Source organism: Aeromicrobium tamlense, from assembly GCF_013408555.1.
GTDB lineage: Bacteria > Actinomycetota > Actinomycetes > Propionibacteriales > Nocardioidaceae > Aeromicrobium > Aeromicrobium tamlense.
Genome location: NZ_JACBZN010000001.1, coordinates 2297088 through 2352081 on the forward strand (window position 1 = coordinate 2297088; position 54994 = coordinate 2352081).

Below are 54994 nucleotides of genomic sequence, written 5' to 3' on the forward strand. Positions count from 1 at the left end.
ATCCCGTTCCAGAGGTGGGGGCGGAAAGCGGCGGCGGTCAGGCGACGCTGAGGTCGACCTCGACGTTGCCGCGCGTGGCGTTGGAGTACGGGCAGACCTGGTGGGCCTGCTCGACGAGCTTCTCGGCCTCCTCGCGGCTGACGTTCGGCAGCGTGACCTCGAGGGCCACGGCCAGGCCGAAGCCGCCCGTGCCGTTCTCGCCGATCGAGACGTCGGCGACGACCTCGGAGTCGGTGACGTCGGCGCCGGAGCGCTTGGCGACCGTGCGCAGGGCGGAGTGGAAGCACGCGGCGTAGCCGGCGGCGAAGAGCTGCTCGGGGTTCGTGGCCCCTCCGGCTCCGCCGAGCTCCTTGGGGGCGCGGACGTCGGCAATCAGGATGCCATCGGTGGACTCGACGTGGCCGTTGCGGCCGTCACCGGTCGCGACGGCGCTGGCGGTGTAGAGAGGTTTCATGTCCACAACTGTATTGCGCACAATTGATTGCCGCAAGGTCTAGTCTGGAGTCGTGGACGACTACCCGCAGCTCGCGCTCGACCAGCAGCTCTGCCTGCCGCTGTACGCCGCCTCCCGCGCCGTGACCCGTCGCTACACGGACCTCCTCGCCGAGGTGGGCCTCACCTACCCGCAGTACCTGTGCCTGCTGGCGCTGTGGGAGTCCGACGCGCCGCTCGGCGTCGGGGAGCTCGGCGCCCGTCTGCACCTGGACTCGGGCACCCTCACTCCCCTGCTCAAGCGCCTGGAGGCCGCCGGGCTCGTGACCCGCGCCCGCGATCGGACCGACGAGCGTCGCGTGCTCGTCTCCGCCACCGAGCAGGGCTGGGCGCTGCGCGAGCGCGTGGCCGACGTGCCCGCCCGCCTGGTGGAGGGCATGGGGATGTCGGCGGCCGACGGTCGTGCCCTGCGCGGACTGCTCGACCGCCTCATCGCCGAGCTGGAGGGCTGAGCCTCAGAACAGCTTGGGCTGCGGCGGCGCGTGCGCCGGATCCACCCCGTCGAACAGGCTGGAGACCGACTCGCCCGCGTGGATGCGCGCGATGGCCTCGGCGAACAGCGGCGCCACCGAGCGCACCGTGAGCTCGGGCCAGTCGGCCGGCGCCGGGACCGTGTCGGTCGTGACGACCTCGGTGATCGCGGGGTGCGAGCGCAGTCGCTCGACCGCCTTGCCCGCGAAGAGGCCGTGGGTGCAGGCGACGGAGGCCTCGGTGACACCGGACTCGGCCAGCTTGTCCATGAGCTCGATGATCGAGCCGCCCGTGGCGATCTCGTCGTCGAGGACGATCGCTCGCTTGCCCGCGACGTCGCCCACGATGGTGTCGATGACGACCTTGTCGTCGGCCTTGCGCTGCTTGCTGCCGGCGGCCACGGGCAGGCCCAGCAGGCGGGCGAACTGCGAGGCCGTCTTGGCGTTGCCGAAGTCGGGCGAGACGACGATCGCGTTGCTGAGGTCCTGGGCCCGGTAGTGCTCGGCGAGCTCGCCGAGAGCCGTGAGGTGGTCGACCGGCATCGAGAAGAAGCCGTGCACCTGCGGGGCGTGGAGGGTCATGGTGACGACGCGGTTGACGCCCGCCGTGGCCATCATGTCGGCCACCAGCTTGCCGCCGATCGAGATGCGCGAGGCGTCCTTCTTGTCCGAGCGCGCGTACGCGTAGTGCGGGACCACCACGGTGACCGAGGCCGCGGACGCACCGCGCGCCGCGTCGACCATCAGCAGCAGCTCCATGAGGTGGTCCTGCGTGGGCGGCACGAGCGGCTGGACGATGTAGACGTCGCGCTGGCGGCAGTTGTCGAGGAGCTGGACCTGGAGGCAGTCGTTGCTGAACCGCTGGGTGTCCGAGGGGCTGAGGGCGACGCCCAGGTTGCTGCAGATCTCCTCTGCCAGCTTCCGGTGTGCACTGCCCGAGAACACGACGATGTCGCTCACGGCTCGAAGGCTAACGGGTCGCGGGGCGCGCTGAACAGGTCAGGCCCAGAGCTGGCCCTCGAGGCGGTCCTCCGCCTCGTCGATGGTGCCCTCGTACGCCCCGGTGGACAGGTACTTCCAGCCCGCGTCGCACACGACGAACGCGATGTCGGCGCGCTCGCCCGCCTTGACCGCCTTGGTCGCCTGACCCAGCGCCGCGTGCAGGATCGCGCCCGTCGAGATGCCGGCGAAGATGCCCTCGGCGTCGATCAGCTCGCGCACGCGCCGCACGGCGTCGCGCGGGCCGACGGAGAAGCGAGAGTCGATCAGCGAGGCGTCGTACAGCTCGGGGACGAAGCCCTCGTCGATGTTGCGCAGGCCGTAGACGAGCTCGCCGTAGCGCGGCTCGGCCGCGACGATCCGCACGTCGGGCTTGTGGTCGCGGAAGAACCGTCCAATCCCCATGAGGGTGCCCGTGGTCCCCAGTCCGCCCACGAAGTGCGTGATCGTGGGCAGGTCCTCGAGCAGCTCGGGCGCGGTGCCGCGGTAGTGCGCATCGGCATTCGCGGGGTTGCCGTACTGGTAGAGCATGACCCAGTCGGGGTGCTCGGCCGCGAGGCCCTTGGCCACCCGCACGGCCTCGTTCGAGCCGCCCGCCGCGGGCGAGCTGATGATCTCGGCGCCGAACATCGTGAGCAGCTGGCGCCGCTCGACCGAGGTGTTCTCGGGCATGACGCAGATCAGCCGGTAGCCGCGCTGGCGCGCGACCATCGCCAGCGAGATGCCGGTGTTGCCGCTGGTGGGCTCGAGGATCGTGCAGCCGGGCGTGAGGGTGCCGTCGGCCTCGGCCGCCAGGATCATCGACAGTGCCGCGCGGTCCTTGATCGAGCCGGTGGGGTTCCGGTCCTCCAGCTTCGCCCAGAGCCGCACGTCGTCGCTCGGCGAGAGGCTCGGCAGCCCCACCAGGGGCGTGTGGCCGACCGAGTCGACGAGCGAGTCATAGCGCATCGTCAGGCCGCGCCGCCCGCGACCGCGGGCAGGATGACGACGGTGTCGCCATCGGACAGCTCGGTCGCGAGGCCGCCGGTGAAGCGCACGTCCTCGTCGTTCACGTAGACGTTGACGAAGCGACGCAGCTCGGCGCCGTCGAGCAGGCGCTCCTTGATGCCCTCGTGGTTCGCCTCGAGATCGTCGATCAGGGCGGACAGGCTGGTGCCGTCGGCCTCGACGGCGCGCTCACCACCCGTGTAGGGGCGCAGGATCGTGGGGATGCGGACCTCGACGGCCATCAGATGTCACCTTCGGTTGGGGGGACTGCGGGACCCGCAGTCGTGCTGTCTTCGGTGTAACGGTCGACGACGCGAACTTCTTCCTCGGTGATCGTTCCGTCGACGATGCGGTAGGAGCGGAAGTCGACCTCACCGGCTTCGTGGGCGCCGTCGCGGGTGGACACGAGCACGTAGTGCGCGTTCGGCTCGGAGGCCAGGTTGAGGTCGGTGCGCGACGGGTAGGCCTCGGTGGCGGTGTGCGAGTGGTAGATGACGACGGGCTCCTCGTCGCGGTCGTCCATCTCGCGGTAGAGGCGCAGCAGGTCGCCGGAGTCGAACTCGTAGAACGTGGGCGACATGGCGGCGTTGAGCATCGGGATGAGCCGCTCGGGGCGGTCGGAGCCGTAGGGCCCGGCGATGACGCCGCACGCCTCGTCGGGGTGGTCGCGGCGCGCGTGGGCGACGATCGCCTCCACGTGCTCGCGCAGGATGGTCAACACGGTTCCCGAGTCTATCGAGGCGTCCCGACGCCCGATCCACCCATCCGTGGTGCGGACACCGACCCTGCCGGCACCCGGTCAGGCGACGTGGACGAGGGTCTCCTGCACGAAGCCGAGCCAGTCGAAGACGTCGCCCATCGCGAGCGTGGCCTCGTCGTCGGACTCGGCGAGGCGCTCGGCGTCCTCCTCGGTCTCGATGCCCAGGCGCACGGCGAGCGCGATGCGGATGTCGGTCAGGGCGCGCAGCCAGGACATCACTGCCGCGTCGTCCAGCTCGACCTCGACGTGCTTGGCGCTCTCGGCGAGCCCGCCCGCCTCGAGACTCTCGATCACCGCGCGCGCGTTGTCGACCTTGACGGACGAGAGGGACTGCTCGGTGAAGCGGCGGAACTCCGCGGCCTCGACCGGGTCGTCGCGGTAGGCGTCGGGCAGCAGGCGCGCCAGCACGGGATCCTCGGGCGGCTGCACCGGGCCGGTCATGCCGATCAGCTGCGCCAGCGGGTCGGGCTCGGACTCGCTGGGACCGTTGCGGTCCTGGAGCAGCTCGACGACCTGGCTGGCCAGGTTGACCAGCAGCTGCGCCTCGTTGAGCTCGAACGTGGCCGTGACGGTGCCGCGCCGGCGGCGGCGGAACGGCTTCACGCGTCGCTCCGCTCGAGCGTGGCCCACAGTCCGTACTCGTGCATGGCCTGCACGTGCCGCTCCTGCTCCTCGCGGCGGCCGCTGGAGACGATGGCCCGGCCCTCCTCGTGCACGGCGAGCATCAGCTGGGTGGCCTTCTCCTCGGTGTAGCCGAAGTACGTCCGGAAGACGAACGCCACGTACGACATGAGGTTGACCGGGTCGTTCCAGACGATGGTCACCCACGGGTCCTCCAGCTGGACGACGAGGTCGGCGTCCGGCTTCTCGGTCTCGACGGGGGTGGGGGTGGTCACGACCCCATTGTGCCTGCCCGCGCTCCCCCGCACGAAGGTCGGCGTGGTCCTACGCTGAACCCATGGTGTCGACCGCGCTGCTGACCGACCACTACGAGCTGACGATGCTGCAGGCCACGCTGGCCGACGGCACGGCCTCACGGCGCAGCGTGTTCGAGGTGTTCGGACGGCGGCTCAACGGCGGGCGACGGTTCGGCGTGGTCGCCGGCACCGGGCGCGTGCTCGACGCACTGGCGAACTTCCGGTTCGACCAGTCCGAGATCGAGTTCCTGCGACTGTCGAAGGTCGTCGACGACGTCACGTGCGACTGGCTCGCGGACTACCGCTTCACCGGCGACATCTGGGGCTACCCCGAGGGCGAGCTGTGGTTCCCCGGCTCGCCCATCCTGCGGGTCGACGCCACGTTCGGCGAGGGCGTGATCCTCGAGACGCTGATCCTGTCGATCCTCAACCACGACTCGGCCATCGCCTCAGCCGCGACGCGCATGACGATGGCCGCGGGCGACCGGCCGTGCATCGAGATGGGCACGCGCCGCACGCACGAGGAGGCCGCCGTCGCGTCCGCGCGGGCCGCCTACATCTGCGGGTTCGCCGCCACGTCGAACCTCGAGGCCGGACGCCGCTACGGCATCCCCACCGCCGGCACCGCCGCGCACGCGTTCACGCTCGTGCACGACTCCGAGCGCGACGCGTTCACGTCGCAGATCGGCTCGCTCGGGCACGACACGACGCTGCTGGTCGACACGTACGACACGCCGCAGGGCGTCGCCACGGCGATCGAGGTCGGCGGTCCGCACCTCGGCGGCGTGCGCCTGGACTCCGGTGACCTCGCCGACGTCGCGCGGGCCACGCGGGCGCAGCTCGACGCCGCAGGCAACACCGACACCCGCATCACGGTCACGAGCGACCTCGACGAGTACGCGATCGCCGCCCTGGCCGCCGCGCCCGTGGACGGCTACGGCGTGGGCACCTCGCTCGTCACCGGGTCGGGCTCCCCCACGAGCGGGTTCGTCTACAAGCTGGTCGCGCGCGAGACCGCCGACGGCGCGATGCTCGGCGTCGCGAAGAAGAGCAAGGACAAGACGTCGATCGGCGGCCGCAAGACCGCGCTGCGCCGGCTCAGCGCCAAGGGCGTGGCCGAGGCCGAGGTCGTCGGGATCGACGTGAAGCCCCGTGACGACGGCGACGACCGCGAGCTGATGGTGCCGCTCGTCGAGGCCGGCGAGCGGGTGCACCGGGCCACCCTGCAGGACTCGCGAGCCCGCCTCCAGGCGTCGCTGCGCGAGCTGCCCGCGTCGGCGCGACGCCTCTCCAAGGGCGATCCCGCCATCGCGACGATCTACGAGGAGGACTGATGAGCGGACCCCGCACCCTGGTCGTCGTCGACGTCCAGAACGACTTCTGCGAGGGCGGCTCGCTGGCCGTCGCCGGCGGCGCGGCCGTCGCGCAGACCGTGGCCGACCTGATCGCCGCGGGCGACTACGAGCTCGTGGTGGCCACCCGCGACGCGCACGTCGACCCCGGCCCGCACTTCAGCGAGACGCCCGACTACGTGGACTCGTGGCCGCCGCACTGCGTGGTCGGCACGCCCGGCGCCGAGCTGCACGAGCCACTCACGAACGACCTCTTCGCCGCCATCTTCGACAAGGGCGCCTACGAGGCCGCGTACTCGGGCTTCGAGGGCGCCGACGCCGACGGACGCACCCTCGCCGACTTCCTGCGCGAGCGCGACGTCGACGCGATCGACGTGTGCGGCATCGCGACCGACCACTGCGTGCGCGCCACCGCGCTCGACGGGGCGGCCGAGGGCTTCCGCGTCAGGGTGCTGGAGGACCTCACCGCGGCCGTGACCCCGGAGAGCCTCAACCGCGTGCGGCAGGAGTGGTCCGCCGCGGGCGTCACCACGGCCTGACCCGAGGTCAGCCGGCGACGAGCTCGAGGGTGCGGACGCGGCCGGGCGTGGAGCGCGGGTCGGCACCGCGACGCGCGGACGCCACCGGGTGCAGCATGACCTCGTCCACGTCGAACTGGGCGGCGAGCACCTCGAGCTCCTTGCGCGCGGTGTCGGGGTCGCCGACCACCATCCGCGCCAGGCCCGAGTCGACGAGCGAGTCCATGCCCGGGTCGAGGTCGAGCGCCTCCGCGTCCTCCACGAGGTCGATCGGCGCGAGCGGCTTGCCGGTGCGCAGGCGTGCCATGTTCTGCAGGTTCGGCAGCGCGAGCGCGGTGGCCTCGTCGGCGGTGTCGGCCACGACGATGTTCACGGTGAGGAACGTCGTGGGCCGGTCGCAGACGTCGCTCGGCCGGAACTCCCTGCGGTAGACCTCGAGCGCCTCCGCCGTGCCGTGCCCGCTGAAGTGGTGCGCGAAGACGTACGGCAGGCCCTTCGCGGCGGCGAGGTGCGCCGAGTACATCGACGAGCCGAGCAGCCACAGGTTCGGGGCGCCGACGGCGGCCGGGGTCGCCTTCAGCACGTACTGCTGGTTCGGGATCGGCACGCGAACGCCGCGGCCGTCCATGAGAGCGACGACGTCGTCGAGGTACCGCGGGAAGTTCTCGATGTCGGAGTCGTCACGACCCGCGGCGCCGCGCAGCGCCCACGAGGTGACGGGGTCCGAGCCGGGCGCGCGACCGATGCCGAGGTCGATGCGACCCGGGAAGGCGGCCTCGAGCAGGGCGAACTGCTCAGCCACCGCGAGCGGCGCGTGGTTGGGCAGCATGACGCCGCCCGAGCCCAGCCGGATGCGCTCGGTCGCCGCCGCCAGCAGGGCGATCAGGACCGGCGGCGACGTGGCCGCCACGGCGGGCATGTTGTGGTGCTCGGCGACCCAGTACCGCTCGAACCCGAGCCGGTCGGCGGTCTGCGCCAGCTCGGTGGCGGCCGCGACGGCATCACCGCTGGTCTGGTCGGTACGGACAGGGACGAGATCCAGGACCGAGAGCTTCACACCGGGTTCAACCCGGGAGGGACCGGTTCGATTCCCACGCGCTAGCGTCGAATCATGCGAGAGGCATTCGGGGCCACGTTCATCGGGCCGGAGGGCTACCTGAACACGGCGGCCTACGGGCTGCCACCGAAGGCCACGGTCGACGCCCTCGAACGGGTCCACCGCGGCTGGGCCGCGGGCACCGTCGCGGGACCCGACTTCGACGCCGACATCGCGGCGGGTCGCGCGGCGTTCGCGACCCTGGCCGGCGTCCCGGTGAAGTCCGTCGCGATGGGCTCGTCCGTCGCGGCGCTGCTCGGCCCGGTGGCCTCCGCCCTGCCCCACGGCTCGCGCGTGCTGGTCCCCGAGGGCGAGTTCACGTCGGTCAGCTTCCCGTTCGCCGCCCACGACGGCCGCGGCGTGACCGTCACCGAGGTGCCGCTCGAGCGGTTGCCCGAGCTGGCCGCCGATCACGACGTGGTGGCGGTGTCCACCGTGCAGTCGGCCGACGGCGCGCAGGTCGACCTCGCCGCGCTGCGAGCCGCCACCGAGGGCTCGGAGACCCTCGTGATCCTCGACGCGACGCAGCAGCTCGGCTGGCTCCGGCTCGACCTTGCGTGGGCCGACGTCGTCGTGAGCTCGAGCTACAAGTGGCTGCTGGCGCCCACCGGCATCGCCTGGGCGTCCTACGCCGAGCGGATGGTCGAGCGGCTCGTCCCCCACCACGCCAACCGCTACGCCGGGGGCGCGCCGTGGCAGACCACCTACGGGCTGCCGCTGCGGCTCACCGACGACGCCCGCCGGTTCGACATCTCCCCCTCGTGGTTCCCGGTGGTCGGCGCAGCCACGAGCCTGGCGTGGATGGCGACGCTCGACCTCGACGCCGTCACCGCGCACAACCTCGACCTCGCCGGGCGGGCGCGGGCCGCACTGGACCTGCCGCCGCTGGACTCGGCGATCGTCTCGATCCCGATCGAGCACGCCGCCACACGCCTGCAGGACGCGGGGCTGCGCGCCTCGGTGCGCCAGGGCGCGGCCCGGATCGCGTTCCACCTCTACAACGACGAGGAGGACCTCGACCGCGTGGTCGACGCCCTGCGTGCGTGACGCCCGGTCGGCACCCCGAGGATGCCGAGCCGGGCGTCACCTCCCGAAGGAACCCTGAGTTGTACGTTCGCACAACTTTGGGGAAAGTGCGACGTGGGTCACGTCCCGAGGTTCTCGATGAGGAAGCCTCCGGGGTAGCTCTTGATGCGGCTCGAGTCGCGGACCCGGCGCGGCTCGGTGCGCTCGGGCAGGAGTCGCACCACACGGCCGCGCAGGCCCAGCGCACCGTGGCTGAGGCGCTCGAACCAGGCCGGTGGGTGCTCGTAGCCGAAGGCCTCGCGCAGGTGCGGGTCCATGATCGCGATGCTGAAGCGGCGGACGGCGGGGGCGAGCGGACGCGGGTAGAACGTGGTCAGCAGGTCGAGCGTCGCATCGGCCACCGCGCGCGACCGCGGGTCGAAGCGGAAGTGCTCGGCCTCGTAGTCGTCGAGCAGGCGCTCGAACCCGGCGAGGTCCGTGGGCAGGTCCGCGATCCCCATCAGGCGCCCGAGACGGCGGTAGTAGTTCACGCCCGCGACGTCCTCGATGGGCGTGGTGCGACGGAAGCCGTAGCGGTTGACCCAGCGGTTCGGCATCACGACGAAGGTCGCCAGCACGTACCGCATGTCGTCGTTGCTGATGTCGTAGCGGCCGTGCATCTGGTTCATCCGGCGGATCGCGGCGCGACCGGGCGTGCTCTCGAGTCCCTGGTCGACGATCTCGCCCAGCAGCAGCGCCGTGTCGTCGTGGCGCCGCTGGGTGTCGGTGCCGAACTGCTCGGTCTCGTACAGCAGCCGCCCGATCGACGGGACCGCGTAGGTGCGGAACAGCGCGAAGCTCAGGGCCTGCTCGAGGTCCCACGGGAAGTCGTACTGGCCGAACAGCCGGGCGATCTCCTCGTAGTCGACCTCGGGATCGAGGCCGTCCGAGCGGACCCGGCGGGTCACCTCGGCACCACCACGTGCGCGGCGACGAAGTCGACGATGTCGGAGGCGGCGTCGGTCGCGGCCGGCGAGACGCCCGGCAGGCTGACGAACCCGTGCACCGTGCCGGGGTACTCGCGGTAGCGCACCGGAACACCCGCGCGCTGCAGCGCCTCGCGGTAGTGGACGCCGTTGTCGAGCAGCGGGTCGTGGTCGGCCGTCAGGATGAACGCCGGCGGGAGCCCGTCGAAGGACGTGGCCCGCAGCGGCGAGGCGAGCGGGTCCTCGGTGCCGTAGGCGTCGCCCATGTAGAGGTGCGCGAAGGCGCTCATGTTGGCCGAGGACAGCACCGGCTCGTCGGGCATCCGCAGCTCGGAGGCGAACTTGTCGTACATCTCCACCGCGGGGTAGATCAGCACCTGGGCGCGCAGCGCCGGCCCGCCCTCGCTCACCGATCGCTGTGCCGCGACGGCCGCGAGGTTGCCGCCGGCGCTGTCGCCCATCACGGCGAGCCTGTCGGCGTCGAGCCCGAGGCCGTCGGCGCGTGCGGCGATCCAGCCCAGCGCCTCCCACGTGTCCTCGACGGCGGCGGGGTACGGGTGCTCCGGCGCCAGCCGGTACGACGGCGAGACCACGACCGCGCCGCTGCCCGCGGCGAGCCGCGAAGCGAGCCACGCCGACTGCTCGGGCGAGCCCTGCACCCAGCCTCCGCCGTGGAAGTTCACGACCGCGGGGCGCAGTCCCCCGACGCCCGTCGGGCGGTGCACGATCGCGCGCAGGGTACGGCCCTTGAGCGGGATATCGATCTCCTCGGTCCGCACGCGCCGATCGGGGCGGCCGAACACCAGCCGGCCGGGCGGCGACTCCATGAGCCGCAGCCGCTGGGCGCGCAGCTCGGCGTAGTCGGTGGCCTCCTCGACCGGGGTGGCCAGGCGCTTCATGAGGGCGGCGAACGCACGGGTCCGCGGCGGCAGTGGGGCACTCACGGGGCACAGCCTAGGGGTCGGGCGTGACCGGGGTCACCCGTCGGCTCAGCCCGAGGCGCGCAGGGCCCAGTCGCGCAGCATGTCGATGCGGTGCTGCAGCTGCGCGGTGGTGGCCTGGGCGGCGGCCGGGCCACCACACTCCTGGCGCAGCTTGTTGTGGGTGACGCCGTGCGGCGTGCCCGTGCGATGGTGCCAGGCGGCCACGAGCGAGTTCAGGTCGCGGCGCAGCTGGGCGCGGCGCTCGTACTCGACGTCGGCCTCGGCGCGCGCCGGGGCGTCCTCGCGCTTGCGGGTGCGCGCGCTGCGCAGCAGCTCGGCCACCTGGTCGCGCTCGAGCAGGCCGGGGATGCCGAGGAAGTCGAGCTCCTCGGAGTCGCCGGCCACCATCTCGTAGTCGATCGGCGCGAACTCGTCGCCGTCGTAGACCACGCGGTCGAACAGCGCCTCGCTGCCGATCGCGGCGTACTGGTTGCCGAGCTCGTCGCTGGCGCCCTCGGACGCGTTGGCGCGCGCGATGAGCGCCTCCTCGGCGGCGAACAGGTCGGACTCGTCGTGCACGGGGCGGCCGATGACGTGGTCGCGCTCGGCCTCGAGGTCGGCGGCGAGCTTCAGCAGGCCCGGCACGCTGGGTAGGAAGACCGACGCGGTCTCCCCGCGGCGCCGGGCACGCACGAAGCGGCCGATCGCCTGGGCGAAGAACAGCGGGGTGGCGATCGTGGTGGCGTAGACGCCGACCGCGAGACGCGGGACGTCGACGCCCTCGCTGACCATGCGGACCGCGACCATCCACGGGTCGTTCCCGGCGGCGAACTCGGCGATCTTGGCGCTCGAGCCGGCCTCGTCGGAGAGCACCAGCGTGGGCGACTGCCCCGTGAGCTCCTTGAGCAGCGCGGCGTAGGCCCGGGCCGACGTCTGGTCGCTGGCGATCACGAGGCCACCCGCGTCGTGGATGTCGCGGCGGACCTCGACGAGACGCTTGTGGGCGGCCTCGAGCACGGCCGGCACCCACGAGCCCGTGGGGTCGAGCGCGGTGCGCAGGGCCTGCGCGGTCTGGTCGCGCGTGAGCGGCTCGCCGAGCCGGGCCGAGACCTCGTCGCCCGCGCTGGTGCGCCACTGCATCTCGCCCGAGTAGGCCATGAACAGGACCGGTCGGACGACGCCCTCCTTGAGGGCCTCGCCGTAGCCGTAGGCGTAGTCGGCCACCGACGAGATCGAGCCGTCGCCGACGGGCGCGTAGGTGACGAACGGGATCGGGTTGTCGTCGGAGCGGAACGGCGTGCCGGTGAGCGAGAGGCGGCGGATCGCCGGCTCGCACGCCTCCAGCACCGCGTCGCCCCACGACAGCGCGTCGCCGGCGTGGTGGACCTCGTCGAGGATCACGAAGGTGCGGCTGCGCTCGATGCGCACGCGGTGGCCGACAGGGTTGGTGGCCAGACCGGCGTACGTGACGCAGTAGCCGTCGAAGCGGGCGCCGAGCGCCCCCGACAGATTCGGCTCGAGCGCGATGCCCGAGCGCGCGGCGGCCTGCGCCCACTGCGACTTGAGGTGCTCGGTGGGGGTGACCACGACGACCCGCTCGACGACGCGACGGTGCAGCAGGTCGGCCGCGATCGTCAGCGCGAAGGTGGTCTTGCCGGCGCCGGGCGTGGCGACGGTGAGGAAGTCGGCCGGCTGCGTGCGGACGTACTGCTCGAACGCCTCACGCTGCCAGGCCCGTAGCGACAGGCCAGCACTCACTGGTCGGAGTCACTCCCGGACTCGTCGTCGTCGCCGGGGTTGAAGTTCTCCCAGATGTCCTTGCACTCCGGGCAGACCGGGAAGCGCTGCGGATCGCGACTGGGGACCCAGACCTTGCCGCACAGGGCCACGACGGGCGTGCCCATGACCATGGCCTCGGTCAGCTTGTCCTTCGGGACGTAGTGGCTGAAGCGCTCGTGGTCGCCGTTGTCGAGGCGCTGCTCGGTGCGCTCGTCTTGAACGGTCTGGGTGCCGCGGCCGAAGAATCCCACGCCTCCATCGTAGGCGACGGATCCGACGCCGAGGACCGGTCCACGCCGACGACCTCAGTTCAGCCCGGGGTCGTCGGGCAATGTCGACCAGAAGCGGGTGTCGCCCGCCTGACGCCGGAGCACCTCGCTCCACAGGCGGTCGGGATCGGGCGAGATCAGGTCGCCGTCCCGGGCCGGCACCACGAGCCACGCGCCCTCCGCGATCTCCTCCTCCAGCTGGCCCGTGGACCAGCCGGCGTAGCCCGCGAACACGCGCAGGCCGAGCAGCTCGCCGCCCACCGGGACGGGTCCCTCGAGATCGACGATCCCGACGCGGCCGGCCATCTGGCGCCAGCCGATCGGGCGCGACTCCATGTCGCTGACGACGCCCACCGCCAGCGCGGAGTCCATCGCGCAGGGGCCGCCCTCGAACAGGCAGCCGGGCGCGTTGGCCGACTCGGCCCACCCGGGCAGGACCTCGTCGAGGTCGGACTCGAGGGGGTGGTTCACGATCACGCCCAGCGCGCCGTCCTCGTCGTGGTCCAGGACGTACACGACGCTTCGCCGGAAGGGGCCGGAGTCGATCGCCGAGGTGGCGACCAGGAGCTGGCCTCGCACCGTTGCCATACCCCCATGATGCCGGATCCGCGGTCACGCTCACCTAGACTTGCGGCATGACGGACGCGGCGCGCGACGAGGAGTTCACCGTCGACGTGCTCGCCGAGCGGGCCGGCATGACGGTGCGCAACGTGCGCGCCTACTCCACGCGTGGACTGATCGACCCGCCACGCCTCGAGGGACGCACCGGGTACTACACGCAGAAGCACCTCCAGCGCCTCGTCCTCATCCGCACCCTGCTGGGTCGTGGCTTCACCCTGGCGGCGGTCGAGGACGCGATCCTGAAGTCGCCGTCCACCGCCTCCCACGTGGCGCTCGACCTGCTGAACATCTTCGAGGTCGACGACGCCCAGGACCCCACCGAGGTGATCAGCCGGGCCGAGCTGGCCTCGCTGTCGAACGTGAGTCCCGACCACAAGCTGATCGACCAGATGATCGAGCTCGGGCTGCTGGAGCACGTCGACGACCAGACGGTGCGCATGCTGAACCCGAGCGTCGTGCGTCAGGGGGCCGCGTCGGTCGCCCTCGGCCTCAGCCCCGACAGCGTGGTCGACATCGTGCCGCACATGCGCGAGCACCTCGAGCAGATCTCCGACCGGTTCGTCCACCACGTCAGCCGCGACGTCGCGCAGCCGTTCCTCGACGCCGGCCTGCCCCAGGAGGAGTGGCCCACGGTCTTCGAGAGGATCGACCAGCTGATCCCCATCGCGAGCCAGGTGGTCGTGGCGATGTTCCGCAGCGTGCTGCGCGAGGCGATCGAGGTCGAGATCGGCCACAAGCTGGAGGAGCTGGCCGCCGAGGGCGACCAGCCGTCCCCCTGACGACTACTGCGCGCTGAGCGCCGTGGACTCCCGCTTGCTCAGCAGCTCGATCCAGGTCTTGCCCTTGGGCAGCTTCATCGCCCGGCCGTCGCGCGTGGTCAGCACGATCGTGGAGGCGTTGTTCGCCTTCTTCCACTTGGCGTTGACACGGGTTCCGCCGACGAAGACGACCGCCTTGCCGCCGCCCTGGAACGTGGTCTCGGGCACCGGGTTCCCGGCGGGATCGGTGTAGCCGGCGTCCTTCTCGTCGGCCCACAGGACCACGAGGTTCCTGGCGCCGAACTCCTTCGCGCTGGTGCCGTTGGTGCGCTTCCAGGCCTTGCCGTTGAACTTCCACGACGTGGTGTGGCTGCGGGAGAACTTCACGGTGGCGCCGGTGACCTGCGGGCCCTTCGGCGCCGCGGCGTCGGTGGCCCACTGGAAGTAGGGGCGCTCGGGCTGCTCGTTCTTGACGTCCTTGTTGAGCCGGCCGAGGTCGACGACGACGTTGTACGGCGCGTAGCCGGCGTCGCGCGAGAGGCCGGGCGACCCGGCGTCCTGCGAGTGGATCGGGATGCCCGCGTCCTTGATGCGCGAGATCGTCTTGCCGGCACCGCCCGAGGCGACGACCTGGCCGCGCACCGGCTTCGCGATGCCGATGTCGGTGGCACGCATGGAGCGCACGTGGCCGACGTCGCCGGGCAGGCGCGTGTAGTAGAGCGCGGCGAGGCGCGTGATGCCGCCCTCGACGGTCTGCTCGACCACCAGGTCGGCCTGGTCGATGCTGGTCTGCGGGGCCGAGGCCGGGGTGTTGTCGACCTTGACGACGAAGACCGGGTTCGCAGGCGTCTTCTTCAGGGTGCCGCCGGTCAGCGGGTTGATCGCCGCGACCTTCGCGGCCGTGGTCTTCGCAGGCTCCTTCGGGCCGGGCGACTCCTTCTCCTCGCCTCCGTTCGAGCACGCGCCCACCGACAGCACGAGGGCACAGGTCACCGACAGCATCCGCAACTTCATGCCCCCCAGCATGCCTGAGGGGGTGTGGGCGGCCGGCCACGGCACGCCGGTCCCGGTGGCGCGTCCCGGCTTGGAATCCCCGTGATTACCCTGCCCTCCTCCGGCTCGCAGGGCCAGTGTCGGAGTCCGGTGCCACGATGGGTCCATGTCCTTCGGCCCCGCGACCCAGACGTGGTTCGACGAGTCGTTCACCGCACCCACCAGCGCGCAGACCGGCGCGTGGAACGCGATCGAGAACGGCCGCCACACGCTCGTCGTCGCGCCCACGGGCTCGGGCAAGACCCTCGCGGCGTTCCTGTCGGCGATCGACCGGCTGCTGCACCGCGACCCCGAGGCCGAGCCGCGGGGCACCTCGGTCCTCTACATCTCGCCGCTCAAGGCGCTCGCGGTCGACGTCGAGCGCAACCTGCGCTCGCCGCTCGTGGGCATCTCCGGGGTGGCGGCGCGGCTGGGTCACGAGCTCGCGCCGGTGTCCGTGGGCGTGCGCACGGGCGACACGCCCCCGGCCGAGCGGCGACGGCTCCAGTCGCACCCGCCCGACGTCCTCATCACCACGCCCGAGTCCTTGTTCCTGGTCCTCACCTCCGCGGCACGCGAGATGCTCGCCGGCGTCCACACCGTGATCGTCGACGAGGTCCACGCGGTCGCGGGCACCAAGCGCGGCGCCCACCTGGCGGTGTCGCTCGAGCGGCTCGACGACCTGCTCGACTCCCCCGCCCAGCGCATCGGCCTGTCGGCCACGGTCAGCCCGCACGACGAGGTCGCGCGGTTCCTCGGCGGGCGCGCGCCGGTCGAGGTCGTCGCGCCCGACGCGCCCTCGCGGCTCGAGCTCTCGGTGCGGGTGCCGGTCGAGGACCTCACCGAGATGCCGCCGCGGCACGAGGGCCCGCGTGAGGGCAGCGCCGCCCGCGGCCTCGACGAGTCCCGCCCCCAGGAGGCGGGCGGCACGATCTGGCCCCACGTCGAGGAGGCGATCGTCGACGCGATCGAGTCGGCGCGCACCACGATCGTGTTCGCCAACAGTCGCGGCGTGGCCGAGCGGCTCACCCAGCGGCTCAACGAGGTCTGGGTCGAGCGCACCACGGGCGAGCGTCCCCAGCCCGACACCCGCAACCCCGCGCAGATGGGTGGACTCTCGGGGGTCTCCTCGGGGGTCGAGCCGGTGCTGGCGCGCGCCCATCACGGCTCGGTCAGCAAGGAGCAGCGGGCGCTCATCGAGGACGACCTCAAGTCCGGCCGGCTGCGCTGCGTCGTGGCCACCTCCAGCCTCGAGCTCGGCATCGACATGGGTGCGGTCGACCTCGTCATCCAGGTCTCGGCGCCGCCGTCGGTCGCCTCGGGCCTGCAGCGCGTGGGTCGCGCCGGGCACCAGGTCGGCGAGGTCTCGCGCGGGCTCGTGTTCCCCACGGGACGGCACGACCTGCTGTCCACCACGGTCACGGTCGAGCGGATGCTGGCGGGGCGGATCGAGCGCCTCGCGGTGCCGGCCAATCCGCTCGACATCCTCGCCCAGCAGACCATCGCGGCGTGCGCCCTCGAGCCGATCGACGTCGAGGCGTGGTTCGAGACCCTGCGCCGCTCGGCGCCCTTCGCCACGCTGCCGCACGCCGCCTTCGAGGCCACGCTCGACCTCGTCGCCGGGCGCTACCCGTCCGACGAGTTCGCCGAGCTGCGCCCGCGCGCCGTGTGGGACCGTCACGCCGGCACCCTCACCGGGCGGCCGGGCGCCCAGCGCCTGGCAGTCACGAGCGGCGGCACGATCCCCGACCGCGGCATGTTCTCGGTGGTGCTGGCGGGCGAGGAGGGCACGGCCGGGCGCCGCGTCGGCGAGCTCGACGAGGAGATGGTCTACGAGTCGCGCATCAACGACGTGATCGCCCTCGGCGCCACCAGCTGGCGGATCATGGAGATCACCGCCGACCGGGTCATCGTCACGCCCGCGTTCGGCCTGCCCGCGCGGCTGCCGTTCTGGCGCGGCGACGCGATGGGGCGTCCCTACGAGCTCGGCGAGGCGATGGGCGCGTTCCTGCGCGAGCTGAGCGCGATGTCGCCGGCGAAGCAGCGCCGGCGGGTCGAGGAGGTCGGCCTCGACGCCTACGCCGTGGGCAACCTGTCCGCCCTCGTCGCCGACCAGTACGAGGCCACGCGCCAGCTGCCCACCGACACCACGCTCGTCGTCGAGCGGTTCCGCGACGAGGTCGGCGACTGGCGGCTCGTGCTGCTCTCGCCGTACGGCCGTGCCGTGCACGCGCCGTGGGCGCTCGTCGTGGGCCGCCGGATCGAGCAGCGCTACGGCGTCGACGGCGCGGTCGTGGCCTCCGACGACGGCATCGTCGCGCGCGTCCCCGACGTCAGTGGCGAGCCGCCGGGTGCCGAGCTGTTCGACCTCGAGGACCCCGACGACCTCGAGCCCCAGGTCACCGAGCTCGTCGGCGGCTCGGCGCTGTTCGCGGCGCGCTTCCGCGAGTGCGCGGCGCGGGCGCTGCTGCTGCCGCGGCGGAATCCCGGCGCCCGCGCGCCCCTGTGGCAGCAGCGCCGGCGCGCCTCCATGCTGCTCGACGTCACGCGCAAGTACCCCGACTTCCCGATTTTGCTCGAGACCGCGCGCGAGGTGCTCCAGGACGTCTACGACCTGCCCGCGCTGGTCACGCTCGCCCGGCGGATCCGCTCGCGCGAGGTCGCCCTGGTCGAGGTCGGCACCGACAACGCCTCGCCGTTCGCCCAGCGGCTGCTGTTCGGCTACGTCGGCGCGTTCCTCTACGACGGCGACCTGCCCCTGGCCGAGCGGCGCGCGGCCGCGCTCACGCTCGACCCCGAGCTGCTGGGTCAGCTGCTGGGGCGGGCCGACCTGCGCGAGCTGCTCGATCCCGAGGTCGTCGCGCAGACCGAGGCCGAGCTCCAGCGCCTCGTCCCCGAGCGGCACGCCAAGGACCTCGAGGGCGTGGCCGATCTGCTGCGCCTGCTCGGACCGCTCTCGGTCGAGGAGGTCGCCGAGCGCACCCGTGAGGACGTGAGACTGCAGGCCGGCGGCTGGCTCAAGGAGCTGCGCGAGTCGCGGCGCGCCATCGAGGTGCAGGTCGGCGGGCAGGCGCGCTGGGCCGCGATCGAGGACGCCGGCCGGCTGCGCGAGGCGCTGGGCACCGCGCTGCCGCTCGGTGTCGCCGAGGCCCACCTCGCCACCGGTGCCGACCCGCTCGGCGAGCTCGTGGCGCGCTACGCCCGCACCCACGGCCCGTTCACCGGCGAGCACGTCTCGCAGCGCCTCGCACTCGGTCGGGCCGTCGTCCGCGACGCGCTGCAGCGCCTCAGCGAGTCCGGCCGGGTCACCCGCGGCGAGTTCCTGCCGGTCGCGTCCGGCGAGGCCGAGTGGGTCGACACCGAGGTGCTGCGACGACTGCGGAACCGCTCGCTGGCCGCGGCCCGCAAGCAGGTCGAGCCGGTCGACTCCGCCGCGTTCGCGCGCTTCCTGCCGGCCTGGCAGCACGTCGGCTCGCGCCTGCGCGGCGTCGACGGCGTCCTCACCGTGGTCGAGCAGCTGGCCGGCGCCGCGCTGCCCGCCAGCGCGTGGGAGTCGCTCGTGCTGCCCTCGCGCATCAGCGACTACTCGCCCGCCATGCTCGACGAGCTGACCACGGCGGGCGAGGTCACGTGGACCGGCGCCGGCACCCTGCCCGGCCGCGACGGCTGGATCCGGCTGCTGCCGGGCGACACCGCCGGGCCCGCCACCGCCGAGCTCGTCGAGGCCGGCTCCGACACCCCCGCCGGGCGCCTGCTCGAGGTCCTCGGCGACTCGGGCGCCTGGCTGTTCGGCGAGCTCGCCGACCGCGTGGAGGGCGAGCGCGAAGGTCTGGTCGAGGCGCTGTGGGAGCTGGTCTGGAGCGGCCAGGTCAGCAACGACACCTTCGCCCCGGTCCGCAGCCTCGTGGCGGGTGGCGGCTCACACCGCACGAAGCGCCAGGCTCCACGGGCGCGGATGGTGGGTGGGCGCATGCGCGCGCCCCGTGCCGTGGTGCCTCCGATCGCCTCGGGCCGCTGGTTCTCGGTCCCACTCGGCGGGCAGACCACGGCCGAGCACATCGCCCGGGCCGAGACCCTGCTGCACCGGTACGGGGTCGTCACGCGCGGCTCGGTGCAGGCCGAGCAGACCCCGGGTGGCTTCGCCGCCGCCTACCGCGTCCTGCGCGAGATGGAGCAGAACGGCACGGCCCTGCGCGGCTACTTCGTCGACTCGCTCGGGGCCGCCCAGTTCGCGGCGCCGGGCGTCGTCGACCGGCTGCGCTCGTTCGTGCGCGACGCCGACGAGCCCGCCGACTCCCCCGCGGTCACGCTCGCGGCCACCGATCCGGCGAACCCGTTCGGCGCGGCGCTGCCGTGGCCCGATCGCGGTGGCGACGGCCACCGCCCGGCGCGCAAGGCCGGCTCCCTCGTCGTCATCCACGACGGCCGGCCGGTCATCTACCTCGAGCGCGGCGGCAAGTCGGCGCTCACCTTCAGCGACGAGCCCGTCGCGCTGGCCGCCGCGGCCGAGTCCCTCGTGCAGACCGTGCGGCGGGGCCGCCTCGGTCGGGTCACGGTGCAGACCGCCGACGGCGAGCCGGTGGCGTCCACGCCGCTGGGCGAGGCGCTGGCCGCGGCCGGCTTCGAGGCCCACCTGAAGGGGCTGCGACTCGATGCCTGAGGGCGACACCGTCTGGCGTGCCTGTCACCACCTCCACGAGGCGATGGCCGGGCACGTGCTGACGTCCACGGAGTTCCGGGTGCCGCGCTACGCCACCACCGACCTCGCCGGCCAGGTCCTGCGCGAGGTCGTGCCGCGCGGCAAGCACCTGCTGATGCGCACCGACGACTGGACGATCCACTCGCACCTGAAGATGGAGGGCTCGTGGCACCTCTACCGCCCCGCCACCCTGCGCCGCGGCGGGCGCGGGCTGCGGCGTCCGGCTCACACGGTGCGCGCGATCGTCAGCACCGAGGAGTGGTCGGCGGTCGGCTTCAGCCTGGGCGTCGTCGAGGTGCTGCGACGCGAGGACGAGGACACCGTCGTCGGTCACCTCGGACCCGACGTCCTCGATCCCGACTTCGACCGCGAGCTGGCGCTGGCGAACCTCGCGCGCCAGCCCGACCGGCCGATCTTCGTGGCGCTGCACGACCAGCGGAACCTCGCCGGCTTCGGCAACGAGTTCGTCAACGAGATGCTGTTCCTGTCGGCCGTCGACCCCCGCACCCCGGTCGCCGACGTCGACCTCGGCCGCGTGGTCGACCGTGGCGTGAAGCTCATCCGCCTCAACCGCGACCGCACCGAGCGCTCGTTCACCGGCAGCCTGCGCCCCGGCGAGCTGCACTGGGTCTTCGGCCGCACCGACCGTCCGTGCCACCGCTGCGGCACGACCATCCGCGAGATCGCCCTCGGCCCTCCCACCCAGGAGCGCCGCGTCTACTTCTGCCCGAACTGTCAGGCCCCCTCCCCCGCCTCCGGCGGGCCAGATCTGTAGCGCTGTCCACCCTTTCTCGGACTCAACCGACGAAAAAGGGTGGATACCGCTACAGATCTCGCGCGGCCGGGGCCGTGGTCAGCGCTCGCGAATCAGCGGGGCGGCCAGCTGGGCCAGGGCCGGGGCCATCTGGATGCCGTAGCCGGCCTGGCCGACGTAGTGGAAGAAGCCGTCAGCCTTGGCGTCCCAGCGGGCCACGGGGTTGCCGTCGGGAGCGAACGTGCGCAGCCCCGCCCAGGCCGTGCGCACGCTGCGCAGACCGAGCGTGGTCACCGCGTTGACGGCCTCGATGGCGCGCGCGATCTCGAGCTCGTCCGGCTTGGGGTCGCCCGGCTCGTGCAGCGATGCGTCCTGCGGCGAGCACAGCACCGCACCGCCCTCGGCCTTGAAGTAGAAGCCGTCGTCGATGCCCGCCGTGAACGGCACGCCGTCCAGAGACGCGTTCGTCGAGGACTGGAAGATCGTGCGGCGCCGCGGCTCGAGCCGCAGCCGCTCGGCGCCGAACAGCGCGCCCACGACGTCGCCCCAGGCGCCCGAGGCGTTCACCACCACGTCGGCACGGAACACGTCGCCAGCGGTCGTCGTGACCACCCACTCCGAGCCCTCGCGCAGCGCCGAGGCCACCCGGGCCGAGGTCGCGATCGTGCCGCCGCGCGCCCGGAACGCGCGGGCGTAGGCGTGGTGCAGGCCCATGACGTCGAGGTCCAGCGCCGTCTCGTCCCACGCGGCGACCTTGATCTCCCCCGGCCTCAGCACGGGGCACAGCCGCTCGGCCTCGGCGCCCTCGATCAGCTGCGCCTGCGTCTCGGCCGCGAGCCGCTCGACCTCGGCGTCGCGCCCGTTCACCCCGAGCCACAGGCACGACATCGGCGACGCGACGGGCCCGTCGACGTCGAACGGCGGGTCGATCAGGTAGTCGCGGGAGGCGGTGGTCAGCTCGCGGACCACGGGTGGGCCGTAGCTGCCGATCCAGGTCGCGGCCGACCGGCCGGTGGTGTGCACGGCCAGCGACCGCTCGGCCTCCAGCACGAGGACCTCACGGTCGGCGGCCAGCTCGTACGCGACGGCGACGCCGGAGATCCCGCCGCCGATGACGATGACGTCCATCGACCCATCATGGCCGACCCGCGCGGGAACGGCGGGTGAACCGTCAAGCCACGCCGGAGCGCGTCGCCGGAAGGTCGGCGCGACGCACCCACACCATGTCCTCGTCGAGGTCGGTGCGCCGCGCGTCCCAGCTGTCGAGGAACCAGTTCTGCCGCACCTTCCACGGCGTGCGGGCGCCCGACTTCGGCAGCAGCTCGTCGGCGCGTGCGATGTAGCCCGAGGACAGGTCGAGCAGTCGCGCGTCGTGGCCGAAGTCGGCGTCCGGGTCGGGGATGCCGTACGCGTAGCCCTTCGCGTCGAGATGGTTCAGGTAGTCGGCCACGTACTTCCAGGTCAGGTCGGCCCGCAGTGTCCACGACGCGTTCGTGTACCCGACGCACCACGCCAGGTTGGGCACGCCGCTGAACATCTGCCCCTTGTAGGTGTAGAGCTCGTGCGGGTTCACCTTGGTGCCGTCGATGCTGACGTCGATCTGGCCCAGCGCGACCAGCTTGAGGCCCGTCGCCGTGACGACGATGTCGGCGTCGAGGTGCTCGCCGGACGCCAGCGCGACGCCCTTCGGCGTGAGCTCGGTGATCCGGTCGGTGACGATCTCGGCCTTGCCCGCGCGCACCGCCTGGTAGAGGTCGCCGCCGGGCACGACGCACAGCCGCTGGTCCCACGGCTTGTACGGCGGCGTCAGGCTGTCGCGGTCGACGCCGGGCATCGACCTGCCGGTGAGTCCCAGCAGGATCGACCGCGACGCCCGCGGGAACGCGCGGCAGAACATGTAGAAGCCCACGGTCATCACGGCGTAGCGCAGTCGCGCGACCCGGTGGACGAGGCCGGCGGGCAGCACCTTGCGGGCCGCGTTGGCGACCGGGTCGCTGCCGGGCTGGCTCAGGACGTAGGTGGGCGTGCGCTGCAGCATCGTGACCTTCTCGGCGTCCTTGGCCATCGACGGCAGCAGCGTGACGGCCGTGGCGCCCGAGCCGATCACGACGACCTTCTTGCCGGCATGGTCGAGGTCCTCGGGCCAGAACTGCGGGTGCACGACCTCGCCCTCGAAGTCCTCGAGGCCCGGGAAGTCGGGCGTGTAGCCCTCCTCGTAGGAGTAGTAGCCGCTGCAGAGATAGAGGAACGAGGCGGTCACGACCTCGGTGGAGCCGTCCTTCACCGTGCTGGTGACCGTCCAGGTGGCGTCGTCGCTCGACCACTCGGCGGTGGTGACGCGACGCCCGAACCGGATCCGGTCGGCGATGCCGTGCTTGGCGGCCGTGGTCTCGAGGTAGTGGCGGATGTCGTCGCCGTCCGCGATCGCCTTGGGGTGCGTCCACGGCTCGAACGGGAAGCTCAGCGTGTACATGTCGGAGTCGGACCGGACGCCCGGGTACCGGAAGAGGTCCCAGGTGCCGCCGATCGCGTCGCGCTGCTCGAGCACGGCGTAGGTCTTGCCCGGGGCTCGCTCCTGGAGGCGGTAGGCGGCCCCGATGCCCGAGAGGCCGGCACCGACGATGAGGACGTCGACGTGTTCGGTCATTGCACACTCCTATGTGACATTGGTGATGTCACATTAGCAGCACGTGTGGCGCACGTCACCGGCTCGCGTCACTCGGAGTTGCACGGAGCCCTTGGGCCCGTTCAGCGCCGGGGCCATGACCGGTGCCCCTCTAGAATGTGCGGCATGACCGCCGTTGCCTCCGACGCGCCTGCGCCGGCACCTGCCGAAGACTCCCCGCGCTCCGATCGCGGACTGGGGATCTTCCTCGTCGTGACCGGAGCCATCGCGCTGTGGTCGTCGCTGATCCTCACGTACGACAAGATCTCGCTGCTCAAGGGCGAGGCCGCGGGCACCGCGAAGGAACTCGGCTGCGACCTGTCGGCGTTCGTCAGCTGCAGCAGCGTCGTCAGCTCGGACCAGTCCGAGGCGTTCGGCTTCCCGAACACGTTCATGGGCATCGTCGGCTTCAGCGTCGTGGTGACGCTGGGCGTCCTGCTGGCCTCCGGCGTGGTGTTCCCGCGCTGGATCTGGGTCGGCCTCGGACTCGGCACGCTGTTCGGCATCGGCTTCGTCACCTGGCTGCAGTACCAGGCGATCTTCGAGATCGGGAAGCTCTGCCCCTGGTGCATGGTCGTCTGGGCGATGATGATCCCGATGTTCGTCGTGGTCGCCGGCCGCGTCACCGGCAGCCGCTTCCTCAAGAACTGGGCGGTTCTGATCTCGGCCCTGTGGATCGTCGCCGTCGTGGCCACGATCTGGTTCAAGTTCGGCGAGACCCTCTGGGCCTGAGGCCCCTCTCCCCCACGCAACGACGACGGCCCGGCTGGTGATCCAGCCGGGCCGTCGTCGTTCCTGGTGCTACTTCTTGGCGATCTTCGTGAATCCGGAGTACCGGGACACCGTGGTGTACCCCGACTTGTACGCGGTGATCCGCACGCGGATCTTCTTGCCGCGGTACTTCTTCGGGATCTTGTAGCTCGACTTCGTCGCCTTCGAGATCCGCTTCGAGCCCACGTACCACTGGTAGCGGTACGTGACCGGAGCCGGACGCCACGACGCCGAGGCTCGCAACGTGCCCTTGTAGCGGGCCGAGCCGAACACACGCGGCATGTTCGTCGTCAGCACGCCACGGGCCACCGCACGGGTCGCCGGGCTCGAGATCGTGATCGGCGCGTACCCCGTGCGCTCACCCCGGACCTGGACGACGATCGACTTGCCCACCGCGCTCGCAGGAACGGTGTACATCGTCGAGGTGCCCTCCTGCGCGATGCGTCCGCCGACGAGCCACGTGTAGCGACGCGTCGCAGGCGAGACCGGAGTCCATCCCGTCGCACTGGCCGTCAGGCGCTGACCCACGCGCAGCGTGCCGGTCACCGCCACCTTGCCCCCGGTGAACGAGGCGCCCGTGATCCTGACGGTCGGGGTGGCGAACGACTTGGGGTTGTAACCGGCACGGATGCCCTTGACCACGGCGTGCACGTCGGAACCGATCAAACCGGAGGACGGGGTGAATGTGGCGCGCGTCTGACTGGGGATCTTCTCCCCGTCGGCGTACCACTCGTACTCGAACTTGTCTGTCAGCGGAGTCCACGTGCCTGGCACCGCGGTGAGCGGCTTACCTTGCACTCCTGACCCTTCGATCCGCGGCGTAGGCGTGGACGTGAAGTCCAGGTTCGTGACCGTCACCGTGGGAGCGCTCTCGATCGTCATCGGATCGAAGTTGAGGCGGCGAGCCGTGACCCGGACACGAATGACCTTGCCGGCCTGCGCCGCGGTGACCCGGAACGTCTCGCCGGTCTCGCCCGAGATCGGCTGGTTGTCCGCCCACCACTGGTAGGAGAAGGAGTCCGGTCGAGGCGAGAAGCTGCCGGTCGAAGCGCTCAGGGTGTCGTTGACCTGGATGTCGTTGCGCGGCTTCGTGATCGTCGGCACCGCGTTGTTCGTGAAGACGCCGTCCTGGATCGGCAGCGTGGGAGTCCACTGAGCCGATGCGGGGCTGGGGAAGGTCTCCGACCGGTAGCCGTCCTTCTTGCCCGTCACGACTGCCATGAGGCAGCGCCCCTTCTCATCGAGCGTGGGCGCGAAGGACTGCCGATCAGCGTCCTGGATGGGAATCCAGTGGTAGAGGAGTCCGTCGTTGCAGTTGGAGGACTCGATCCAGTACCGGTACCAGCGGAATCGCAGTTCGACACCTCCCGGATGCCAGCCGTTGTCAGTGGCGTCGTAGCGCTCGATCTGCGGCGTGTCCGGGTTGAGGTCAACGGTCAGGACGTTCTGCACACCACGGTGGCCCACGACGACCGCGGGGCGGAGGGGCGTGAGGCCCGTCTCTGCGGACGTCGAGTTGGAGCACGTCTCTGCCGTGCGCACGCGATCGACCATCGCAACCGAGTCGAGCGAGGCATTGTTGGCGTCGGCGATCGAGAGGGTGACCGACGAACCGGTGGTCACCGGCACCTCGAACGTCTCGACCGAGCTGAAGTGGTTGAAGGGCGTGACGTTCGGCAGCAGCGGAGCCGACTGGTCGTCGGGCTGTCGTTCGAACTCCTGGTTGATGCCGTGCCAGTACTTGATGGAGTTCACTGCCATGGGGACGGGCGTGACCTTGGTCCGTTCGAAATCACGGTCGGCATCCTGTCCGATGTACCAGTTGCCGGCGTGCATGGCGTACTCGGTCGTGTCGCCGGACTTCTTGAGCGAGATGACGTCGGAGAGCGCGGTGTTGGGGTCGTAGGTGTGCACGCGCTCCTCGGTGCCCATCGCCACGTCCACCAGCAGGCAGGTGCCCGCGGCCTGAGCCGACACGTCGAACGTCATCGACACCGTGTCGTCACCCGCGAGGTTCGTCGACGGCTGCAGCCCTGGCACGCTCATGTTGAAGATGTCCGACGCGCGACCGGTCGACATGACGGCGTACTGCCCGTTGCCCCCGCGGCGCGGGAAGTCGTTGAACGCGCGGGTCTCGACGCCGAAGGCGATCGGGTCGCCCGCCTGCGTGACCGTGATGCCGGCCGGCAGATCGAGTGCGGTCGCCAGGGCGGCGTCGGACGCGTCAGCGTGGGCGGTGCCCACCGACGACGCCGCGAGCAGTCCGCCCAGCAGCGTGCCCGCGATGACCGGGCTGGTGTACCTGCGCATTGGATGTCCCCTCTGATCCGAAAAGCCGACGCCGGGTGCAGTTCCCCGGCGGCGGGTCATGCAGCCTTGAACTGAGCGATCGCCGCGATGATCGCGGGACCGATGACGATGATGAACAGCACCGGCAGGATCGTGCCCATGAGGGGCAGCAGCATCTTGACGGGAATCTGGTTGGCGACACCCTCCGCGCGCAGGCGTCGGCCCATGCGCATCTCGTTGGCCTGGTCGCGCACGATGTCCGACACCGGGACGCCGAACTCCTCGCCCTGCAGGATCGAGCGCACGAACTTGCGCAGCTCGTCCACGTCGGTGCGGGCGACGAGCGACTCGTAGGCCTCGCGGCGCGGCAGGCCCAGGCTGATGTCCTGGACCGTGCGGACGATCTCGTCGGCCAGCGGGCCCTTGCCGGTCTGTCCGGTGCGGGCGAGCGCGTTCTCGAAGCTCGTGCCGGACTCGATCGAGATGGTGATCTGGTCGAGCATGTCAGGCAGCGCGTACTGGATCTCCTCCTGGCGCCGCACCGCCTTGCCGTTGATGATGATGTCGGGCGCGAAATAGCCCATGACCGGCGCGCCGATCAGCAGCATCCAGCCGAGCAGGCCGCCCTGGCCCGAGAAGATCATGATGCCGACGCCCACGCCGAAGGCTCCGAAGATGACCTTCTGCAGGAGGATCTTGGCGACGCTCGAGTCCTCAGGGCGACCGGCGAGCATGTAGTTGCGCTCGGCCTTGTCCACGATCGAGCGCGGCGTCAGTCGGTAGCCGAGACCGCTCTTCGTCGTGCCCTGGTGCAGGTCCTTCGCCGAGCCTCCGACGACGACCTCGGACTCGGTCAGCTCGCGCAGGCGCGCGGCGGCCGCCGACTCCTGCTTGCCGAAGACGCCGAGCGCCTTGAACAGCAGGCCCAGCGCGATGAAGATCGAGACGATACCGATGAGGAGCATCAGAGTTTCACCTTCGTGATGGACCGGAGCCACAGGCCACCGAGCGTGTAGAACACCAGGCTGATGATCAGCAGGATCTTGCCCGCACCGGTGTTGAACAGCGGCATCATGTAGGCCCGGTTCACCAGCAGGAACAGGAGGCCGACGGCCACCGGCAGGCTCATCAGGATGAGCGCCGATGCCTTGCCCTCGGCGGCGAGCGACTCGACCTTCATCCGCAGTTCGTTGCGCTGCGAGATCGTCTCGGTGACGCGGTCGAGGATCTCGCTCAGGCGACCGCCCGACTCACGCTGGATCGCCACGGCCTCGGTGACCCACATGAAGTCGGCGCTCTGCATCCGCTCGGCGGTGTCCTTCATGCCGTCGATCAGATCGCGACCCAAGCGGGTCTCGTTGACGATCCGGGCGAGCTCCTCGCCCATCGGCTCGTCCATCTCGGCGGCGACGCTGCCCAGCGCATTCGGCACGTTCATGCCCGACTTCAGCGCCGAGCTGAACTGCGACATGGTCTCGGACATCTGCTGGCCGAACTTCTCGCGGCGGCGCGAGGTCTTCACGCCGACGTACATCTTCACCAGGAACGGAGCCGCCAGCAGCAGGATGACACCGAAGAACAGCGAGCTCGTCAGCGCGAGGCCCGCCGTGAACGCGACGAACGCGATCAGCAGCGTCGTGGCGACCACCGAGGTGACGCTGGACTTGATCCCGGCCAGCGCCAGCTCCTCCTCCGAGAACGGCTTGAGGCCGAACGTCGAGAGGACCTTGTCGATGAGGTCGTAGACCGGGGTCGACGTCTGGATCCGCTGACCCTCCGTGGCCACGCCGCCGGCGGCCTCGGCCTTCATCTGCTCGGAGCGCAGGTTGGCCAGGTCCGGCTGCAGCATGGCGTAGCCGAACGCCGCGACGGCGACCAGGATCGACACGACGCCGATCGACAGCAGACCGGTCATGAAGCGGACTCCTCGCGTGCGGTGAGCAGGTGCGGCGGCACGTGGATGCCGCGCTCCTCGAGCAGGTCGACCAGGTGGGCGCCGTCGCCGACGGCCTTGACGGTGCCACGGGGGTGGCCGTCCTCGTCGTAGCCGGCACCGAAGTCGAAGCGGTAGAGGTCACGCAGCACGGGCTCGTCGTCCTGGACACCGACCAGCTCGGTGACGTAGGTGATGCGGCGCGAGCCGTCGCGCAGGCGCGAGATCTGGACGATCATGTCGACGGCCGAGCCGATCTGCTCGCGGATCGCGCGCAGCGGCAGGTCCATGCCGGCCATCAGCACGAGCGTCTCGAGACGCGCGATGCAGTCGCGCGGCGAGTTGGCGTGCAGGGTGGAGATCGAGCCGTCGTGACCCGTGTTCATCGCCTGCAGCATGTCGAGCGCCTCTCCCGAGCGGCACTCGCCGATGACGACGCGGTCGGGACGCATGCGCAGCGAGTTCTTGACCAGGTCGCGGATCGTGACCTCGCCGCGACCCTCGATGTTCGCGGGCCGAGCCTCGAGCTGGACGACGTGCGTCTGCTGCAGCTTGAGCTCGATGGCGTCCTCGATCGTGACGATGCGCTCGTCCTCGGGGATGAACGACGAGAGCACGTTGAGCAGGGTGGTCTTGCCGGTGCCGGTACCGCCCGAGACCAGGATGTTGAGGCGACCGCGCACGCACAGCTCGAGCAGCTCGGCCAGCTGCGGGCTCATCGACCCGTAGTTGATGAGGTCCTGGATGCTGAGCGCCTTCTTGGCGAACTTGCGGATCGTGAGCGACGAGCCGCGCACGGCCAGCGGCGGGATGACGGCGTTGACGCGCGAGCCGTCGGTCAGGCGGGCGTCAACCAGCGGCGAGGACTCGTCGATGCGGCGGCCGACCTTGCCGACGATGCGCTCGATGACGCGCCGCAGCTGGTCCTCGGAGCTGAAGGACTCGTCGGCCAGCGTCAGCTTGCCCTTGCGCTCGACGAAGATCTGCTCCGGGTGGTTGACCATGATCTCGCTGACGTCGTCGTCGTCGAGCAGGCGCTGGATGGGGCCGAGGCCGAGCGCGTCGTCCTCGATCTCGCGCATGAGCTGCGCGCGCTCGGAGGCACCGAGCTGGACGTGCTCCTCCTGCAGGATGAGCTCGAGCTCGGAGCGGACGAAGTCACGCAGCTGCAGGTCGGTCAGCGAGGCGTCGTTGATGCGCGAGCCGATGCGTCGGAACAGCGACTCCACCGAGCGCTTCTTCAGGTCGTCGAGCACCGCGGAGCGCTGCAGGACGGTCGTGGGGCGGTTGGCGGTGTCGGAGACCTTTTCGGCGGCCAAGAGCCGGTCGGTGATGCTCATTCGTCCCTCCGGAACAGTCCACCTCGGCGGCGAGCGGTCTCGCCGCGCAGCTTCGCCACGAGCGCGTCGACGGCTCCGGAGAGCTCGGCCGAGCGCTTCGCCTGCGCCAGGGGCCTGCCGGTGTTGACCGACAGCGCGATGTCGACCGAGCGAGCGATCGACACGTCGACCGGCATCCGCATCGCCTGGGCGATGTCGTCGATCTCCAGGCCGGTGCCGGACTCGGTCATGTTGACCACGAGGTGGCGGTTCCGCGGCAGCAGGTCGATCCGGTCGAGCAGGTCGGCGGCACGACGCAGCGCCTTGACGCTCGACACGTCCATCGTCGTCACCATGATCACGTCGGTTGCGACCTCGAGCGCGGCCATCGTCTCGTCGGTGAGGCCCGAGCCCGTGTCGACGACGACGAACGCGTAGTCCGTGGACAGCTGGCGCAGCAGGTTGCTCTCCTGGTGCGGCGCGATCTTCTCCAGCGCCGCCGGCGACTCGGAGGCGGCCAGCACGAGCAGCTTCTCGTCGAAGGCGTTGAGCAGGCCCTTCACCACGAGGGGCGGATGAACGGCCTCCTCGGTGAACGCGTCCTCGAGGGTGTGCTGGGCACTGATGTTCAGGACGCTCGCGACGTCGCCGAACTGGGAGTCGAAGTCGACGATGACCGTGTCGAGCGGGGCGCGCCGCGACAGGGCGATCGCGAGGTTCGTGGAGATGGTGGTCTTGCCGACCCCGCCCTTGGGCGACAGCACCACGACCACGCGGTGCTCGTCGGGGTCGATCTTGACGACGGGCGCCGCGGGGACCGGCGGAGTCGCGTCGCGCTCACTGGTCGCGCCCGGCATGGCCGAGCCGATGTGACGGGCCAGCAGCCGCTCGATCTCGAGGTCGGAGGAGATCGCCGCAACCGCCTCCACGACGCCGAACTGCCGCTGCTCGGAGGACAGCGGCTCAGGGGACTCTCGGACCAGCACGACGGGGACGTCCAGCTGGTGGTCATGGACGATGTCGGCCAGCTCCATGGACTGCTCGTCATCGACGTCCTCGCAGATGACCACGAGGTCGATCGCCCTCATCGTGCCCAGCATGGAGTTGAGCGCGTGCTCGGTGAACGTGGGCTTGAGGCCCACGACCTGACGGTCTGCGACGCGCCGCAGCCTTCCCGCGTAGGGGCTGGACTCGGTGATGACGACGATGATGCTCACTTGAAGAGTGTCCCCACATCCACGGCCGAGGCACCGTCACGGTTGGTCTTCTCGTTCTGCACGGTGAGACGGACCTGTCCGAACTGGGCAGCGGCAGCCACCTGTGTGGCCTGGGAGGTGTTCACCGCGAGGGTGACCACCATGGTGTTGTCCTCGTTGGACTTGACGTTCGTGACCAGGACGTTCTGCGCGATCATGCGACTGCGCTTGTCCTTGTCCTGCTCGACGGTGGCGATGACACCGACGCGAACGCCTTCCTCGATGCGCTCCCCGACGCCGGCCGCGGCGTCGAGCGAGACCGACATCTCCTGCAGACCGTCCGGCACGTCCGCCTTCGACGCGGCCTTGGCACCCTTCTCGTCGAAGCGAGACTCCAGCAGGAGCTCGCCCGCGACGAGGGGGACGGTGGACTTCAGACCCTCGATCTTCTTGAGGTCGTTGATGGCACCCTTCGCGGTGGCGGCGTTGGGCAGCTGGACGAGCTCGACGTTGTCCTTCACGGTCGCAGCGTCGGCGTTCGCGCTGATGTCGTTCGCGACCCGGTAGACCTCCACCATCTCGGCACCCTCGAACGCCCGGTTCTTGGCGCTCGCCGCGTACGCGACGACAGCGCCGATGCCGATGATCGCGAACAGAGCGGCGGCGATGGCGGCGATCACGCGAGAGTTCATGAACCGTGTCCTTCAGGTAGTGAGTGTCAGTCGACGAGCTTGACGCTGGCGAGGCCCAGGTTGGGCGCCTCGCCGCTGAGGCCGGAGCCCGTGTTGTTGTAGAACGACCCGTACTGGGTGAAGCCGTTGAAGAGGGCGCCCTCGGACGAGCGGACGAACTGCCCGCGGACGCCGGCGCACCCGCCGCCGATGGTGGCGAAGTTGAACTTCATGTCGCAGTTGTTGGTGTAGCTGAGCGCCGAGAAGCTGGGCTGCACGCCGAAGTAGATGAACGGGTAGTTGACCCACTTGTCGACCCTGAAGGGCGCGAAGCCGAGGATCACCAGGCGGCTCGGGTAGGTCACCGAGCCCCAGAAGACCGACTTCTTCTCCACCGCGTAGATCGGCATCATGACGACGCTGCCGTTACCGACGCCGGCGAGCTTGCTCTCCATGCACGTGTCGGCGGTGATGAGCGACCAGTCGTCCAGCATGTTGCGGTAGACATCCCAGAGGTTGGCGCTGAAGTCGCAGTTCGTGTTGACGCCCGGGAAGAACGAGCGCGTGAAGTACATGGCCTGGCCGACCGAGGTGTAGCCCGAGGCCGAGCCGCGCTTGCCGTAGACCGTGGCCGCCGTCGCGCCCGTACCCGGGCAGCTGGACTCGTTCGTGCTGTAGCGGGCCCACAGATAGGTGCGCATCGCACCGGGCGACGTCGCCGAGCCCGGCTGGGCCGCCAGCCAGTCGCAGTAGGGCAGGCCCATGGGGATCAGCTTCGTGCCGACCAACGGCACGGTGCCCCACGACGCAGTGGCCTCGGCCCGGACCGTACTGGCCGAGTCGCCCAGGACGCGCGCGAAGGTGTGGTTGACATTCTTCGAGACGCGCACGGTGACCTTGCCGTCGTCGAAGACGGGGCTCTTCGTCACTCCGTCCTTGAGCGTCTGGGCCGAGACGCTGGCGCCGGCGTTCTGCTGGGCGTACCAGGTCGCGGTGCTGGGGTTGCATGACGAGGTCTTCTTGAGCGAGCAGTCCGTGGCCAGCGCCAGGACGGCCTGGTCGGCGGCGTTCTGCACCGCGGCCTTCTCACTGGAGGCGACGGCGAAGTCGATGGAGACGGCGGCCATGCCGAGCAGGGCGACCATCGAGAGGGTCACCAGGACGATCGTGGCGCCCTTCTCCTTCTTGCGGAGCCCGAACCGGCGCGACCGGGGACGAGTCGTCAGTTGCATTGCGCCACGCCCTTTCCGCGGTAGGTGAAGCTGGCACCGAAGAGACCGGTGTAGGTGGGTCGGGTGACCGTGGTCGTCACGGTGACCGCCTGGCCGGCCGTGGCGGTCGTGCAGTCGATGTTCCGGGTGACGTTGGCCGTCGGGGCCATCCCGGTCACGTTGGCTCGTGCCGTGTTCCAGTTGCGGTCGACCGCGTAGTTCCGGGCCGCGATCTGCGTCGCGTTGTTCAGCTGGGTCCGGTAGTTGAACGCCATGCCGAACTCGACGATCCCGATGATGATCGTCATCAGGATGGGGACGACGAGGGCGAACTCCACGGCCGCAACACCGCGCTCGCGCTCGCGGCGCGAACGTCGTGTCCAGGTCGTGAAGTGCAGCATCACGTCTCCTCCCTCAAGGACTCGTGGGTGGGGCGTCGGTGCCCCGGGGACGGGTGTGCCGCGCCGCGATTCGCGACGCGGCACACCCCAGGTCGGTTCGTCGTGCGAACCGCTCGGACTCAGAGACCGAGCTGGCCGCCGAGGCCGTTCCAGAAGCCGGTGAGCTCGCCACCGAAGACGGCGATGGCGCCGACGATCGCGACGGCGATGCCGGCGATGATGAGCGCGTACTCGGTCGCGGTGGCGCCCTTCTCGTCACGCTCGGACAGGACGGCGGTCAGGAAGCTGAAGATCTGCAGCATGGGTTTTCTCCTCTGTGTGTCGTGGTGAGCTCGCATACTGCAAGTCACAGATCGAAAACTAGTGGGGCTGTATCGCATCGGTGTTGCTTTCTGAGAAACAAACACGCCGAAGTTCAGAAAATGGTTCTTTGGGACTACTGAGGCTCATGTGACTGATGTGGTTTGTGTCTGGGACGGCAGGGCTAACTCGGATCAGCCGCATGGCCCGGATCAGCCACGTCCCACTGGTCACAACAGGATGGCGAAGCGCAGCCAGTTCGCGGCGAGCGAGTCGCCGAACATCACGATGATCGCGACGAGCATGATCGCCACGCCGCTGATCAACAGCGCGTACTCCGTGGCGCTCGCGCCACGCTCTCCCCGGCGCGGGGTGGGCTGCTGCTGGTGCATGGTCGTCTCCTGGGGTTCGTCGCGCCCGTCCCCGAGACGTGGGCCGCTGTGACGCTTGGGGCTGAAGGTAGTCCACCCCCGACCCGGCCGCGCCGGTTTCACCGATAAACCGCAGGCCTTTCCGGCCGCGCCCGCGGACGAACCGGCAGACAATCGACGGATGGACTTCCAGACCCTCGCGCTCATCTGCGTGATCGGTCTGCTCGGGCCCCTGCTGGCGGTGCCGTCGACCTGGCGCATCCCCGTGGTGGTCGGCGAGCTGATCGGCGGGCTCGTCGTCGGCGCGAGTGGCGCCGGCTGGCTCGATCCCGGCGACGAGACGTTCACGTTCCTGGCCGAGCTCGGCTTCGCCATGACGATGTTCGTGGTCGGCACGCGGGTGCCGATCCCCGAGCGCGGACTGAGGTCGGCGCTCGTCGTCGGGGCGGGCCGGGCGGCGCTCGTCGGCGTCGCTGCGGCCGTGGCCGGCGCAACGCTGGCCTGGGCGTTCGACTCCCCTCACGCCGCGGTGTTCGCGGTCCTCATGGCCTCGTCGTCGGCGGCGCTGGCCATGCCGGTCCTCGAGGACGAGGAGTTCGACGGACCCCATCTCGTCCCGACGCTCACGCAGATCGCCGTCGCCGACGTGGCGTGCATCCTCGCGCTGCCGCTGGCCATCGCGCCGGACCGGGCCGCGGAGGCCGCGCTCGGCTCGCTGTTCGTCGTGGTGGCCGGCGTGGCCCTGTTCCTCGCCCTGCGCACACTGGAGGCCCGCGGCATCTGGGAGGCCGTGCACGAGGAGAGCAAGGAGCGCCGGTTCGCCGTCGAACTGCGGTTCAGCCTCATCGTGCTGACCGCCATCGCGGCACTCGCGGTGGCCACGCACGTCACCGTGATGCTCGCCGGCTTCGTGTGCGGACTCGCGATCGCCGCCGTCGGTCCCCCGCGGCGACTCGCACGCCAGCTGTTCGCCCTGGCGGACGGCTTCCTCGGCCCGGTGTTCTTCGTGTGGCTGGGCGCCTCCCTCGACCTCACGGGCCTGCTCGACGAGCCCGGACTGATCGCCCTCGGCGTCTGCCTCGGTCTCGGCGCGCTGCTCACCCACCTCGTCGTGCGGCTGACCGGGCTGCCCGTGCCGCTCACGGTGCTGACGGCCGGCCAGGTCGGGGTGCCCGTCGCCGCCGCCACCATCGGCACGCAGACCGGCGAGCTCGAGGGTGGGCTGCCGGCGGCGCTGATCCTCGGGGCACTCCTCACCGTGGCGGCGGTGACGGTCGCGGCGCGCTTCCTGTCCTCCCCGACCCCGGCGGACTGACCGTGCCCACCCCGACCGGCAGACTGGACCCATGAACAGCTCGAGCGACTCCGCCGTCGCCGTCTACCTGGACTTCGACAACATCGTCATCTCGCGGTACGACCAGGTGCACGGCAAGCAGTCCTTCTGGCGCGACCGCGACGCCGGCTTCGACGACGCCAGGCTCAAGGCGGCCGAGGTCGACGTCCACGCGATCCTCGACTACGCCTCCTCCTTCGGGCGGCTCGCACTGACGCGCGCCTACGCCGACTGGTCGATGCCGGTGAACACCCGCTACAAGAAGCAGCTCGTCGACCGCGCCATCGACCTCATCCAGCTCTTCCCCGCGTCGGGCTCGAAGAACGGCGCCGACATCCGGCTCGCCGTCGACGCGCTCGAGGACATGGCACGGATGCCGCAGGTCGGCACGGTCGTGCTGGCCGCGGGCGACTCCGACTACATCCCGCTGGCCCAGCGCCTGAAGCGGATGGGGCGCTACGTCGTGGCCGTCGGCGTCGCGGGCGCCACCAGCCGTTCGCTGGCCGCCGCGTGCGACGAGCTGCTCACGTACGACAGCCTGCCGGGTCTCTCGCAGGGCTCAGACGAGGTCGAGGAGACCGCGCCCCCGGCGAAGAAGGCCGCGAAGAAGACGGCCAGGAAGTCCACGAAGGCGGCTCCCGAGGCCGATCCCGAGCCCGCTCAAACGCCCGCCGTCGCGCTCAAGCCGATCTTCGTGGCCGCCGCCCCCGACTCCGACGACGAGCAGGACGACGAGCGCGCGCTGGCGCGCCAGGCCACCCGCCTGCTGCTGCGGGCGATGCGCCTGCTGGGCGAGAAGGACTCGGACGACGAGTGGGTCCACTCGGGGACCGTGAAGAGCCAGATGAAGCGCATGGACTCCTCGTTCAACGAGAAGGACCTGGGATTCAAGTCGTTCACGGACTTCCTCAAGTCGCGCAAGTCCGCTGTCGAGGTCGACGAGTCCGGCCAGACGCGCAAGGTTCGGCTGCGACCCGGCCACTGAGATTGGCCCCGCGTGGGACTTATGCCCTAGACTGGACACGTTGCATGGCATGACTCAGCAGATTGATGGTCGAGCCTCTCTTCGAGGCTTATCGGTTTTCTCTTTGGTTGGTAGTGACGCGTGACATCCAGCCGCACGCGACTCACGAGTGCGCACAACTCCCAAGGAGACAACATGGCTACCGGAACTGTGAAGTGGTTCAACGCTGAGAAGGGCTTCGGCTTCATCGCCCCCGACGACGGCGGCGAGGACCTGTTCGCGCACTTCAGCGAGATCCAGGGCAACGGCTACCGTTCGCTCGAGGACAACCAGAAGGTCGAGTTCGAGGTGACGCAGGGCCAGAAGGGCCTGCAGGCCGCCAAGATCCGCGCGATCTGAGCTTTCGCAACGCGAGAACTCCCCGGAAAGCCCCCGCCACTGGCGGGGGCTTTCCCCTTTTCCGGGTCTCCCTGCTAGACGCGGAGGCGGTCACCGTCGCGCCCGACGGCGGCGCCGAGGGCCGCGAGCCGCTGCTCGACGTCGGGGTCGTTGTGGTGACTGAGGTGCACCGCAACGACCTGCGTCGCCGCGTCCACCACGCCGGCCGACCGCAACGCGTCGACCGCGTCCGCGAAGGTCGCGAGTCCCAGGTGCCGCTCCCCCGCCAGGTCGAGCCGGTCGCCGAACGTCTGCTCCAGCAGCACCACGTCGAGCCGCCGCGCCCCGATCGCCTCCAAGGCGCCGGGCGCCCACGGCCCCGTGTCGCAGCCGTAGAGCAGGCTGCCGGCGGCGTCGACGCGGAAGAGCACGGCCTCCCCGAGGGCCTCGTGAGCCGCCGGGACCACCGTGATCCGGAACGGTCCTGCCTCCACCGTGTCGCCCGCCGTCACCTCGACGAGCCGCACCGCGGTCTGGCCGGGAGCGAGCCAGTCGCGGCACCGCGCGATCGCGGGCGCCGGTCCGAAGACCGTGAGTGGCCGCTCGCTGACCCAGCCGCGGTGCAGCAGGAACGCCGGGTCGAGGTGGTCGGAGTGCGCGTGCGACACGAGCACCGTGTCGACATCGACGAGGTCGACTCCGGCGCGCAGGGCCTGCCGCGCGGCCTCGGGACCGGGATCGATCCAGAGCCGCCCGTCGACGAGCACGCTGGTGGGCGTCCGGAGCTCGCCGCGCTCGCCCATCGTCGTGCACGAGGCGCAGCGGCAGAACGGCGACGGCCACCCGTCGGCCGAGCCGGTGCCCAGCAGCAGGACCTCCACGGGCTCAGTCGTGCGCCGGCGCCTCGCCGCGGAGGCCGGGCGAGCACATGACCTTCTCGGGCGTGATCGCGATGACGACGCGGCGCGGGTTCTCCTTCGGCTGGCGGTAGCGCTGCGCGTAGAGCTGCTCGGCCAGGGTGATCGACTCGCGGTCGCGCAGGATCTCGGCGGTGCCGGCGATGCTCAGCCACTGCGGTCCGGCCACCTGGGCCACGGTGGCGCGCGGGTCTCGCTCGACGTTGCGCACCTTCTGGCTGCCGTCCATCGTGGTGATCCGCACGATGCCCTCGTGCACGGTGAAGCCCACCGCGACGACGTGGATCCGTCCGCCGGGTCCGATCGTGGACAGGGTCGCGAGGTGGCGATCGGTCAGGAAGTCGCCCTCGGGCAGCCAGACGTCGGTCATGGGTCCATCATCGCGGGCGGGCGCCCGTGCTCCCGCTCGGGTGCCGGATCGTAGGGTGAAGGACGTGTCGACCCCGAACCCCGCCGCGCCCCTCGAGCTCGCCCACGGTCCTGCCTGGCCGAACCGCTGGACGCTCGCTCCCCTGACGAACAAGCAGAGCCACGCCGACGGCACTCTGTCGGACGACGAGTACGAGTGGCTCGTCGCGCGGGCCCGCGGTGGCTTCGGCCTCGTGATGACCTGCGCCGCCTACGTCTCGCCCGAGGGCCAGGCCTGGAAGGGGCAGCTCGGCATCAGCGACGACCGGCACGACGCGGGCCTGCGACGGCTCGCCGACGGCATCCGCGAGCTCGGTGCCGTCTCCTCGATCCAACTGCACCACGGCGGCATGCGCGCGGACGCGTCGATCTCGGGCCACCCGCTCGTCGCGCCGTGGGACGACCCCGACCGCGGCGTCCACGCGCTCTCGACGAGCGACGTCCAGCGCGTCATCGACGACTTCGTGGCCGCCGCCGTCCGCGCCGAGAAGGCCGGGTTCGATGGCGTGGAGATCCACGGCGCCCACGGGTACGTGCTGTGCCAGTTCCTCGACGCGCGCAAGAACCACCGCACCGACGGGTACGGCGGCTCGCTCGAGGGTCGCAGCCGACCGCTGCGCGAGGTCCTGAGCGGGATCCGCGCCGCCACCGGCGCGGACTTCCAGGTGGGCGTCCGGGTCTCACCGGAGGGCTACGGCATCACGGTCGCCGACTCGCGTGCCCTCGTCGAGCAGATCCTCGCGTCGGGCGACGCCGACTACGTCGACCTGTCGCTGTGGGACGTCGCGAAGGAGCCGCGCGACACCGCGGTGGACGGCCTGCTGATCGACCAGTACGTCGATCTGCCGCGTCACGGCACTCGCCTCGGCGTGGCCGGGAAGATCCTGGCGGCCCAGGACGCCGATTGGTGCCTCGAGCGCGGGGCCGACTTCGTCACCGTGGGCACGGCGGCGATCATCCACCACGACCTCCCCCGACTCGTCGCCTCGACGCCCGGGTTCGTCAGCGAGCCGCAGCCCTTCAGCCGCAGCCGCCTCGAGCAGGAGCACCTCGGCCGCGACTTCATCGACTATCTCGCCGACGGCTGGGACGACTTCGTCGCCTGATCCCGGGAACGACACCCGGGAACGACTCAGGGCCACCCCGTGCGGGGTGGCCCTGTCGCGTTGACTCATGAGGGCTGGTGGAGCTGCCGGGAATCGAACCCGGGTCCTATGACGCTGAACCAAGACTTCTCCGGGTGCAGTTCGTCTGGCGCTTTTCTCGGCCCCGGTGCTCGGACGAACGCGTCACCGACAGGCTCAGTAGCGGAGAAGTCCCGATCTGACCTCGCTACGCGGTCAGACCAGCAAGTCCTCTAGATGAGATGGACGATCCGGGACGAGGACGCTCCCGGGTCCACCCTTCGCAGGTCGCTGTCAGGCAGCGAGGGCGAAGTCAGTGCGCTTGGAATCGGCACTTATGGGTTTGCAACGATCGTTTGAGAGATGACGTTGCCTTCTCTACCCGCTTCTCTTGGATCGAACGACCACAGTCGAAACCGATCAGCCCCTCTGAAATTGTCAATGCACCCATTCTAACCGGCTGCCGGTGCGAATTGTTCCCGTCGGGCTCGCGAGCGGTCAGTCGACGGGGCCGACGAGGTCGGCGCCGTTGTGCCACAGCACCGAGCGCATCCAGTCGTCGCCGAGGCCGAGGCGGTCGAGGGCCTCGACCTGGTGCGCGTAGGGGTACGGGATGTTCGGGAAGTCGCTCCCGAAGACGATCCGGTCCTGCAGCGCCAACAGCCGCTTCGGGTCCACCGGCGGCGGGGCGTCGAAGAAGTCGACGAAGGTCATCGTCGTGTCCAGCCGCACGTTCGGGTACTGCTCGGCAAGGTCGCAGAACGCATCGACCTCGGGCATGCCGAGGTGGGCGATGACGAGCGGCAGCCGCGGGAAGCGCTCCAGCACGGCGGCCACGCCGCGCGGGCCCGTGTGCGGACCGGGCGCCGGCCCGGAGCCGGCGTGCAGCACGATCGGGACCTGCGCCTCCTCGAGCGCCGCCCAGACGGGGTCGAGCAACGGGTCGTCGGCGGCGAACTCCCCCACCTGCAGGTGGGCCTTGAAGATCCGCACGCCCGACGCGAGGGCGGCCGGGACGTACTCGGCCGCCTCGGGCTCGGGGAAGAACGTGGCCGACGGCACCGAGTCGGGCACCCGCTGGGCGAACCCGGCGAGCCACTCGTTCATGAACGGGGCGATGCCCGGCTTGTGCGCGTAGGACAGCGCGGTGAAACGCCTCACGCCGAGCGAGCGCAGCGTCTCGACGCGCTCCTCGTCGCTCGTGCGGTAGTGGATCGGCCACGCGCGGCCCAGCTTCGGGCCGGCGGAGTCGAAGTACGCCCAGACCTTCGCCAGCACCTGCGGCGCCATGAAGTGCACGTGGACGTCGACGATCCCCGGCACGCCCAGCCGCTCGAGGTACGCGGCGAGGTCGGCGTCCTGCCAGGTCATATGCCCTTGAGCCGGCGACCGACCTCGCGCTCGGCGTCGCGGGACGCCTGGCGCTCGGCGATGGCGTGGCGCTTGTCGAAGGCCTTCTTGCCGCGGGCGAGGGCGATCTCGACCTTGGCGCGGCCGTCCTTGAAGTACAGGCTCAGCGGGATGATCGTGAGGCCCTTGGACTGCGTGCGGTGCTCGATGCGCTCGATCTCGTGCCGGTTGAGCAGCAGCTTGCGGCGACGGCGCGTCTCGTGGTTGGTCCACGTGCCGTTGTCGTACTGCGGGATGTGCACCTGCAGCAGCCAGGCCTCGCCGCGGTCGATCTCACCGAACCCGTCGACGAGGGAGGCCCGGCCCTGGCGCAGCGACTTGACCTCCGTGCCGGTCAGCACCAGACCCGCCTCGAAGGTGTCCTCGATGTGATAGTCGTGCCGCGCCTTCTTGTTCTGCGCAATCAGCTTGCGACCGGTCTCCTTGGCCATTCGACCATTGTGTCAGGTCGGGCGAGCGTCAGCTGGGGGCGACCGGACGCTCAGAGCCAGTTCATCGGGTTCGTCGTCGACCCGTTGACCAGCACCATGAAGTGCAGGTGGCAGCCCGTGGAGTAGCCGGTGGAGCCGACGTAGCCGATGACCTCGCCACGCTTGACCTTCGCGCCACTGCTGCGGGCGAACCGCGACAGGTGGTTGTAGGTCGTGATGACGCTCTTTCCGCGCTTGACGCCGTTGTTGAGGATGACGCGGTTGCCGTAGCCGCCGTTGTAGTACTGCGACACGATCGTGCCGCCGGCGGCCGCGCGGATCGGGACGCCGCAGCCGACGCCGAAGTCGGTGCCGTCGTGCAGCTTGTAGACGCCGGTGATCGGGTGACGACGCATGCCGTAGGGCGAGGTGATCGGGCCGTTGACCGGGCGGCTCAGGGCGCCACCGGAGTCGCCGGTGGTGCCACCGCCGTCGCCGCCGCCTCCACCGCCGCCGCCCTTCTTCTCCCTCTCCTTGCGGGCGCGCTCGGCGGCCTCGAGCTCCTTGCGGACGATCTCGGCCATCTGGCTCTCGAGGCGACGACGGTCGGCCTCGAGCTCGGCCTGGAGGGCCAGGTCCTCGGCGAGGGTCGCGTCGGCGGTGCGCTTGGCACCGGCCCGAGCGGTGACCAGCTTCGCCACGGAGGCGGCCTGCGCCTCGGCCTGGGCGGTCAGCTCCTGCATCTGCACGACGACGGCCTCGGCCTGCTGCTTCTGCTTCGCCACCTGGTCGCGGAGCTCCTCGACCTTGTCGCGCTCGATGCCGAGCATGACCTCGGAGGCCGCGAGCTCCTGCATGACGGCGATCTGGGCGTCGCCGATCGAGGTCTTGGCGCTCATCTGCTCGGAGAACAGTCCGGGGTCGGAGCCACGGAGGAGGTCGCCGAAGGCCTTCAGCCCGGCGTCGCCGGCCATGACGGACTCGACGGCGAAGGACTCCACGGCGCCGCGCGACTGACGCAGCTCCTTCTCGGCCCGCTCGAGGCGGGCCTCGGCGGCGGAGAGCTCGGCCTCTGCCTTGTCCAGGGCGGCGCGCAGGCGCGCGTCCTCGGCCTGGGCGACCGCGAGCCGGCCGCGCGTCTGCCCCAGCTGGGACTGCGCGTTGGCGAGCTTCGTGTTGGCGTTGATGAAGGCGAGCTTCGCGTCGCGGGCGGCCTTCGTGGACTCCTGGACCTCGTTCTTGGCGTCCTTGAGGCGCTTGTTGTTCTCGCGCTGCTCGCGCTTGACGTCGTCCTTCTCGTCACCGAAGGTGGGCGCGCTGAATCCGGCCACCAGCAGGGCGCTGAGGGCGAGGGCGAGCAGCGGCTTGCGCAATCTCGTCATGTGCCTCGAATCCGGGGAAGTGTCCGTCAGGACGGAATCGTGCGATGTGACTCGAGTGACTCTACGCCTCAGGTTGAGGGTTTGGTGGGCGCTCCGCGCCGCGCGTGTCGCCGCCGGACCTCAGACGTCGAGGTACTTGCGGGTCATCACGAACGTCGGCACGAGCGCGAGGAGCAGGGCGAGGACCGTGGTCATGCCCATGACCAGGAACGCGTCCTCCCAGCGCACCCACGTGGTGATCCGGCCGAGCGTGTCGCGCAGGTAGCCGTAGACGACGAAGTGCATGAACGCCGCGAGGCCACCCGCCGCGAGGGCCGCCGAGATGAACGCCGCGACGAGCGACTCGAGGACGAACGGCGCCTGGATGTGCCAGCTGGAGGCGCCGACGAGCCGCATGATGCCGATCTCGCGGCGCCGCGCGAAGGCCGTCATCCGGATCGTGTTGGAGACCTGCAGGATCGCCGCGATGATCAGCAGGCCCGCTGTCGCGAGCGCCGCCCACTGCATCTTGTCGAGCATCTCGAACAGCGGCCCGAGCAGGTCGCGGAGCGAGTTGACGTTGCCCACGCCGTCCATGCCCGAGACCTCGCTGACGACGCCGTCGAACTGCTGTGGGTCCTTCAGCGTGACGAAGTACGACTCGGGGAACGAGTCGACGCCGAGGGTCTCGAGCTGCTTGCGGCCCGTGTCGGTCTGGCCGAGGAGCTCACGCGCCTGGGCGTAGTTCTCCTGAGGGCTGCGGACGGTGAAGTCGCGCACCTCGGGGTTGTCGGTGAGGGCGTCCTGGACGGCCTGCTTCTGCTCGTCGGTGGCCGCACCGCCGACGCACGTGGCCGCCGGGGAGTTCTTGGTGCACAGGTTCACCTGCAGCTGCAGGCGGTCGCCGAAGTACTGCTCGGTGCGCTCGGCCTGGGCCTGGATCAGCAGGCCGAGGGAGGCCAGCAGCAGCGACACGCTCATCGTGACGATTAGCGAGATCGTCATGGAGGTGTTGCGGGTCAGGCTGGCGCGCAGCTCGTTGAGGATCGCTCGCATGGGTCTCAGTTCTCGTAGCCGTAGATGCCGCGGGCCTCGTCGCGCACGACGCGCCCCTCGTCGAGCTCGATGACGCGCTTGCGCATCTGGTCGACGATCGAGGAGTCGTGGGTGGCCATCAGGACGGTGGTGTCCTCGCGGTTGATCCGGTCGAGCAGCTTCATGATGCCGACGCTGGTGCTGGGATCGAGGTTGCCGGTGGGCTCGTCGGCGATGAGGATCATCGGCCGGTTGACGTAGGCCCGCGCGATGGCGACGCGCTGCTGCTCGCCACCGGAGAGCTCGTCGGGCCGGCGGTGGCCCTTGCCGTCGAGGCCGACCAGGTCGAGGGTCTCGGGGACGAGGCGCTTGATCTCCTCGCGCGGCTTGCCGATGACCTCGAGCGCGTACGCGACGTTCTCGAACACGGTCTTGTTCGGCAGCAGCCGGAAGTCCTGGAAGACGGTGCCCAGCTGACGGCGCAGCTTCGGCACCTTCCAGCTGGAGAGCTTGTTGATCTCCTTGCCCGCGACGTAGACGTGGCCCGAGGTCGGACGGGCCTCACGCAGGATCAGGCGCAGGAAGGTCGACTTGCCGGAGCCGGAGGCGCCCACGAGGAAGACGAACTCGCCCTTCGTGATCTCCAGGTCGAGCCGGTCGAGGGCGGCGCGCTTCTGGCCGGGGTAGGTCTTGGTGACCTTGTCGAAGCGAATCACCCGATTGAGTGTAGGTGTGTGACCTGAGGAAACCCGGCAGCCGCCGGGCCCGTTTCCCGTGAGGAGTGCCTCACTGCGGATGCGCCCTCGAACGCGGGGCAGGGCCGTCCGAGGGGCGTTCCTCCGGCGCGACCTGCCGTGGTCGCGGCGGCTAGGGTGAGAGCGAGTCAGCACGCCGGGAGTTCACATGAGTCTGCATGCAGTCGAGGCCGCCGCCTCGATGCTCTCGGCTCGGGGCACCGACCTGGAGGAGCTCGTCCGCGAGGCCGGACGAATCCGCGACGAGGGCCTCTCCCGCGCCGGCCGGCCCGGCGTCATCACGTGGTCGCGCAAGGTGTTCGTGCCCGTCACCACGCTGTGCCGCGACCGCTGCCACTACTGCGTCTTCGTCGACACCCCCGCCAAGCTCGAGCGCAAGGGCATCGCACCGTACCTCTCCGAGGACCACGTGCTCGCGATCGCCCACCAAGGAGCGGCGCTCGGCTGCAAGGAGGCGCTGCTGACCCTCGGCGACCGTCCCGAGGACCGCTGGGACGTCGCGCGCGAGTGGCTCGACGCGCACGGCTTCGCGTCCACGCTCGACTACGTCGGCCACCTGGCCCGGCGGATCACCGCCGAGACGGGCCTGCTGGCGCACCTCAACCCCGGCGTCATGACCGCCGAGGAGCTGCGGGTCCTGCGCCCCACCGCCCCGTCGATGGGGATGATGCTCGAGACCACCAGTCACCGGCTGTTCGCCGAGCCCGGCCAGGCGCACTTCGGCTCCCCCGACAAGGACCCGGCGCTGCGGCTTCAGGTGCTCGAGGACGCCGGCCGCCAGCGCATTCCGTTCACCACCGGCATCCTCGTGGGGATCGGCGAGACGGTCGAGGAGCGCTTCGACTCGATCCTCGCGCTGCGCGACCTGTCGGACCGCCACGGCAACGTGCAGGAGGTGATCGTGCAGAACTTCCGCGCCAAGCCCGCCACCGCGATGCAGGGCGTCGCCGACGCCGAGACCGATGCCTACATCGCCGCCGTCGCCACCGCGCGCATCGTGCTGGGCCCCGACGCCCGCATCCAGGCGCCTCCGAACCTCTCCGACCCCGCCGAGCTCTCCCTCCTCGTCGCGGCCGGCATCGACGACTGGGGCGGCGTCAGCCCGCTCACCGCCGACCACGTGAACCCCGAGCGCCCGTGGCCCCAGGTCGACCAGCTGGCCGAGCTCACCCGCGCCGCCGGGTTCGAGCTGCGCGAGCGCCTCACCGTGCACCCGCACTACATCCGCGACCGCGACACGTGGATCGACCCCGCGCTGCACGACGCCGTGCTCGCGCTCGCCGACGACGACGGCCTGGCCCGGGGAAGCGCTGGCAGTGACGTTCCCGGGGCGGAATCGGCCGAGACGCCCCGCAGACGTCACGCCCAGCGGGTGCGGATCGAGGACGACCCGGCCGGGCTCTCCGACGACGAGTACGTCCGGCTGATGACCTCCACCGGGCGCGACCTCGATCGGCTCGCCGGGCTGGCCGACGAGCTGCGGCGCTCGGTCGCCGGGGCCACCGTCTCGCTGGTGCAGAACCGCAACCTCGGCTCCGACCGGGTCACCGACCCCGACCTCGTCGCGCAGGTCGCGGCCGACGCCGCCGACCTCGGGGCCACCGAGCTGTGCATCCAGGGCACCGCGCCGGCCGGCACGCCGGACGACGTCTACGAGCAGATGCTGCGCGCCGCCCGCTCCGCCGCGCCGGGCCTGCACCTGCACGCCTTCCGCCCTGCCGACGTCATCGACGGCGCGCGCCGTACGGGCCGCACGGTGGCCGAGCAGTACGCCGCGCTGGCCGCCGCCGGCGTCGACACCGTGCCCGGCACGGGCGTGAAGGTCCTCGACGAGGAGCACCGCGCCCGGCACTTCCCCGCCGACCTGCCGGTCGACGACTGGGAGCAGGCGATCCGCGCGGCCCACGGGCTCGGCCTCCGGTCCACCTCGGTGCTGTTCTACGGTCACGGCGAGTCGCCCCTGCAGCGCGTGCGCCACCTGCGCCGCCTCCGCGCGATCCAGTCCGACACCGGGGGCTTCAACGAGCTCGTGCCGATGGCCTTCCCCGGCGGCGACCACGACGACGACCAGCACCGCGCCGTGCACGCCGTGGCCCGGCTCCTGCTGCACGGCAGCATCAGCCACGTGCAGGCCGCCTGGACGCGTCTGGGCGTCGACGGCGCCACGCTCGTCCTGCGTTCGGGCGCCGACGACCTCGGCGGCACCCTGTACGACGGCCGGGTCCTGCCCGAGGACGGTGTCGAGTTCGGCCACGAGCTCACCGTCGAGGCCGCCGAGCGCATCGCCCGCTCCCTCGGCCGCCAGCTGCGCCTGCGCACCACCACCTACGGCGTCGCGCGATGACCCGCGTCCGCGTCGCGGTCGTCGGCGCCGGCTTCGCCGGGGTCGCCATGGCCCGCCGTCTCGCCGCAGCAGGCGAGTCGTTCGTCGTGCTCGAACGACGTCCGGGCATCGGCGGCACGTGGCACGACAACCGCTACCCCGGCGTCGCCTGCGACGTGCCCGCGCACCTGTACGGCTACTCCGACATCGCCCACCCGGGCTTCAGCCGGGTGTTCGCGCCCGGGGCCGAGATCCGCGAGTACCTCGAGGACGCCGCCGCTCCCGTCGCCGACCGCATCATGCTGTCCACGCGGCTCGACGACGCGCGGTGGGACGGCACCCACTGGCAGCTCGCCACCTCGCGTGGCGCGCTCGAGGCCGAGGTCCTCGTGATGGCTGCGGGCCGACTCACCGAGCCCCGCCTGCCCGACGTGCCGGGCACCTTCGACGGCCCCGTCGTGCACACGGCGCGCTGGGACGACGAGCTCGACCTCGAGGGCCTGCGGGTCGCCGTCGTCGGCACCGGCGCCTCCGGCGTCCAAGTGGTCCCCGAGCTCGCGCGGCGTGCCGAGTCCGTCGTGGTGCTGCAGCGCAGCGCGCCGTACATCCTGCCCAAGGGCGACCGGGCCTACGCCGACGCCGAGATCACCCTGTTCGAGCAGCAGCCCGAGCGGCTCGCCGACCTGCGTGGCGCGCTCATGCGCGAGACCGAGGAGGTCTTCGACCAGCGCGCCGGGGACGGCCGGGCCGAGGCGCGCGCCCGGGCCCTCGGCCACCTCGCCGACCAGGTGCCCGACCCCGTCCTGCGTGCGGCATTGACGCCCGAGCACGAGTTCGGCTGCAAGCGCGTCCTGTTCAGCGACGACTACTTCGCCGCCCTGCGGCTCCCCCACGTGCGGCTCGTCCCCGGCGCCCTCACCGGCTATGAGCCCGGTGCCGTGCTGGCGGCCGACGGCTCGCGCCACGAGGTCGACGTCGTCGTCGCGGCCACGGGGTTCCACAGCACGCGCCAGCCCTACGCCGAGCTCGTCACCGGGCGCGACGGGATCTCGCTCGACCAGTACTGGTCACAGGGCATGCGCGCCTACGCCTCCACCGCGGTGCATGGCTTCCCCAACCTGTTCGTGCTCGACGGCCCCAACGCCACGCTCGCCCACAACTCGGCCGTGCTGATGATCGAGGCCCAGGCCGACTACGCCATGTCCGCGATCCCGTGGACCGCGCACGGCCCGCTCGAGGTGTCGGTGGAGGCCGAGCAGGCCTACATCGACGAGATCCAGGGGCGCAGCGGCGTGTGGACCTCGGGCTGCAGCAACTGGTACGTCGACGAGCAGTCGGGCCGCCAGGTGCTGCTGTGGCCGGGCAAGGCCCAGGAGTTCCGCGACCGCTTCGGGTACTTCGAGCCCGAGCCGTTCGGGCTGGCGCACCTCGACCCTTCGGAGTCCGCGGGTGCCTGACCGGCGGCGTGCCTGGACGGTCGTGATCCCGGTGAAGCCCCCGCACCTGGGCAAGTCCCGTCTCGACCTGCCCGGGATCGACCGGGTCGAGCTCGCCCGCGCGATCGCCCTCGACACGATCGAGGCGGCCGCCGAGGTCGCCCGGGTCGTCGTCGTCACGGCCGACCCGTTGATCGGCGCTCCCGGCGTGGAGGTCGTACTGGAGCCTGAGCCGCGCGGCATCGCCGCCGCCGTCACCGACGGCCTGGCGGTCGCAGCCCACGGACGTCGGGCCGTGCTGCTCGGCGACCTGCCGGGCCTGCGTCCCGACGACCTCGCGCTCGCGCTGGAGCTGGCCGAGGACGTCCGGCTCGGAGCCGTGCCCGACGAGGAGCGTCAGGGCACCACGCTGGTCAGCGCGCGCGAGGGCGACCTGCCGGCCGCGTTCGGGCCGGGGTCGTGGCAGCGCCACCGCGAGGCCGGCTTCGTCGAGCTGCCCGTCCCCGTCTCGTCCACGATGCGCCGTGACGTCGACCGGGCCGACCACCTCGTCGGCCCCCTCGGCCCGCGCACCTCGGCAGTGCTGCGGCGCGTGGTCTGAGGGTCAGTTCCTGCTGAAGACGGGGCCCGTGCCCTCGGGCACCAGCCGGCCACCGTCCACGGTGAGCGCCGCGGGCAGCTCGGCCGGCGGGTCCTCGTCGTCACCGCAGTGGACCACCCCGCGCTCGTCGGGCGTCAGCAGCACCTGGCCTCCGCGCAGGTCCCAGCGACCGGGCATCTCCGAGCACGTGTCGGTGATGACGTAGGTGTCGTCGTCCAGGAGCGTGAGGATGAGCCGGCGGCCGGTCTCGGGCACCGGCTGGGAGACCCAGGCACCCAGCACGGGCAGCGTGTCCTCGGGCTCACCGACGCCCGCCGACGAGGTCTGCGCGGGGTAGCCCTCGGGCGTCTCGCCCGCACAGCCGGCCAGCACGAGGACCGCCAGGACGAGGGCCGACAGGGTGCGCATGGCCACAAGGTAGACCCGGCCCGCGCCGCGGTCAGCACCTCTGAGGGATGGATTTCAGGCTGGAATGCGAGCATCCTTCACAGCAGTCGCTCTGGCCCCTCAGTCCTTCGTGAAGGTCGGCCCGACGCCCTGAGGAACGAGCTGGTCGCCGTCCACCGTGAGGGCCGGCGGCAGCTCCACCGGCGCGCCCACGTCCTCGCCGCACTGGGTCCCGCCGTCGTCGGGCGTCAGCACGACCTCGCCTCCCGTCAGCTCCCAGCGCCCGGTCAGCTCGAGGCATTCGTTCTCGGCGACGTAGGTGTTGTCGTCGGAGAGCGTGAGGATGACGGTCTGGCCCGACTCGAGCGGCTCGGACGTCCAGCGGCCCAGCACGGGCAGCGTGTCCTCCGGCCGCTCCTCCCCCGGCGAGGTGCCCGGGTCCGATGCGGGGTCGGAGCCGTCCGAGCACCCGGTCAGCAGGGCGAGCGCGAGCAGGAGTGCAGCGAGGAGGCGCATGCGCCCACGCTAGCGACCGCCCTGAGACTGGTCGATGCGCGCGGTGGGCGGTGAGTCCTCAACCCTTCCCGCTTGGGGGCGGTGGGTGGTCAACCGCTCAGGGGGTCCATTCGGTTGACAGCTCACCGCCTCTCTGCGGGAGGGGTTGAGGACTCACCGCCACCCCGGCGCGTCAGGGGCGGAGGGCGGCGCGGGCGAGGGTGGCGGACCTCTCGGGGTCGGTCATCCAGAGCGGCTCGACGCGCACGTCCCAGCCCTCGGCCTCGAGCCCGGGGGCGAGCGCGGCATCCTCCTCGGCCACGAGCCAGGTGTCGAGCACGCCGCCCTCGGCGCGGCGTCCGTAGTGGCGCGCCACGGCGTCGGCCGCGGTCTTCACGCCGATCGCGGCGAGGCAGGCGTCGGCCATCCCGCGCACGACCTTGCCGCCGATGATCGGCGAGACGCCCACGACCCGGCGCGCGCGGCCCAGCGCCTCGCGCACGCCCGGCACCGCGAGGATCGGGCCGATCGACACGACGGGGTTCGACGGCGCGAGCACGACGACGTCGGCCTCCTCGATCGCCTCGACCACCCCGGGCGCGGGACGGGCGTCGGCGATCCCGGGGCTCTCGAACGCGGTCGCCCGCAGGGAGGCCCGGTGCCGCGTCCACCACTCCTGGAAGTGCATCCGGGTGCCGTCCTCGACGACCACGTGGGTGTCGACCTCGGTGTCGGTCATGGGCAGCAGCCGCACGCCGATCGGCCACCGCGCGCCCAGCCGCTCGGCGACCTGCGACGGAGCCAGCCCGTCGCGCAGCCAACCCGTGCGAGCCAGGTGGGTGCCGAGGTCGAGGTCGCCGAGGGTGAACCACGGCCAGCCGGCGCCCCATGCCTGGAGCTCGGCGCTGACGCGTTCGCTCTCCCCCGCCCGGCCCCAGCCGCGCTCGGTGTCGTTCACGCCGGCCAGCGCGTAGAGGATCGAGTCGATGTCGGGCTGCAGGCGCACGCCGGAGAGCCACAGGTCGTCGCCCGTGTTGACCACGACCGTGATCTCGTCGGCGTCCTCGACCGCGTCGCGCAGGCCCTTGACGAAGCGGGCGCCGCCGACCCCGCCGGCCAGCACGGTGACGCGCATCAGCCGCCCGTCCGGAAGAGGTCGTCCTCGAGCGGACGCAGGATGCTGCGTGCTCCCGGCAGGTCGAGATCGCCCACGAGGTCGGATCGACCGCGCACGACCGCGACCGGCACGTGTCCGTCCTTGGGCTTGACCAGCTCGGCCGCCGAGCACAGCTCGTCGCCGACGCACGGCAGGGTGACGGCCAGCGGCCGGCCGTCGGCGTCACGGTCGGGCCGCTCGAACAGCCGCACCGCGGCCGCGCCGATCGCGACGTCGGTCTGACCCAGCCGCCACGGTCGGCCCAGGGTGTCCGAGACCAGCACGCCGACGTACGCCTCGCGCCGCAGGTCCTCGGCGAGGGCCCGCGCCGAGGCGTCGGGGTCCTCGGGCAGCAGCAGCACCTGACCCTCGGGCACGTTGCTCGCGTCGATGCCCGCGGCGGCCGCGACGATGCCGAGGCGGTTCTCGACGATCCGCACCGGACCCCGCTCGGCCACGACGCGCACCGTCTCGGCGGCGATCGCGGCCTCGCGGTCAGCCGCGGGGACGAAGCGCCCCTCGGCCTTGCTGACGACCTTCGAGGTCACCACGACGATGTCGCCGTCCTGCAGCTCCGCGTGCTCGCGGATCAGGGCGGCGAGGTCGTCGCCGGGACGGATCTCGGGCAGCCCGGAGATCCCGAGGACGGTCAGCATCGGGACGGTCAGGCCGCGGTGGACTGGTTCCGGCGCCAGCGGATGCCGGCCTCGATGAAGTCGTCGATCTCGCCGTCGAGGACCGCCTGGGTGTTGCCGGTCTCGTACTCGGTGCGCAGGTCCTTGACCAGCTGGTACGGGTTGAGCACGTAGTTGCGCATCTGGTCGCCCCAGGACGCCTGCACGTCTCCGCGGAGCTCGTCGAGGTGGGCGCGCTCCTCGGCCTTCTTCAGCGCGAGCAGCTTCGCCTTGAGGATCACCATCGCGCTGGCCTTGTTCTGCAGCTGGCTCTTCTCGTTCTGGCAGCTGACGACCACGCCGGTGGGGATGTGGGTCAGGCGCACCGCCGAGTCGGTGGTGTTGACGCTCTGGCCGCCGGGGCCGCTGGAGCGGTAGACGTCGACGCGCACCTCGTCCTCGGGAATCTCGATGTTGTCGGTCTCCTCGAGCACCGGGACGACCTCGACCGCGGCGAACGAGGTCTGGCGGCGGCCCTGGTTGTCGAACGGGCTGATGCGCACGAGGCGGTGGGTGCCGGCCTCGACCGACAGCGTGCCGTAGGCGTAGGGAGCGCGGATCGCGAAGGTCGTGGACTTGAGCCCCGCCTCCTCGGCGTAGCTGGTGTCGTAGATCTCGACCGGGTACTTGTGGCGCTCGGACCAGCGGATGTACATGCGCTGGAGCATCTCGGCGAAGTCCGCGGCGTCGACGCCGCCGGCGCCGGAGCGGATCGTCACGAGGGCCTCGCGCTCGTCGTACTCGCCCGAGAGCAGCGTGCGCACCTCGAGGCTGTCGATGGAGTTGGCCAGGCGGTTGACCTCGGCCTCGGCCTCGGCGAGGGAGTCGGCGTCGCCCTCCTCGGCACCGAGCTCGAGCAGGACCTCGACGTCCTCGAGCCGCTGGCGCAGGTTGGAGACGCGCTCGCTCTCGGCCTGGAGGGCCGACAGCCGTCCGGTGACGCGCTGGGCGTTGGCCTGGTCGTCCCAGAGGTCGGGGGCGCCCACCTGCTCCTGGAGGTCGGCGATCTCGGCCTCCATCTTGGGCAGGTCGAGCACGCGCTCGATCGACGTCAGCGTCGCGCCGAGCTGTTTGATCCGGTCGTTCAGGTCCGTGGTGGCCACCTGTCGAGGTTACCGCTGCGGGCGAAGCACGGTGTCCTCGACCGCCGTCGCGGGCCGTCGTTCCAGAAACCGTCGGTATCTTCAGTGATTCACGTCACATGGGCCGGGGGTGACCGGCATGATCATCGACCGAGGGAGTCGATCACCGAATCGGAGACGCCATGACGAACGAGCGCATCGCCGCCACTGCTGCGGGCGGCGAGCTGGGATTCCTCGCCTTCGGGCTCGTGCCGCACGCCGAGACACTCGGACCGCTGGGGAGTCTCGTGCTGCTCGTCGTCTCGGCGGCGGTCACCGCCGTGGCCGCCCGACTGGTGATCGCCGCATGCGGGGCGGACGATCCGTGGCGCGAGGTGGCACTGGAGCCCACGTGGGACCTGTCACTCGCCGACCTGTCCGCCTGACACGCCAGCGGCGGGCCGTCTCGAGGGAGGCGACCCGCCGCTGCTTCGTCCGACGCCCTACCTCCCCAGGCGCAGCGCGTCGCGGATCGTGAAGAACACGTCGGTCTGGTCGGTCAGGCCCACCACGTTCGCGGCGCGCGGCCCGTACCCGGCGATGCGCAGCTGCGAGCCGGTGTGCTGCTGCGAGCCGGCCGCGGCGCTCGTCGCGTAGTTGATCGTCATCGGCTGGCCGTCGCGCGTCAGCAGGTTCACCGTGGCACCGGGCGTCGTCGACCCCGCCTCCACGATCTGGCTGGTGTGGGCGTGGTCGGCGGTCACGATCACCGTCGTGTTCTTGTCCTTCTTCGCGTAGTCAAGCGCGACCTTCACGGCCTCGTCGAGGTCGAGCGTCTCGCCGATCTGGCCGCAGGCGTCCGACGAGTGGTTGCGCTTGTCGATGCTCGCGCCCTCCACCTGGAGGAAGAAGCCCTTGCGGCCCTTGCGGTCGAGCAGCTCGATCGACTTCTCCGTCATGTCGGCCAGGCTCGGCAGCGAGGCCGTGCGCGCGGGGTTCTCGGTGCAGGAGACCGGGGCCTTCGTGCCGCCGTCGGCCGTGGCGGCCGGGCCGGTCCACCGCACCGGGAAGTTGCCCGGCGCGAAGAGGCCGAGCAGCGGCTCGTCCTGGTCGGCCTTCTTGACCTTCGACAGCGCGGCGAGGTCGTCGACGACGCGGTAGCCCCGCTGCTGAGCCTGCTCGCGCAGCGTGCGGCCCTGCCAGCGACCGGCGGTCGCGGTCTCGGCGAACGTGGTCGCGCCGCCGCCGAGGCTGACGTCCGGACGCGTGTCGAGCAGCTGCTCCGTGATGCTGCCGGCGCCACCGTTCTCCTTGGCGTTGGTCGGGCAGGTCTTGGTGGTCGCGGTCGGGCCGTAGCAGCTGCGCGCGGTGACGTGCGCGACCTGCACCGCCGGAGTCGCGTCCTGGAGCTCGGCGGTGGAGACGTTGCCGGTCTTGTACCCGGCCCGCTTCGCCAGCTCGAGCAGGGTCCGCTGAGGCTTGCCGTGGATGTCGACGCTCACCGCGTTGTCGTACGTCTTGGTGCCCGTCGCCCAGGCCGATCCGGTGGCGGCCGAGTCGGGCACGTAGTCGGGCTTGCCGTCCTTGGTGAGCGAGTACGTCGTGTACTGACCCGTGAGGGGCAGGGCGTCGATCCCGGGGAACCGGCCGGCGGCGCCGTGGACGTAGTTGCGGGCACTGGTGATCTCCGAGTCGCCCATGCCGTCGCCGATGATGAGGATGACGTTGTCCGGTCGACCGCCGTCGATGGCCTTCTTCACGGCCTGGGTCTGGTCGCCGGAGAGGCGGGCCGCGCCGCCGTGGCGACTGAGGTCGCGCTCGGCCGTCGCCACCGATCCGACCACTGCTCCCCCGAGAAGCAGTGAGGCGGTGCCGAGGACGAGCACGCTGCGGGTGCTGGTGCGTAGGTTCATGGCCTCAGCCCAGCGCCCTGCGGTGACGACCGGGTGAACCGCGGGGGAAGTCCGGCGGTCCAGTCGGGCACGCGTCAGCGCGCCTGGGCGAGTCGGTGGGTGGGATCAGGAGCCGGGCCGGGGTCGGCGACCTGGCCGATGACCGTGAAGGTCGTGAAGAACGTCGCGCACGAGAGCACGAGCGCGGTGCGCCTGGCCTGTTGCCACGTGATGCGGTTCATGACACCAGCGCAGCCGATCGGGGTGAACCCGTGGTGAACCCGGCTGGAAGAGTGCGCGGCGATCGGTCGGCCACCCGTGGCCCCTCGCGCGGCATGATGGGGTCATGGACGCTCCCAGGCCGATCACCCCGCCCGGCTGGTACGACGACGGTCACGGGCAGCTGCGCTGGTACGACGGCTCGCAGTGGACCCAGCACACCGCTCCCCTGGCGCAGGCCGGTCCTCCGCGGGTGCCCCAGCAGCCCGTCGCGCCTCCGCGCCAGCAGGTCCGACGGGAGGACCTCGTCCAGGTCAAGCGCTCGAAGCTCGTCTGGATCCTGCCCATCGTGTTCGTGATCGCGGCACTCGTGGGCGCCCTGTCGGCCGTGGCGGCCTGGAACGCGGGCGGCTTCGACGCCGACCCGCTGGAGCGGACCTACGCGGACTTCGTGCGCGCCGAGCAGACGCGCGACTGTGCCGCGCTCGAGGAGGTCACGACCCGCAGCTTCCGCGACGACCTGTACGACGAGCCGTTCACGTGTGCCCTCCTCGCCTCGCGCCCGCCGGTGATGCAGGGCGGTGATCCGGTGTGGGGCATGCGCCTCGGGCCTGTGGGGATCCTGCTGGTGGACGACTCGGGCTGGGTCGGCCTGGACGGCGAGCGTCAGCGGGTCTCCTCGGTGGAGACCTACACGCTGATCCGCCAGGACGGCCGCTGGAAGCTGGACGCGAGCGACTGATCCGGACTTGCCCCTCCCGCCCGCCCGGGTGATGGTGGTCACATGGTGTGGGGGCGCCGCCGGATCCGGATCGCGCTGGTCGCGTCGGCCGTGCTGGGCGCCGGCGCCCTGCTCGCCGTCTCCGAGTCCACCGAGCAGCGGAGGTCATCCGGCACGACGGCCACCGCGCCCGTGGCGGCGACAGTCGTCGCTCCAGCCCCCGCGGCCGTCCGGGTCGCCGCCGCCACGCCGCGCTGCTTCGGCGCCGCGTCGATGGCCAGGAAGCGGTGCCACAACCCGGCGCTCAAGGGACGGCTGATCCCGAGGCCGAGCATCGCCAGGCGCGAGACGGCCCGGTACCCGGGCAAGGAGTGCTACCAGTCGGGCGTT

At 71.1% G+C, this 54994-nt stretch carries 58 protein-coding genes and 1 other RNA gene (1 of these 59 running past the window's edge); 18 read left to right on the forward strand and 41 right to left on the reverse strand.

The window, feature by feature from the left end; translation table 11 throughout:
* Window positions 1-37: 37 nt before the first annotated feature.
* Entirely contained in the window at window positions 38-454 is a 417-nt protein-coding gene (locus BJ975_RS11415; RefSeq protein WP_179425971.1) for an organic hydroperoxide resistance protein, read from the reverse strand.
* Window positions 455-506: 52 nt separating this feature from the next.
* Between BJ975_RS11415 and BJ975_RS11420 the strand changes: the two genes are divergently transcribed.
* Entirely contained in the window at window positions 507-944 is a 438-nt protein-coding gene (locus tag BJ975_RS11420; protein WP_179425973.1) for a MarR family winged helix-turn-helix transcriptional regulator, read from the forward strand.
* A 3-nt stretch (window positions 945-947) separates the two neighbouring features.
* Here the strand turns inward: BJ975_RS11420 and BJ975_RS11425 are convergent, their stop codons facing one another.
* From BJ975_RS11425 to clpS, 6 genes are all read right to left on the reverse strand, one after another.
* Entirely contained in the window at window positions 948-1922 is a 975-nt protein-coding gene (locus BJ975_RS11425; RefSeq protein ID WP_179425975.1) for a ribose-phosphate diphosphokinase, read from the reverse strand.
* A 39-nt stretch (window positions 1923-1961) separates the two neighbouring features.
* On the reverse strand, window positions 1962-2909 hold the full coding sequence (locus BJ975_RS11430; RefSeq protein WP_179425977.1) for a PLP-dependent cysteine synthase family protein: 948 nt from the start codon (window positions 2907-2909) through the stop codon (window positions 1962-1964).
* Window positions 2910-2911: 2 nt separating this feature from the next.
* Window positions 2912-3190, reverse strand: coding sequence for a MoaD family protein (locus BJ975_RS11435; protein ID WP_179425979.1), 279 nt, complete (start codon window positions 3188-3190; stop codon window positions 2912-2914).
* Window positions 3190-3669: a Mov34/MPN/PAD-1 family protein gene (locus BJ975_RS11440; protein WP_179425981.1), complete on the reverse strand. Its 480-nt coding sequence runs from the start codon at window positions 3667-3669 to the stop codon at window positions 3190-3192. Before BJ975_RS11440 ends, BJ975_RS11435 begins: the two co-directional genes overlap by 1 nt.
* Window positions 3670-3747: 78 nt before the next feature.
* Window positions 3748-4311, reverse strand: coding sequence for a DUF2017 domain-containing protein (locus BJ975_RS11445; RefSeq protein ID WP_179425983.1), 564 nt, complete (start codon window positions 4309-4311; stop codon window positions 3748-3750).
* Window positions 4308-4604: an ATP-dependent Clp protease adapter ClpS gene (clpS, locus tag BJ975_RS11450; protein WP_179425985.1), complete on the reverse strand. Its 297-nt coding sequence runs from the start codon at window positions 4602-4604 to the stop codon at window positions 4308-4310. Before clpS ends, BJ975_RS11445 begins: the two co-directional genes overlap by 4 nt.
* Before the next feature lie 65 nt (window positions 4605-4669).
* On the opposite strand from clpS, the gene BJ975_RS11455 reads away from it, so the two are divergent.
* Together BJ975_RS11455 and BJ975_RS11460 are read left to right on the forward strand one after the other, a co-directional pair.
* Window positions 4670-5959, forward strand: a complete 1290-nt coding sequence (locus BJ975_RS11455; protein WP_317628349.1) for a nicotinate phosphoribosyltransferase — start codon at window positions 4670-4672, stop codon at window positions 5957-5959.
* Window positions 5956-6516 (forward strand): isochorismatase family protein, encoded by a 561-nt coding sequence (locus tag BJ975_RS11460; protein WP_425545976.1) that lies wholly within the window; start codon window positions 5956-5958, stop codon window positions 6514-6516. The genes BJ975_RS11455 and BJ975_RS11460 overlap by 4 nt, the downstream gene beginning before the upstream one ends.
* A gap of 7 nt (window positions 6517-6523) precedes the next feature.
* Here BJ975_RS11460 and BJ975_RS11465 read toward each other — a convergent pair whose 3' ends face one another.
* The gene (locus BJ975_RS11465; RefSeq protein ID WP_179425991.1) at window positions 6524-7552 is read right to left on the reverse strand and encodes an LLM class flavin-dependent oxidoreductase; all 1029 of its coding nucleotides are present in this window, start codon (window positions 7550-7552) and stop codon (window positions 6524-6526) included.
* Window positions 7553-7606: 54 nt separating this feature from the next.
* Here BJ975_RS11465 and BJ975_RS11470 point away from each other — a divergent pair, with 54 nt between their 5' ends.
* The gene (locus BJ975_RS11470; RefSeq protein WP_179425993.1) at window positions 7607-8638 is read left to right on the forward strand and encodes an aminotransferase class V-fold PLP-dependent enzyme; all 1032 of its coding nucleotides are present in this window, start codon (window positions 7607-7609) and stop codon (window positions 8636-8638) included.
* A gap of 98 nt (window positions 8639-8736) precedes the next feature.
* On the opposite strand, the gene BJ975_RS11475 is transcribed toward BJ975_RS11470, so the two are convergent.
* Genes BJ975_RS11475 through BJ975_RS11495 form a run of 5 tightly spaced genes read right to left on the reverse strand, consistent with a single transcriptional unit; the run spans window position 8737 to window position 13141 of the window.
* Window positions 8737-9564, reverse strand: coding sequence for an oxygenase MpaB family protein (locus BJ975_RS11475; RefSeq protein ID WP_179425995.1), 828 nt, complete (start codon window positions 9562-9564; stop codon window positions 8737-8739).
* Window positions 9561-10526 carry an alpha/beta hydrolase gene (locus BJ975_RS11480; RefSeq protein ID WP_179425997.1) on the reverse strand — a complete coding sequence of 322 codons (966 nt, stop codon included), beginning with the start codon at window positions 10524-10526 and terminating at the stop codon, window positions 9561-9563. The genes BJ975_RS11475 and BJ975_RS11480 overlap by 4 nt, the downstream gene beginning before the upstream one ends.
* 45 nt (window positions 10527-10571) lie before the next feature.
* Window positions 10572-12263: a DEAD/DEAH box helicase gene (locus BJ975_RS11485; RefSeq protein WP_179425999.1), complete on the reverse strand. Its 1692-nt coding sequence runs from the start codon at window positions 12261-12263 to the stop codon at window positions 10572-10574.
* Window positions 12260-12535: a DUF3039 domain-containing protein gene (locus BJ975_RS16570; RefSeq protein WP_179426001.1), complete on the reverse strand. Its 276-nt coding sequence runs from the start codon at window positions 12533-12535 to the stop codon at window positions 12260-12262. Before BJ975_RS16570 ends, BJ975_RS11485 begins: the two co-directional genes overlap by 4 nt.
* 54 nt (window positions 12536-12589) lie before the next feature.
* Complete coding sequence (locus BJ975_RS11495; RefSeq protein ID WP_179426003.1) at window positions 12590-13141, reverse strand: YqgE/AlgH family protein; 552 nt, start codon at window positions 13139-13141, stop codon at window positions 12590-12592.
* Between the two features lie 47 nt (window positions 13142-13188).
* On the opposite strand from BJ975_RS11495, the gene BJ975_RS11500 reads away from it, so the two are divergent.
* Window positions 13189-13953 (forward strand): MerR family transcriptional regulator, encoded by a 765-nt coding sequence (locus BJ975_RS11500; protein WP_179426005.1) that lies wholly within the window; start codon window positions 13189-13191, stop codon window positions 13951-13953.
* 3 nt (window positions 13954-13956) lie between these two features.
* Here BJ975_RS11500 and BJ975_RS11505 read toward each other — a convergent pair whose 3' ends face one another.
* A complete protein-coding gene (locus BJ975_RS11505) occupies window positions 13957-14946 on the reverse strand; it encodes a DUF3048 domain-containing protein (RefSeq protein ID WP_179426007.1) in 990 nt (329 codons plus the stop codon).
* 145 nt (window positions 14947-15091) lie between these two features.
* On the opposite strand from BJ975_RS11505, the gene BJ975_RS11510 reads away from it, so the two are divergent.
* Window positions 15092-19624, forward strand: coding sequence for an ATP-dependent helicase (locus tag BJ975_RS11510; RefSeq protein ID WP_179426009.1), 4533 nt, complete (start codon window positions 15092-15094; stop codon window positions 19622-19624).
* Window positions 19617-20438, forward strand: a complete 822-nt coding sequence (locus BJ975_RS11515; RefSeq protein ID WP_179426011.1) for an Fpg/Nei family DNA glycosylase — start codon at window positions 19617-19619, stop codon at window positions 20436-20438. Before BJ975_RS11510 ends, BJ975_RS11515 begins: the two co-directional genes overlap by 8 nt.
* A gap of 78 nt (window positions 20439-20516) precedes the next feature.
* Here the strand turns inward: BJ975_RS11515 and BJ975_RS11520 are convergent, their stop codons facing one another.
* Both BJ975_RS11520 and BJ975_RS11525 read right to left on the reverse strand, forming a co-directional pair.
* Window positions 20517-21545 carry an NAD(P)/FAD-dependent oxidoreductase gene (locus tag BJ975_RS11520; protein ID WP_179426013.1) on the reverse strand — a complete coding sequence of 343 codons (1029 nt, stop codon included), beginning with the start codon at window positions 21543-21545 and terminating at the stop codon, window positions 20517-20519.
* 43 nt (window positions 21546-21588) lie between these two features.
* Window positions 21589-23064, reverse strand: coding sequence for a flavin-containing monooxygenase (locus BJ975_RS11525; RefSeq protein WP_179426015.1), 1476 nt, complete (start codon window positions 23062-23064; stop codon window positions 21589-21591).
* 144 nt (window positions 23065-23208) lie between these two features.
* Here BJ975_RS11525 and BJ975_RS11530 point away from each other — a divergent pair, with 144 nt between their 5' ends.
* On the forward strand, window positions 23209-23814 hold the full coding sequence (locus BJ975_RS11530) for a vitamin K epoxide reductase family protein (RefSeq protein ID WP_179426017.1): 606 nt from the start codon (window positions 23209-23211) through the stop codon (window positions 23812-23814).
* Between the two features lie 69 nt (window positions 23815-23883).
* Here the strand turns inward: BJ975_RS11530 and BJ975_RS11535 are convergent, their stop codons facing one another.
* From BJ975_RS11535 to BJ975_RS11580, 10 genes are all read right to left on the reverse strand, one after another.
* The gene (locus tag BJ975_RS11535; protein ID WP_179426019.1) at window positions 23884-26163 is read right to left on the reverse strand and encodes a DUF732 domain-containing protein; all 2280 of its coding nucleotides are present in this window, start codon (window positions 26161-26163) and stop codon (window positions 23884-23886) included.
* A 56-nt stretch (window positions 26164-26219) separates the two neighbouring features.
* Window positions 26220-27107, reverse strand: a complete 888-nt coding sequence (locus BJ975_RS11540; protein WP_179426021.1) for a type II secretion system F family protein — start codon at window positions 27105-27107, stop codon at window positions 26220-26222.
* A complete protein-coding gene (locus BJ975_RS11545) occupies window positions 27107-28057 on the reverse strand; it encodes a type II secretion system F family protein (RefSeq protein WP_179426030.1) in 951 nt (316 codons plus the stop codon). Before BJ975_RS11545 ends, BJ975_RS11540 begins: the two co-directional genes overlap by 1 nt.
* Window positions 28054-29415, reverse strand: coding sequence for a CpaF family protein (locus BJ975_RS11550; protein ID WP_179426032.1), 1362 nt, complete (start codon window positions 29413-29415; stop codon window positions 28054-28056). The genes BJ975_RS11545 and BJ975_RS11550 overlap by 4 nt, the downstream gene beginning before the upstream one ends.
* Entirely contained in the window at window positions 29412-30611 is a 1200-nt protein-coding gene (locus BJ975_RS11555) for an AAA family ATPase (RefSeq protein WP_179426034.1), read from the reverse strand. Before BJ975_RS11555 ends, BJ975_RS11550 begins: the two co-directional genes overlap by 4 nt.
* Window positions 30608-31282, reverse strand: a complete 675-nt coding sequence (gene cpaB, locus BJ975_RS11560) for a Flp pilus assembly protein CpaB (protein ID WP_179426036.1) — start codon at window positions 31280-31282, stop codon at window positions 30608-30610. The genes BJ975_RS11555 and cpaB overlap by 4 nt, the downstream gene beginning before the upstream one ends.
* 26 nt (window positions 31283-31308) lie before the next feature.
* Window positions 31309-32493: a TadE/TadG family type IV pilus assembly protein gene (locus BJ975_RS11565; protein WP_179426038.1), complete on the reverse strand. Its 1185-nt coding sequence runs from the start codon at window positions 32491-32493 to the stop codon at window positions 31309-31311.
* Window positions 32484-32873: a TadE family protein gene (locus BJ975_RS11570; RefSeq protein WP_223303439.1), complete on the reverse strand. Its 390-nt coding sequence runs from the start codon at window positions 32871-32873 to the stop codon at window positions 32484-32486. The genes BJ975_RS11565 and BJ975_RS11570 overlap by 10 nt, the downstream gene beginning before the upstream one ends.
* Window positions 32874-32992: 119 nt before the next feature.
* Window positions 32993-33175, reverse strand: coding sequence for a Flp family type IVb pilin (locus BJ975_RS11575; protein WP_218845863.1), 183 nt, complete (start codon window positions 33173-33175; stop codon window positions 32993-32995).
* A gap of 228 nt (window positions 33176-33403) precedes the next feature.
* Entirely contained in the window at window positions 33404-33565 is a 162-nt protein-coding gene (locus BJ975_RS11580; protein ID WP_179426042.1) for a Flp family type IVb pilin, read from the reverse strand.
* Between the two features lie 160 nt (window positions 33566-33725).
* Here BJ975_RS11580 and BJ975_RS11585 point away from each other — a divergent pair, with 160 nt between their 5' ends.
* The 3 genes from BJ975_RS11585 (at window position 33726) to BJ975_RS11595 (ending at window position 36240) form a co-directional block, all read left to right on the forward strand.
* Window positions 33726-34859 carry a cation:proton antiporter gene (locus BJ975_RS11585; protein WP_179426044.1) on the forward strand — a complete coding sequence of 378 codons (1134 nt, stop codon included), beginning with the start codon at window positions 33726-33728 and terminating at the stop codon, window positions 34857-34859.
* 31 nt (window positions 34860-34890) lie between these two features.
* Window positions 34891-35862: an NYN domain-containing protein gene (locus BJ975_RS11590; protein WP_179426046.1), complete on the forward strand. Its 972-nt coding sequence runs from the start codon at window positions 34891-34893 to the stop codon at window positions 35860-35862.
* Between the two features lie 174 nt (window positions 35863-36036).
* Window positions 36037-36240 carry a cold-shock protein gene (locus BJ975_RS11595; protein ID WP_179426048.1) on the forward strand — a complete coding sequence of 68 codons (204 nt, stop codon included), beginning with the start codon at window positions 36037-36039 and terminating at the stop codon, window positions 36238-36240.
* 74 nt (window positions 36241-36314) lie between these two features.
* Here the strand turns inward: BJ975_RS11595 and BJ975_RS11600 are convergent, their stop codons facing one another.
* Window positions 36315-37100 (reverse strand): MBL fold metallo-hydrolase, encoded by a 786-nt coding sequence (locus tag BJ975_RS11600; protein ID WP_179426050.1) that lies wholly within the window; start codon window positions 37098-37100, stop codon window positions 36315-36317.
* Window positions 37101-37104: 4 nt separating this feature from the next.
* Window positions 37105-37506: a pyridoxamine 5'-phosphate oxidase family protein gene (locus BJ975_RS11605; RefSeq protein ID WP_179426052.1), complete on the reverse strand. Its 402-nt coding sequence runs from the start codon at window positions 37504-37506 to the stop codon at window positions 37105-37107.
* Between the two features lie 64 nt (window positions 37507-37570).
* Between BJ975_RS11605 and BJ975_RS11610 the strand changes: the two genes are divergently transcribed.
* Window positions 37571-38650: an NADH:flavin oxidoreductase gene (locus tag BJ975_RS11610; protein WP_317628333.1), complete on the forward strand. Its 1080-nt coding sequence runs from the start codon at window positions 37571-37573 to the stop codon at window positions 38648-38650.
* A gap of 75 nt (window positions 38651-38725) precedes the next feature.
* Here the strand turns inward: BJ975_RS11610 and ssrA are convergent.
* From ssrA to ftsE, 6 genes are all read right to left on the reverse strand, one after another.
* Window positions 38726-39096, reverse strand: a transfer-messenger RNA (tmRNA) gene (ssrA, locus tag BJ975_RS11615).
* Window positions 39097-39166: 70 nt separating this feature from the next.
* Window positions 39167-40039 (reverse strand): amidohydrolase family protein, encoded by an 873-nt coding sequence (locus BJ975_RS11620; protein WP_179426056.1) that lies wholly within the window; start codon window positions 40037-40039, stop codon window positions 39167-39169.
* Window positions 40036-40509 (reverse strand): SsrA-binding protein SmpB, encoded by a 474-nt coding sequence (gene smpB / locus BJ975_RS11625; RefSeq protein ID WP_179426062.1) that lies wholly within the window; start codon window positions 40507-40509, stop codon window positions 40036-40038. Before smpB ends, BJ975_RS11620 begins: the two co-directional genes overlap by 4 nt.
* Before the next feature lie 50 nt (window positions 40510-40559).
* Window positions 40560-41870, reverse strand: coding sequence for a M23 family metallopeptidase (locus BJ975_RS11630; protein ID WP_179426064.1), 1311 nt, complete (start codon window positions 41868-41870; stop codon window positions 40560-40562).
* A gap of 120 nt (window positions 41871-41990) precedes the next feature.
* Window positions 41991-42905, reverse strand: coding sequence for a permease-like cell division protein FtsX (ftsX, locus tag BJ975_RS11635; RefSeq protein ID WP_179426066.1), 915 nt, complete (start codon window positions 42903-42905; stop codon window positions 41991-41993).
* Window positions 42906-42910: 5 nt separating this feature from the next.
* Entirely contained in the window at window positions 42911-43600 is a 690-nt protein-coding gene (gene ftsE, locus BJ975_RS11640; RefSeq protein ID WP_179426068.1) for a cell division ATP-binding protein FtsE, read from the reverse strand.
* A gap of 187 nt (window positions 43601-43787) precedes the next feature.
* Here ftsE and cofG point away from each other — a divergent pair, with 187 nt between their 5' ends.
* The 3 genes from cofG to BJ975_RS11655 are packed head-to-tail and all read left to right on the forward strand — an operon-like array spanning window position 43788 to window position 47999.
* Entirely contained in the window at window positions 43788-45983 is a 2196-nt protein-coding gene (cofG, locus tag BJ975_RS11645) for a 7,8-didemethyl-8-hydroxy-5-deazariboflavin synthase CofG (protein WP_179426070.1), read from the forward strand.
* On the forward strand, window positions 45980-47419 hold the full coding sequence (locus tag BJ975_RS11650) for a flavin-containing monooxygenase (RefSeq protein WP_179426072.1): 1440 nt from the start codon (window positions 45980-45982) through the stop codon (window positions 47417-47419). Before cofG ends, BJ975_RS11650 begins: the two co-directional genes overlap by 4 nt.
* Window positions 47412-47999, forward strand: coding sequence for an NTP transferase domain-containing protein (locus BJ975_RS11655; RefSeq protein ID WP_179426074.1), 588 nt, complete (start codon window positions 47412-47414; stop codon window positions 47997-47999). Before BJ975_RS11650 ends, BJ975_RS11655 begins: the two co-directional genes overlap by 8 nt.
* Window positions 48000-48002: 3 nt before the next feature.
* Here BJ975_RS11655 and BJ975_RS11660 read toward each other — a convergent pair whose 3' ends face one another.
* The 5 genes from BJ975_RS11660 to prfB form a co-directional block, all read right to left on the reverse strand.
* Entirely contained in the window at window positions 48003-48407 is a 405-nt protein-coding gene (locus BJ975_RS11660) for a hypothetical protein (protein ID WP_179426076.1), read from the reverse strand.
* A 99-nt stretch (window positions 48408-48506) separates the two neighbouring features.
* Window positions 48507-48902 (reverse strand): hypothetical protein, encoded by a 396-nt coding sequence (locus BJ975_RS11665; RefSeq protein ID WP_179426077.1) that lies wholly within the window; start codon window positions 48900-48902, stop codon window positions 48507-48509.
* A 172-nt stretch (window positions 48903-49074) separates the two neighbouring features.
* Window positions 49075-50016: a 2-phospho-L-lactate transferase gene (cofD, locus tag BJ975_RS11670; protein WP_179426078.1), complete on the reverse strand. Its 942-nt coding sequence runs from the start codon at window positions 50014-50016 to the stop codon at window positions 49075-49077.
* Window positions 50016-50693 (reverse strand): coenzyme F420-0:L-glutamate ligase, encoded by a 678-nt coding sequence (cofE, locus tag BJ975_RS11675; RefSeq protein ID WP_179426079.1) that lies wholly within the window; start codon window positions 50691-50693, stop codon window positions 50016-50018. Before cofE ends, cofD begins: the two co-directional genes overlap by 1 nt.
* Before the next feature lie 8 nt (window positions 50694-50701).
* Window positions 50702-51814 (reverse strand): peptide chain release factor 2, encoded by a 1113-nt coding sequence (gene prfB / locus BJ975_RS11680; protein WP_179426080.1) that lies wholly within the window; start codon window positions 51812-51814, stop codon window positions 50702-50704.
* 161 nt (window positions 51815-51975) lie between these two features.
* Here prfB and BJ975_RS11685 point away from each other — a divergent pair, with 161 nt between their 5' ends.
* Complete coding sequence (locus BJ975_RS11685; protein WP_179426081.1) at window positions 51976-52218, forward strand: hypothetical protein; 243 nt, start codon at window positions 51976-51978, stop codon at window positions 52216-52218.
* A 57-nt stretch (window positions 52219-52275) separates the two neighbouring features.
* Here the strand turns inward: BJ975_RS11685 and phoA are convergent, their stop codons facing one another.
* Both phoA and BJ975_RS11695 read right to left on the reverse strand, forming a co-directional pair.
* On the reverse strand, window positions 52276-53685 hold the full coding sequence (gene phoA / locus BJ975_RS11690) for an alkaline phosphatase (RefSeq protein WP_179426082.1): 1410 nt from the start codon (window positions 53683-53685) through the stop codon (window positions 52276-52278).
* Between the two features lie 74 nt (window positions 53686-53759).
* Window positions 53760-53906 (reverse strand): hypothetical protein, encoded by a 147-nt coding sequence (locus BJ975_RS11695; protein ID WP_179426083.1) that lies wholly within the window; start codon window positions 53904-53906, stop codon window positions 53760-53762.
* A gap of 104 nt (window positions 53907-54010) precedes the next feature.
* Between BJ975_RS11695 and BJ975_RS16575 the strand changes: the two genes are divergently transcribed.
* Window positions 54011-54625, forward strand: coding sequence for a DUF2510 domain-containing protein (locus tag BJ975_RS16575; RefSeq protein WP_218845865.1), 615 nt, complete (start codon window positions 54011-54013; stop codon window positions 54623-54625).
* A gap of 42 nt (window positions 54626-54667) precedes the next feature.
* Window positions 54668-54994, forward strand: partial view of an SGNH hydrolase domain-containing protein gene (locus tag BJ975_RS11705; protein WP_179426085.1) — the 5' portion only. 705 nt of this gene lie beyond the right edge of the window; 327 of the gene's 1032 nt are visible here — the first part of the coding sequence; its start codon is at window positions 54668-54670; its stop codon lies off the right edge, out of view.

Excerpts from the sequence above, each read along its gene's own strand:
- BJ975_RS11430 (WP_179425977.1), bottom strand. The coding sequence starts at position 2,909 with ATGCGCTATGACTCGCTCGTCGACTCGGTCGGCCACACGCCCCTGGTG.
- cpaB (WP_179426036.1), bottom strand. The coding sequence starts at position 31,282 with ATGAACTCTCGCGTGATCGCCGCCATCGCCGCCGCTCTGTTCGCGATC.
- cofD (WP_179426078.1), bottom strand. The coding sequence starts at position 50,016 with ATGCGCGTCACCGTGCTGGCCGGCGGGGTCGGCGGCGCCCGCTTCGTC.
- BJ975_RS11470 (WP_179425993.1), top strand. The coding sequence starts at position 7,607 with ATGCGAGAGGCATTCGGGGCCACGTTCATCGGGCCGGAGGGCTACCTG.
- BJ975_RS16575 (WP_218845865.1), top strand. The coding sequence starts at position 54,011 with ATGGACGCTCCCAGGCCGATCACCCCGCCCGGCTGGTACGACGACGGT.
- BJ975_RS11620 (WP_179426056.1), bottom strand. The coding sequence starts at position 40,039 with ATGACCTGGCAGGACGCCGACCTCGCCGCGTACCTCGAGCGGCTGGGC.
- BJ975_RS11580 (WP_179426042.1), bottom strand. The coding sequence starts at position 33,565 with ATGCACCAGCAGCAGCCCACCCCGCGCCGGGGAGAGCGTGGCGCGAGC.
- ftsX (WP_179426066.1), bottom strand. The coding sequence starts at position 42,905 with ATGCGAGCGATCCTCAACGAGCTGCGCGCCAGCCTGACCCGCAACACC.
- BJ975_RS11585 (WP_179426044.1), top strand. The coding sequence starts at position 33,726 with ATGGACTTCCAGACCCTCGCGCTCATCTGCGTGATCGGTCTGCTCGGG.
- BJ975_RS11565 (WP_179426038.1), bottom strand. The coding sequence starts at position 32,493 with ATGCAACTGACGACTCGTCCCCGGTCGCGCCGGTTCGGGCTCCGCAAG.
- BJ975_RS11495 (WP_179426003.1), bottom strand. The coding sequence starts at position 13,141 with ATGGCAACGGTGCGAGGCCAGCTCCTGGTCGCCACCTCGGCGATCGAC.
- BJ975_RS11665 (WP_179426077.1), bottom strand. The coding sequence starts at position 48,902 with ATGCGCCTCCTCGCTGCACTCCTGCTCGCGCTCGCCCTGCTGACCGGG.
- BJ975_RS11540 (WP_179426021.1), bottom strand. The coding sequence starts at position 27,107 with ATGCTCCTCATCGGTATCGTCTCGATCTTCATCGCGCTGGGCCTGCTG.
- BJ975_RS11695 (WP_179426083.1), bottom strand. The coding sequence starts at position 53,906 with ATGAACCGCATCACGTGGCAACAGGCCAGGCGCACCGCGCTCGTGCTC.
- phoA (WP_179426082.1), bottom strand. The coding sequence starts at position 53,685 with ATGAACCTACGCACCAGCACCCGCAGCGTGCTCGTCCTCGGCACCGCC.
- BJ975_RS11525 (WP_179426015.1), bottom strand. The coding sequence starts at position 23,064 with ATGACCGAACACGTCGACGTCCTCATCGTCGGTGCCGGCCTCTCGGGC.
- BJ975_RS11510 (WP_179426009.1), top strand. The coding sequence starts at position 15,092 with ATGTCCTTCGGCCCCGCGACCCAGACGTGGTTCGACGAGTCGTTCACC.
- smpB (WP_179426062.1), bottom strand. The coding sequence starts at position 40,509 with ATGGCCAAGGAGACCGGTCGCAAGCTGATTGCGCAGAACAAGAAGGCG.
- BJ975_RS11605 (WP_179426052.1), bottom strand. The coding sequence starts at position 37,506 with ATGACCGACGTCTGGCTGCCCGAGGGCGACTTCCTGACCGATCGCCAC.
- BJ975_RS11435 (WP_179425979.1), bottom strand. The coding sequence starts at position 3,190 with ATGGCCGTCGAGGTCCGCATCCCCACGATCCTGCGCCCCTACACGGGT.
- BJ975_RS11545 (WP_179426030.1), bottom strand. The coding sequence starts at position 28,057 with ATGACCGGTCTGCTGTCGATCGGCGTCGTGTCGATCCTGGTCGCCGTC.
- BJ975_RS11650 (WP_179426072.1), top strand. The coding sequence starts at position 45,980 with ATGACCCGCGTCCGCGTCGCGGTCGTCGGCGCCGGCTTCGCCGGGGTC.
- BJ975_RS11515 (WP_179426011.1), top strand. The coding sequence starts at position 19,617 with ATGCCTGAGGGCGACACCGTCTGGCGTGCCTGTCACCACCTCCACGAG.
- BJ975_RS11590 (WP_179426046.1), top strand. The coding sequence starts at position 34,891 with ATGAACAGCTCGAGCGACTCCGCCGTCGCCGTCTACCTGGACTTCGAC.
- BJ975_RS11575 (WP_218845863.1), bottom strand. The coding sequence starts at position 33,175 with ATGCTGCAGATCTTCAGCTTCCTGACCGCCGTCCTGTCCGAGCGTGAC.
- BJ975_RS11570 (WP_223303439.1), bottom strand. The coding sequence starts at position 32,873 with ATGCTGCACTTCACGACCTGGACACGACGTTCGCGCCGCGAGCGCGAG.
- BJ975_RS11415 (WP_179425971.1), bottom strand. The coding sequence starts at position 454 with ATGAAACCTCTCTACACCGCCAGCGCCGTCGCGACCGGTGACGGCCGC.
- cofE (WP_179426079.1), bottom strand. The coding sequence starts at position 50,693 with ATGCTGACCGTCCTCGGGATCTCCGGGCTGCCCGAGATCCGTCCCGGC.
- BJ975_RS11530 (WP_179426017.1), top strand. The coding sequence starts at position 23,209 with ATGACCGCCGTTGCCTCCGACGCGCCTGCGCCGGCACCTGCCGAAGAC.
- BJ975_RS11550 (WP_179426032.1), bottom strand. The coding sequence starts at position 29,415 with ATGAGCATCACCGACCGGCTCTTGGCCGCCGAAAAGGTCTCCGACACC.
- BJ975_RS11535 (WP_179426019.1), bottom strand. The coding sequence starts at position 26,163 with ATGCGCAGGTACACCAGCCCGGTCATCGCGGGCACGCTGCTGGGCGGA.
- BJ975_RS11500 (WP_179426005.1), top strand. The coding sequence starts at position 13,189 with ATGACGGACGCGGCGCGCGACGAGGAGTTCACCGTCGACGTGCTCGCC.
- BJ975_RS11685 (WP_179426081.1), top strand. The coding sequence starts at position 51,976 with ATGACGAACGAGCGCATCGCCGCCACTGCTGCGGGCGGCGAGCTGGGA.
- BJ975_RS11505 (WP_179426007.1), bottom strand. The coding sequence starts at position 14,946 with ATGAAGTTGCGGATGCTGTCGGTGACCTGTGCCCTCGTGCTGTCGGTG.
- BJ975_RS11630 (WP_179426064.1), bottom strand. The coding sequence starts at position 41,870 with ATGACGAGATTGCGCAAGCCGCTGCTCGCCCTCGCCCTCAGCGCCCTG.
- BJ975_RS11660 (WP_179426076.1), bottom strand. The coding sequence starts at position 48,407 with ATGCGCACCCTGTCGGCCCTCGTCCTGGCGGTCCTCGTGCTGGCCGGC.
- BJ975_RS11520 (WP_179426013.1), bottom strand. The coding sequence starts at position 21,545 with ATGGACGTCATCGTCATCGGCGGCGGGATCTCCGGCGTCGCCGTCGCG.
- cofG (WP_179426070.1), top strand. The coding sequence starts at position 43,788 with ATGAGTCTGCATGCAGTCGAGGCCGCCGCCTCGATGCTCTCGGCTCGG.
- BJ975_RS11595 (WP_179426048.1), top strand. The coding sequence starts at position 36,037 with ATGGCTACCGGAACTGTGAAGTGGTTCAACGCTGAGAAGGGCTTCGGC.